Below are 57,671 nucleotides of genomic sequence, written 5' to 3'. Positions count from 1 at the left end.
GTTTCCATCGAGACTGGGAGGACTGCGTTACTGCTTGACGTACTAAATGCGACAACCATTGCTGGAGAAAACCCTTTGAAAAATGCCATCGGATTTCGTTTCGCTAAGATGGCGACAGTTGACCCATAAGTCAGGAAGAAATGCAGCACGAGCGCAACTAACACGACCGAGAAATAGAGGCCCATCGCTTTCATCGCATCAAATCCCTGGCTGCCAATGGCAGTTGCGATCAAACCGAATGTTCCGTATGGTGCGAACTTCATCACTATGCCGACAAGGTACATCATTAATTCATTTCCTTGTTCAAACAGCTTCAGCAAACCTTCCGTCTTCTTTCCAAGCATGGCAATGCCAAGACCTAAAAATACACAAAAGACGATGATTTGAAGCATGTTTCCTTCAACTAAAGATTGGACTGGATTGGTTGGAATGATGTTGAGTAGTGTTTCTGCCATTGATGGGGCTTCCTCTGCGGAATAATCAGCCGCTTTCGTATCAAAATGACCGATTGCTCCCGGCTTGATTAATAAGGCTAATGAAATGCCAATGATGATGGCAAAAGTAGTAGTAAGCAGGAAATAAGTAATGGTTTTTGCGCCGATTCTGCCAAGCTTTTTCGGATCACCTAGACCTGCTACACCTAGTGTGATGGAAAAGAATACGATCGGCACCACTAACATTTTGATCAGATTTAAGAAGATTTGACCTAGAGGCGTAAATAGATAAGGGTCTAACACTTTGAATACATTTGGAGCAAAAATGTTAAGCAATAGTCCTGTGATTGCACCTACGAACAAGGCAATAATAATTTTCGTCGCTAGCTTCAATAAACTCTCCCCTTCCTCATCAAAAAAGACCCACAAGAGAGTTTTCTCGTGGGTCTTTGTTTCCATACACGTACCACTGTTTACTCTCTTCACGCCGATGAGGTTAGCTGACGGGTTAGGACGAAGAGATGTCCTTTTTTCTCACAGAGAAAAATTCACCCCAAAAACATGGGTCCCCCATTCCTTTAGAAGGATTAAGCGTGTGGTAATATGATATTTCCATACTATTTATACCTTATTTTTGGAAAATTGTAAACAGGTTCATATGAACTTTTTAATTACTTTCTTCCTTATTCGTGACCTCCAAAATATCTAAAATGAACACAAAGATCGGGATACCAATAATCAGTCCCCAAATGCCGATGTAGTGTTCAGAGAAGATCAGCACAATAAATGTGAAGAAAATAGGGAGTTCTGTTTTTGCTGACATGAGCTTTGGGTTTAAGAAGTAAGCTTCAATCGCATGGATGATGACGATCACAAGCACGATATACAGGACATACATGCCGCCTCCAAGCGTATACGCAATGATGCTGAGTGGAATAAGTGAGATGACCACACCTGCCACTGGGATTAAGCCTAGCAAAAAGACCATGACCGCTAATCCAAATAATTGCGGGAATCCCATAATACCTAGCGCAATGGTTGTTAAAACACAGTTAACAGTTGCAATAATAAACTGTGCTTCGAGTACCTTTCCAAACGTTCTAGAGAATTTACGTCCAAAGAAGGCGATTTCATGGTAGAACACAGAGATTTTACTCGTTTTGAACTTGTTCATGAATTGAATGAGGCGTTCCTTTTCGAACAGGAAGAACATGCTTAATATTAAGGACATAATGACCTGGATACTGAACGTACTGAAATCAGTTAAGTATGTATAGAGGAAATTAAACCCTTTCTCAAAGTAAGCTGATATTTTAAAATCTCCGAATACGTTCGTGATGACATCAAAGAAGGGTAAATCTTGTGGATGATCTGCAATTTTCTTTCCTAAATGAAATAGCTGTTCCACCTGCTTGGCTATGATTGGCACAAACACGAATCCACCAAACGTCAATCCACCAGCCAAAAGAATATACAAAAGGGTAATAACCGATTTCTGCCCTATTTTCAGGAAGCGACTTAAAAAGCCTCTAATGACCTCTTCTAACCGATTCATCAAAAAGGTCAATATGAAGGTCAAGAGAATTAAATTCATCATTCCTCTTAATAGATATAAGACTGTCGCTAATACTACAAATACAGAAAACCGCTTAACACCGGGTTTTTCGAACAATTTTAAAAATGCCGCCATTACGTTACACACCTGCCAGGACTAAAGTCTATTTTTATCGGATCTGATATACATTATATCGGATCTTTCTGTAAATTATATAATAAAAGGTCAATGAGGTCTTACGATTCGCCCTAAATTTATCAAGCTTTAATGTTTTTTCTTTTCAGCACAAGAAAAAACCGAACCCCATGTAGACATAAGGTTTCGGTTTTTGGTTGTTTTTATACTATACAGCTTGCTTCATATTTCGCATTTCTTGAAGGGCTGTTTTGCTCTTCGCTTCGTCAAATTCCCCTTCACTTTTCGCCACAACAATTGTCGCGATCCCATTTCCAATGAGATTTGTGATAGCTCTTCCTTCGCTCATGAATCGATCTACTCCAAGCAGAAGTGCAAGCCCCTCTAGCGGAATGACCTGTAGTGCAGCGAGTGTAGAAGCCAGCACGATAAATCCGCTTCCTGTCACCCCAGCCGCTCCCTTTGATGTGAGCATTAGAACAAGGATAATGGTGATCTGCTGACCGATAGACAAGTCTACACCAAACACTTGCGCTAAGAAGACCACAGCCATCGATAAGTAGATCGAGGTTCCATCTAAGTTAAAGGAATACCCTGTTGGGATGACAAGACCCACAACAGACTTAGAGCACCCGTAGCGTTCCATTTTATCCATCATTCTTGGCAGTACGGATTCTGATGAGCTTGTGCCAAGAACAATTAATATTTCATCCTTGATAAATCGCAAGTAACCAAACAGGCTGAAGCCATACATTTTACAAATGATATTCAGCACAACGAAGATGAACAGGAACATGGTCATATAAACGGAGAGCATCAGACTTGCGAGCGGTTTAATCGATGCCAAACCAAAGTGTCCGATTGTATAGGCCATTGCCCCAAATGCACCGAGCGGCGCAGCACGCATAATATAGCCAATGATTTTAAAGAAAACAAGTGACAGCTTATCAAGCCACTCAATGATTCCTTTCCCCTTCTCGCCAAGTGCAGCAAGCGCAACACCGAATAAAATAGAGAAGAATAAGACCTGTAAAATATCACCCTTTGCAAAAGCATCTACCATGTTAGATGGCACGATGTGTGTGACAAATTCCATCCAGTCGATACCCTGTCCTCCATTTTGGGTATACTGTGAAACATCCCCTTTTTCAAGCTTGCTATAGTCCAGACCTGCACCTGGCTTCATAATATTTACGACAAAAAGTCCGATGACCAAAGCAAGCGTCGTGACGACTTCGAAATAAATAAATGCTTTTCCCCCAACTTTTCCAACCTTTTTCATATCCCCCATCTTGGCAATACCAAGAACAATGGTTAAGAAAATAATTGGTGCGATGACCATTTTAACGGCATTGATGAAGGTGTCACCAAGCGGCTTCATTTCTTTTCCGACGTTTGGCCAAACCATCCCGACAATGATTCCGATAATGACAGCTGCAATCACCTGAAATGTCAGGTTCTTCAAAAGCCTCTTCATAAAAAAATCAACTCCCTCACCCTTTGATGTAAACGCTTAACTATTATCTGTAGCTAAATGATAGCGGTTTCACCAAAGGCTGTGAAGCTTATGAACATATCGTACATTTTGGTCTTTTTGGTCTCTTAGTCAGAATGTACGATATATTTATTGACAGGCCGGCCTACCCCGCCATATTGCATATCTAATTTCAGCTCGCCTTCTTTCACTAAGAAGTCTAAATACCGGCGTGCCGTGACACGGGCAATGCCGAGTGCATTGGCAACTTCTTCTGCAGACTGCGGGCCTTCCTGCAAGCCCATATAGGCTTTAATTTCATTCATCGTATGCACATTCAGCCCCTTAGGGAGCCAAGTATCCTCCAGCTTAACAGCAGGCTTTCGTATGATATCATCCAGCATCTCTTGAGAAAATTCTGCTGCTGTACGAATTTTAGATTTAAACGCTTTATAGCTTTCAAGTGATTCTTTCATACGTTCGAATTTAAACGGCTTGATGATATAATCTCGTGCGCCATTTTGAAGCATGATGCCAATGGTCTCTTTGTCCTTTGCCGCAGAAATAACGATCACATCCACCTGTATCTTTTGCTTTCTAATGTCTTGAAGCGTCTTCACGCCATCTTTTTTTGGCATATATACATCGAGGACAACAAGGTCTGGATGAATTTCTTTGATGAGCTGGATGCCCTGCTCCCCATTACCTGCGACTGCCGCCACTTGAAAGCCAGGAACACTCTTAATGAACTCTTTATTCACTTCTTGCACCATCGGATCATCTTCAATTAATAGCACCTTAATCTGAGTCATCTGTCTCTCTCCTCTATGATCATTGGGAATTCGATTGAGAAGGTGGTACCAATGCCGATGCTTGATGTAACTTCTACATTTCCCATCCCTTTGTCGATAATCGTTTTTACAATATACAGGCCATAGCCTGTTCCGCCTTCTTTGCCGTGTGTGAAGCCTTTATCGAAAATATAAGGAATCATTTCCTCTTCAATCCCGGAGCCGTTGTCTTCAATTAAAATCGCGAGGACATCCTCGGTTTGATCAATACTAATAGAAATGCATTTTGTGTCTCTTTCTACAGTATCATAGGAGGCAAAGGCATTCTCGATCAGGTTGCCAAGCAGTTTCGTCATATCATGTTGATCTAGACGCTCAGGGAAATCACGTAGACAGCTATGTTCGTCTACTTCGACCTTTATGCCTAGCTCCTTGCCCCTTCTGATTTTACTCATCAATAATCCCGCAACGGCATCATGCTGAATGACGCGGTGAAGAAAGTCCATCACATGTTCTTGCTCTTCCGTCGTTTGAAAGGCTAGATCGAGTGCCTGATCGGGTTTACCAAGCTGAATCAGCCCGGCAATCGTATGAAGCTTATTCATATGCTCATGATTTTGCACCCGCAGACCGTCTACAAAGTTCTTAACACCGGTTAGCTCCTCTGCTAATTTTGCCGCTTCTGTCCGGTCCTGAAAAATGGCGACCGCTCCAATAATTTTCTTTTTCATGACAATCGGAATCCGGCTGCTCATAATCCGCTTTCCGCTCATATGAATTTCTTCATTGTAGACGGGTTCTGCGCGATCAATGATCTCTGGAAGTCTTGTGTCAGACAGCACATCCCAAATATTCCTGCCTACGACATCCCCTATCACGCCAAAGATTTGCTTCGCCTTTTCATTAAAAATGGTGATCATGTGCTGATTATCAATGGCGATAACCCCTTCATTAATAGAGTGAAAGGTTGCGGTGCGCTCCTCTAGCATTCTGACAATCTCATGCGGCTCCAGCTTAAACATTTGCTGTTTAATATGACGAGCAAGCAAAAATGAACCTACAAGCCCAAAGCTGAGCGTTAGCAAAAGGATCATGAGGATATCCCGCTTCATTTCTCCTAATATATCGATCATACTTGGCAGTGTTCTCCCTACAAGGACGACCCCTGTTTGATTAAATTGATCATCCTTCACTGGATAAAAGGCTCTGATGGCGGTCCCAAGCTCTCCCTCTGCTTCTGAGAAATAAATATGCTCGGCAAAAGCAGGCTCTTCATCTGTCCCCTCCGAGCGCTGACCAATCCTTGCTTTCACTGGATGCGTTAATCTCAAATGATCCATATCCATGACGACAATGTAGTCAGCGTCTTGAATAATCCGAATCTCTTCGATGGCATGCTGTAATCGGTCACGTTCCTTTGTTTGATCAGCTAATGCCTGCTTCACCTCATTCATCTCGGCAACTGTTCTCGCCGTGTTCATGAGCCTTTTTCGAAGCTCTCGTTCCTCTGTTTGCTGGATTCCCCCAACAAGGACAATTCCTCCGATTAAAAGGGCGAAAATGACAACGAAATATGTGAGGATGGTGAGCTTCCATCTAATAGATAATTGTTGTATTTTCAATCGATTTCTCATCATTTTTTTCACCTGTATCTTTACGAATTCTTCCTCGGTCAAGTATGCTTGACATAAGGGGGATCGGACGCATGAAGAATTTACTCGCCTATACACTATTGCTCTTGATCGGTTTTGTAACCGCTTTATACTTTGGTTTTTATCATATGATGCCAAAAGCAGCGACGACCTTTGATGATGAACAGACAGGGCTGAAGGATCAGCTTGTGTTCAAATTTAGCCATGTCGTGGCAGATAATACACCAAAAGGACTTGCCGCAAAGAAATTTGCTGAGCTTGTGCACGAAAAATCCGATGGGAAGATCACCATTCAAATTTTCTCCAACGGAAGTCTTTATTCTGATATAGAAGAAATTAATGCACTCAAAGAGAATCAAGTTCAATTTATCGCACCATCTACCTCGAAGCTCGGCATGCTATCCTCTGAGTGGCTGGCACTTGACCTTCCCTTTGCTTTTTCTAATTATGATGCGGTTCAAGAAGGCTTGCACGGTGCAATTGGACAAAGATTGTTTGGCACCCTGCAAAAAGACGGGCTAAAGGGAATGGCGTATTGGACAAATGGCTTTAAGCAAATCACCTCTAATAAAGGTCCGATCAAACAGCCTAGTGATTTAAAAAACCAATCTCTCCGCATTATGCAAAGCGACATGATTGAAAAACAATTCAAACTTCTTGGCGCAAAGTCCTATCAGGAATCGTTTAATTCGACGTTTCAGCTATTAGAAACAAAAAAAGTAGATGGTGAAGAAAATACCATTTCAAATATTTATTCAAAAAAATTCTACCATATACAAGACTATATGACGATTAGTAATCACGGGTATTTGGGCTATGTGGTCTTAACAGATCAATCCTTCTTTGATCGCCAGACACCTGAAACGAAACGAATTTTACTTGAAGCGATGGAAGAAACAACAGCTTGGAATGAAAAACATGCAGAACAGATGAACAAAGATCAACTAGAGGACATTAAACGGGAATCGCCAATTGCCATTCATGAATTGACGCCAGCAGAAAGACAAAAATGGATGAAAGCCCTCGATCCTTTGTATGAGGAAGCCGAAAAAACCATTGGTTCCACCCTAATCAAACAGATTCGTGAGCTGCGTGCGCGTTATGAACATTCTACAATCCATGCTTTTCAAGAAGAGGATAAGACCAAATAAAAAATCCCTTTGAGTAAAGGATTTTTTATGCACCAGATTCACTTTGTTCTTGCTGCGTGAGCTCTTCTAGTCTTGAGACAATTCTTCGCTTTCGGTATTGCATCATGCCTGTTTCGGCAATACTTTTTAGTTGTGAGCGGTTGGAAACTGCGCCAAATAAAATCCCTGCTACGGGAACAAGCTGAAACAGTTTCTTCCAGCCAAATGAATCTCGGTAATTATAGACTACCTCACGCCATCCTTGGATTTGTGAGAACATGTTTTCGTGTTTCCCTTCGGAAGCATGATAGCTCCTGAGTTCTTTTAATATCGATTTCTTCCCAACCACATCAGCAGAGGTCAACTGTAAACATTTTATGATGAAGACCCGCTCTTCCTTGTTTTTAGGATCATAGCCATAGGTGACGGCAATGTCCTGTAATGTTTTAAGGGAGAGACCAAGTACCGCAGGAATATCTGCAGCCAGTGTAAACATACCACCGACACCCGTTGTCGCCCCTTGTACCGTGGCGAGATTCGTCCTATTTTTCCCCATATGTTCACTAATGGCATCCATGATTTCAATTGGAGCTTTTTCTATATCTTCTATACGCTGAATCGATTCGTCGGCACATTTCTTTTGAAATTGATGGATGATGCCTTTTTCTGATGTCAAATAGGCACCGCCTGATTGAATGTAATGCCCCATTTCATCTAGCAGCACACCGATTTTTTTCTGGATAAAGGCAGGCGTCAGCTTGTCCAGCATTTGAAATGGCAGGCGGCTGAGTTTCTCCCAAAACCATACCTTTTGCTGATCTTTCTCCCACTGTTCAATCTGCTTTAATTGTGCTTTTAGCCACTCTCTTTCCTCCATGCCTTTTTCCTCCTTAGATGCTGCTGAAGTATTTGTTTGTTATTATACACAATCCTTTTCCATCATACGTATAGAACATTGAATCGGTTTCGAAAGGTTTGAAACTTTTTCAAAACGGTTATTGCTTAATACACAAACAAAAAGAGGAGTGATCAACATGTTAGGATTTCTGATTTCATTAGTTGTGGCGATTGTCATCGGCCTTATTGGCAGTGCACTCGCTGGAGGTAGTGTACCAGGAGGATGGATCGGTTCAATGATTGCAGGACTTGCAGGTGCTTGGATTGGTCATGGATTACTTGGAACGTGGGGTCCTAGTTTGGCAGGCTTTGCGATCATTCCAGCAATCTTAGGTGCAGCGATCTTTGTCATCATCTTAAGCCTGATCTTCCGTAGTGTGGGATCAAGGGTATCTTAAAAAAACAAATAACAGAGGAAGCAGTAGGGACACCGTCTATAAAGGCGGTGTTTTTATGTGTTGGATTGACAAGGTATCTATTTTTTTGACTTACATATGATAAACAAACCTATTAGTTCAGATAGTTGACTTTTCATGAAGATGGGCATATGATGATTAAAAATTGCATCAAGGAAACATTTTGTGCCCAAGCAAAACTTTGTAGAATCTAGGTGATGACATATGACAAACAAATACATCGAGGCACAGGCACACATGTCAGAGGCAGCTGAGCGTGCACTTGAAGGAAAAGTCAAGGGATTTAGAAGACTCCTTCCTTTTCTCGGTCCTGCTTTTATCGCAGCCATTGCTTATATTGATCCAGGAAATTTCGCCACCAACATTGCGGCTGGCTCCAAATATGGATATCTCCTTTTATGGGTCATTCTCATATCAAATCTCATGGCTTTGCTCATCCAGTCTTTATCCGCAAAGCTTGGAATTGCGACAGGCAAAAACTTACCTGAAATCGCACGTGAAGAGTTTCCAAAGCCCGTTTCGATCGGTTTATGGATTCAGGGAGAGCTCGTCATTATTGCCACGGATTTAGCTGAGTTTATCGGGGCGGCACTTGGTTTATACTTGCTCTTTCGAATCCCGCTGCTTGAAGCATCCATTATCGCGGCTATCGGTTCATTTGCGATATTGGAGCTGCAAAGACGAGGATATCGAGCATTAGAAGCAGGTATCACAGGCATGTTGTTCGTTGTCGTGATCGCTTTCGCTGTACAAACCTTTGTCGCCAAACCAGATATCGCAAGTGTCGCTGGCGGACTGTTCATTCCAAAATTTGATGGCGCAGACAGCGTGCTGCTTGCAGCTGGAATTTTAGGTGCCACTGTCATGCCTCACGCAATCTACTTACATTCAGCTTTGACCCAAAGAAGAGTCGTCGGCAGAACGGAAAAGGAGAAAAAGCAGATTTTTCGCTTTGAGTTTTTAGATATCCTCATTGCGATGATCGTCGCCGGGGCCATCAATGCCAGCATGTTGATTGTGGCAGCCGCTTTATTTTATAAAAATGGCCTCTTTGTTGAAGATTTGGATGTTGCGTTTCAGCATTTTGGTACACTCGCAGGGCCTGTATCAGCCATCTTATTTGGTGTAGGTCTGCTTGTAGCCGGACTATCCAGCTCTTCTGTCGGTACATTGTCAGGCGATATCATTATGCAGGGCTTTATTCAATACCGGATCCCGCTGTATGTTCGCCGGCTGATTACCATCATTCCTCCTATTGCAATTATTGCATCTGGAGTGAATCCGACCTCCGCGCTTGTAATGAGTCAGGTCGTCTTATCGTTTGGGATTGCCTTTGCTTTAATTCCACTCATTTTATTTACAAGTAAAAAACGAATTATGGGCGAATTGACGAATGCCCGCTGGGTGACAGGAATATCTTGGGTGATAGCAGCTCTTGTTGTAGCACTTAATCTCTTCTTAATTATTGATACGTTTATGTAAAAGACAGTGTTGAGCTGTCTTTTTCTTTCCATTTGTTTATGGTAGAATTCCCCTGAGAGGATGTGGGTACATGTTTGTTTATCAGGATCAAGAGATATCCATGCGGCTGCTTGAGCCACGAGACGCAAGAAGTCTGTATTTGCTCATCCAGCGGTCGAGAGAGCATTTACGTGAATGGATGCTTTGGGTAGATTCAACGCAGACAGAGGAAGACAGTATGGCGTTTATCCAAGGTGCGATGCAGCAAGCGATGCAGAACAATGGTTTTCAAGCGGGCATCTGGTCACATGGAGAGCTCGTCGGCATTATTGGCACCCATCAAATTCATTGGATCAATAGAACCGTTTCAATCGGCTATTGGCTCGGAGAAGGTTATCAAGGAAAAGGCATCATGACAAAAGCATGCCAAGCGGTCATTCACTATTTATTTGAAGAGTGCGGGCTGCACCGTATTGAGATTAGGGCTGCTGTCGACAATCAGAAAAGCAGACGCATTGCAGAGCGATTATCCTTTTCGCTTGAGGGAATTTTAAGACAATGTGAATGGCTGGGCAATCGCTTTACCGATCATTGTGTGTACGCCCTTTTACAGCCTGAATATATGAAACAAAAAACGCATTCGATGAATCAGCCCACTTAATTGTGTCGATTGCATGAATTATTTTACAAAGTGAAGCTTTGTAGTATCCGTTGTGATCGGCATCTGATAAAATAGAAGGAAAAATCGAGGTATGATGTATGTCTCTTATTATTTTATTTTACTTATGGATTGTCCCTTTAGTATTTGGTATTTTCTTCTCATTTCTAACAAAGAAAGCCACCTACAAACGCCGCTTTGTCCCATCCTATAGCATGATAGGACTCAGCATCGTTTTTCTCATTCTGGCACTCGTCTTTTCAGCCAGCCATTTTCTATTTATTTGCGGTATGTTCCTATTTGCCACCACCCTTGTTGGCACAGGCATCCCCTTATTCTTAGCCTTTGGAAAAACACCATCCTAAACAAAAACCACCTTTTCGCGATGGAAAGGTGGTTTCTTTTTTATTGAAGCGGCATTCGGTATGTCATTGTGGCATTTGGATGTTCTTCAATCGTCTTCATCATGTCTTGAAGGATCTCGGCTGCGCGATCATTTGAGTCATACTTGCCGAGCATCTTTGCCCAAGAAGTACTCCCCAAGATCATCCCTTCAATTTTTTTGCCGCTTACTGAGACTTCTTGGACATGAATGATAGTTTGTTGATTTTGTGTGGGGATCCATAGCATGTTTTTTCTCCTTTTTTGTGATGGTTGGATTAGTTTAACATATGATTTCCAATTATGAGTGGGGTGATTTGGTTTGCTTTTTATTAGAAAGTTCACCCGTATTTTCAAATTTCCCGGACATGATACTTATTTTATGGTCACTCAATGTTTTCTCCTCCATTGCTTTCAAAAAAACAAATCCACTTTATTCTTTTATCATATCAATCTTTACATGCATTGAAATAAAACGATGGACCATTAGTCCATCGTCCTATCTAGGCTCTCTAGTTATTTAAAAATTAATCTTCAATATAGCTTTCTGCTAGATCAATATCTTGTGTCATCTCTAATTCAGGATATTTTTCATCCAATTTACGCAAACATTTAATTAATTCTTTACTTTGTAAAACTTCTGATATGTCTTCAAACACTTCACTTATCCAATATAAATCTTCTTTACTGCAACGATCTAAATATTCTAACGTTCTCTCTTCGTTTTCCCCAAGAATTTCTATTATTTCATCCCAACTTTTCTGTATACCATAATCATCATTTAAATCTAATTTTTTTCTTTTATCTAATACTATCCTTAATGCATTCTCAATATCCATAATGTTCCTCCAAATTAAGGTTGTTTTGTAGCATCAGGAAAAATAGTTCCTACTTCCCCATTGGTTTTAATAACTCCAACCCTTACACCTTTATACTCACCAAAAATAGTCACTCCATTTTCCACTTTTGAAAAATCAGGTGATTTAACAATTTTGGCACCCGCTGCCGCAATATCAGATTCTGTCCAGTTTTCTGGGAACCAAGATTGGTTGGAGCCTGTTCGTTTTGCTTTCACCTTATGACCAGGTACATTCCCTATCCTAACACCGTTCTCATATACTTTATTTATATTATATTCTATATTATTTTCTTGTAAGAATTTTATATTGCTTTGTCCGTGTCCCCCACCCTTCATTTTTGAAATATCACCTGTTTTAGGGTTTGTTGTAAAATCTCCTTTATTAGAATGATTAATGCTACTTTCAGGTATTTTATTTAAACTACTTGTTCTCTTAATTCCCATTTTCCCATGAAACCCTTTCGCCCTAAACGGCAAAAGCATTCCCAGCGCTGCATTCATACTCGCTTCCTGCTGTTCTTTCGAGATCTTATTTCCAAACATGTCTCGACCTGTAATCGCTTCGCTGAAGCCATTGGTGGCGGTTAGGCCGTATAAGCCTTTTTGCGATGTTTTTAAGGCGTCAAAGGATTTTTGCGATGTCTTGTAAATGTCGACTGCTCTGACTGCGGCTGAGGTGGCTTGGGTCGTTTTATAGACGGCTTTTCCGCCTTTGAAAATGCGTCCTGCCCAGCCGACGATTGGGATATATCCTGCAGCTGCCATGCCGCCTGCGGCGACGCGCTGTCCTGCAGTAAGTTCTTCGCCTGTGATCGGATCGACACCTGTTGCGGCACGTTTTGCATCGTTCACGCCTGTCAGTTCATTCACGATATTCCCGCCATAATCGAGTGCTTTTTCATACCAAGGACGGTTGGCGAGCGCTTCTTGTTCCTTTGCAATCTCGCGGGCTTCCTGCTGTTCTTTTTTAATGTTGAGATATTCGGAAGTTTGCTTCTCAATATCGCTTTTTGCCTTGTAGATTTCGCTATTTTGATACGCTTTCTTGTCAAAATTCATAGGCGAAATGGCTTTTCCGTCATTTGTAGCATTGATCATTTCTACGTACAATGCCATTGTAGCTTGCTGCTCCGTTTCTGACAAAGCATATTCATCTTTTAAATTTTGATCAAGCTCTCTTAGGTCTTTCATTGTCTTTTTTCGCTCGTCTTCCGCATCTGCAATTTTTTCATCAAAGGTTTGACTATCAAATACTTCTAGAGAAATGAGGTCGTCGATGTCTTGAAAAATTGTTTTAAGCGCCTTTTTTTGATCCTTCACAATGCTTTTCGCATTTTTGATGCCCATATGTACAGCGTTGTCTAAAAAGTGTTCTTCTACAAAGGTGTCGCCGCCAAAGTTTGTATCATCTAGTGTCCCAGAAACACCTTTATGAAAGGCTTTTTGCTTATCAATGAAGCTGATAAACATGTCTACATTTCCGGCGAGCTCTTTGTAGAAGCTTTTAATGTTATCAGCACCTTTTCCCGTGAAGTCGTCACCAAGATTAGAAACACCTTGTAATGCTTTTTTTAAATCTACCAATTGTTCGCGGATTTCCTGGTAGTGTTTTGCCCTTGCATCCATGGCACTTGTTAGTGCTTTTGCATCAAGTATCTTCCCCAGAAGAAGTCACTCCCTCCATTATAGATCATAAAGTCTATTTTACCTTTCTCAGTGAATTGGAAAAATAGGCTTTAAGTTACAAAAATAATTTCCAAATATTTTAATAGAGATGAAGGCAAGTGACAATTGAAATGATTTTCCTAATCATCACAAAAAAAGTCAGCCCTCTTTTCAGAAGACCGACTACTTTGTGTTTAGAAAAAACGTTTGAGGCTTTTCTTGAGTGGAGGGATATCCAGCTCACCTTTTTCAAAGAATTTTTTCAATAAATATTTACTGAAGCCTGCTGCTTGGGTGTAAGTGATTTTCCCAGGTAACGGAGGTTCATTGGCGACAGCGACATCAATAATAACTGGTTTATCGGATTGAAGAGCTGTATCAAAGGCTGGAGCTAATTCTTCATGTGATGACACGGAGATTCCTTTGCCACCACACGCTTCTGCAAACTTAGCAAAATCAATATCCTCCAGCTCTATACCATAATTTATGTTTCCTTTTACCTGTTGTTCATATTCAATCATCCCTAAATTGTTGTTGTTTAAGATAACGACAACGATCGGCAGCTTATATTTTACAGCTGTCACAAAGTCTTGCATGACCATTGTGAAGCCTCCATCACCACAGACGGCAATGGCTTGTCGGTTCGGTTCATTCAATTTAGCTGAAATCGCACCAGGTAAACCGCAGCCCATTGTGGCAAGCCAGCTGGAGATAATGAAATCCTGCTGTTTCATTTCAAAATGACGTGCCATCCATACCGTGACATTACCAACATCAACTGAAAGAATCGCGTCGTCCTCGACTGCTTCTTCTAGTCTAGCAATGACTTGCTGTGGTTTAATCGGTGAAGTAGCAACAGATTTTTCTTTATCCATTTCTTCTCGCCACTTCATCATATGCTCTGTACAAGCTTCAAGAAAGCCACGCTGTTCTTTATATTCAATGTAGGAAGTCAGTTCATGCAAACCACTCTTGCTGTCGCTCACGATTCCCACATCTACTGGATATCTTTTACCGATTTGATCTGGTTTAATATCTAGTTGAATGGCTGGCGTGTCCTCTGGTAAGTAGTCTCTATATGGAAAGGAGGTGCCAAGCATAATTAAGAGATCACATTCTTCCATCGCTTCATATGCCGGCTTCGTTCCAATTTGACCTAAGTTACCTAAAAAGTATGGATGCCTGTCTGGCACAACCCCTTTTGCAGGGAGCGTGATGACGATAGGAGCAGCTGCCTTTTCTGCAAATGAAAGAAGCTCTTCTTTTGCATGTCTTAATCCTTTACCTGCTAAGATGACTGGCTTCTTCGCATTGTTAATCAGCTGAGCTGCCTTTAGCAATTGATCTTTCTTTGGCCGTACTTCTCCCTCAACATAAAGTGGAGATGTATAGACGGGTTTACGCTTTATTTTTTGAGAAAATAAGTCATCCGATACGGTGAGAACTGCCACACCTTTATGGGTATAAGCTGCTTTGATGGCCTGATTCAATAAGTCAGGCAGCGCCTCTGCTGTCTGTACCTGCTGATTAAAGACAGCGACATCGTCAAACATTCGCTCCAATTTGATTTCTTGGAATGCGTCTCTGCCTACTTCGGCCGAAGCAACCTGCCCTGCAATTGCTAAAACTGGTGCACCATCTGCTTTTGCATCATACAGTCCATTTAATAAGTGGACAGCACCCGGCCCAGCGATTGATAAGCAGACACCAAGTTTACCTGTTAGTTTGGCATCAGCCGCCGCTGAAAGTGCTGCCACTTCTTCATGTCTCGTTTGGATAAATTTTATTTGGCTTGATTCATGCCTAAGTTCTTCAATCAATTCGTTTATGCTATCGCCGGGCATTCCATAAATATGTTTCACGCCCCACTCTTCCAGTAGCGCTGTTACTTCTTTTCCTGCGGTTCTTTGCGGCATGTGAGAAAACTCCTTTTTTCTTACTCCATACCACCGCATCCTTTTGATCAAACGTTTCAACTTGCTTCTGCTACTTTTTAAAATGATAGGGCAGGGTTGCCACCACAATATCCCGCTTCCATAATAGGCGGAATCTTAATAAAAAGGCAGATTGATTATGCAAAATGGTGTGCCATCTTTTTTTCGGGATAAATTGAGGCACAAGCACCATCACTTTATATTGATGCGCATTTGCTTTTGCCTCAACTGTCTCAAGAAATTTATCTAGCGGGTGAATGAGGCTTCGATAAGACGAATGCAGCATCACAAGCCGTACACCGCTATTGAGTTTTTCCCAATCCTCTTCAATTTTCTTATCCTTTTCTTTATCAAAGGATACATGAACCGCTATGACTTGCTCTGACAAACACTTTGCATACTGAACAGATTGTTCAACAACACGTGTGACTCCTGCTATCGGTACGATGACCACATTTCCTTTAATCTCAACAGGCTCTGTTTCATTCAATAAACGCAGTTGTTCTCCAACAGACAAATAATGCTTTTTAATGGAATGAAAGATAAATAAAACAATAGGCAGGAAAACAAATATTGGCCATACGAGATGGAACTTGGTCAAAATGAGAATCATAAAAACTGTAAAAGAAATCAGTGCTCCGACGATATTGATTGGCATTTTCGTTTTCCAGCCCTGCGGTTTTTCACGAATCCACTTCACACACATGCCGGTCTGCGACAGGGTAAATGGAATGAACACACCGACAGCATATAGCGGGATGAGGTGTTCTGTCTTCCCATCAAACAACCAGATGAGCAGCATAGAAGCTACGCCTAAAAAGATAATGCCATTAGAGTAACCAAGCCGGTCTCCTCTTACCGTAAACATACGCGGCATATATTTATCCTTTGCTAAATTGACAGCCAATAATGGAAAGGCTGAAAAGCCGGTATTTGCCGCTAATATTAGGATTAGCGCTGTGACTGCCTGAATCACGTAATAGAAAAACGTACGTCCAAAAGTGTCTGATGCAATTTGTGATACAACCGTTTCTTCTGGCTTTGGCGAGATGCCGAAACCAAATGCAAGCAATGTGACTCCCACAAATAAAACAGCTAGCAATCCACCCATCATCAATAATGTTCTCGCTGCATTTTGAGCAGCCGGTTTTTTAAAGGATGGAATCGTATTTGAAATGGCTTCTACTCCAGTCAGAGCAGAACAGCCAGATGAAAAAGCTTTTAATAACAGAAATAATGTAATGCCCTGTACGTGTGTGCCTACCGCTGTATGTTCAGGTGCTGGCGGTACGCCGCCTGTTAATAATTTGAAGCCGCCTACTCCAATTAAAATCAGGAGTGAAAATACAAACAAGTATACAGGATAAGCCAGAATAGATGCCGATTCTGTTAATCCACGGAGGTTGAGCACCATAATCACGATGACCAATGCAATTGAGATCAAGACATGATATGGATATAGTGTTGGAAAAGCCGATGTGACGGCATCGGTCCCCGCTGAAATGCTCACTGCTACAGTCAAAATATAGTCTACAAGCAATGATCCGCCAGCGATCAATCCCGGTTTTTCACCTAGGTTTCTGCTAGAGACGACATATGCCCCGCCGCCTTCTGGATAAGCATAAATGATCTGGCGGTAAGACAGAATTAACGCCATTAAAAGAATTAATACACAACCTGCAATCGGGAGTGAGTACCAAAATGCTGCTGCACTAACGACAGAAAGAACAATTAAGATTTGTTCTGTACCATATGCAACTGATGACAATGCGTCTGATGACAATAATGCCAACGCTTTGATTTTTGATAGTTTTTGTTCTCCTGCTGCCTGTGATTTTAATGGTTTACCAATTAAAATACGCTTCATCAAACTGTACATGTGATGCCCGCTCCTTTAGTGTCAAACGATTTAAGTTGCAAAAGATGGATCGCCAAAAAGACACAGAGGCAATAGAATGCCCCTGTGCCTATTGTTTAGATCACAGGTTGGTCTTTGCTCTCTTTAACGCTTACGAGGTTAGCTGACGGATTCGGGCGCATGAGACTTTGCCCTACCTTAAAAGGATTCACCCCACATGGTGTTTTATACCACCAAAATTGGTTCCCCCGCTCATCGAAATGATTCAGCGATTGGTCTTTTATAAAAGAGATCATACTCCCGTTTGACACCAAAGTAAAGAGATTTTTTCGAGGTCTTTTGACCGTTTATTAATCAGTCTTTTTGCGGTTTTTTCGTACGAAATAAACAATCATCACAACGACAAAAATGATCAATACAGCGATACATGCAAAGTAAATCCAAGAATCACCGACGCCTTGCTTTTCACCTTTTTTAAGATCATTTTTTGCATTGCTGACTGTTTGGTGATTAGAGAACACATCTTTGTTTTTGCTTTCTATTGCAACTGTTGCGGTCTCAGTATTTGTTTGAAGGAATCGAATCACTTCATTTGATATATCAGCGTCAGCTGCCGTCATTCCTGAAAAAACGGTCATGGTTTGTTCTTTATTCCATACAGATGGCTGCGTCCATACAATACGAGCTGTTGTTTCGTTGATCATGCCAAATGAGGATACATCATATTGACCCTTTTTCGCTGGAACGATGAGATCATCTGCTTTTTCTTTTAAAAGAGAGAATGTCTGGATGCCTCCGATGAAAATGAGAGAGTTCTTTTTCAATTGTTCATTTGTCACATTCGATGCTTCAATCAAATGATATTGAGCAGCTTCCGGCTGACTAAATGATTCGGTCAGCATAGCCATTTGATTGATTGAGGCTTGGGTGATTTGATCTGGCATAATGATCAATGTGTTTCCTTGCTCCGTTTCTGAAGTGTAAGGAAGCGGCCATGCGGCTAAGTCCGGTGTATCACTAGTTGTTCCTTCTGGTATTTGAAGAGAGCTGTTCTTATGAATGTAAATCCAGCCTTCTTCATCTGTATGTCTACAAGATTCCATATTTTTAAAACCTGTTGTGACAAACTGTAAGTCCACATATTCGTTCTTTTGAAGCACTTGTGAATCTACTGGAATCGACACATGGTAGAACCCATTCTCATCTTTGTTTCCTAGTTTTGTTAACGGTACGTCGTGCGGTTCGTTATTGATCATCACTGTTAGACGCTCCGCTTTGTTCGCTGGATCTGATTTTTTAAATGATAGATTTAGTTTTGCACCTGATTTTTGTTGAGCCATTAATGCTTTCGGATAATAGTAATGATCAGATGCTGTCTTTTTGGTTCCAACTCTGACATCATCTGCGCCAAAATCTATTAAACGAATATGATGAGATGGCTTAGAAGCATTAGCTGTCACCTTTTGCAACAGCAAGTCGGTTCCAGTGAGCTGACCTGTCAGTTCTGGCTGAGTCAAGACATTGATTTTTTCAGCAATTGTCTTTGGCTGCTTAGCAGTGACAAATAAAATGGGCTGTTCTTTTTTCTTTGCTGTCAGGGTTCTCACCGCTAACGTAAGTTGATCACCTTCTGTTTTAATTCCAGCCGCTTGCTCGAGCGATTTCATTCGTCCATTCCAGCTTCCTTTTGCTCCAACAGCAATAGTTGGGTGCGCAATTTGCTCGACGTCCTTTTCTTGAACGAGTTTGAGGTCTGCTAGACGGTCTTTGTTTTTCAACGTACGATATACTTTCATAGCCGCTTCTAATTCAGCCGCTTCTGGTTTATTTGGAATCACAATATCTGTTTGTTCTTTCTGATCACCTGATGGAATAAATGGTGAAGGGAAACTGTCTAACGTCACGTCTTTCGTTTGAACTCCTTTGAACGTCAGCTCACTTTCAGGATATACTTTCAGCCAATTGGCAGGCGTCTCTTGGTTGATACACACACCTTCTTTTAACACACCATAAAATGCGAGCTGAATTTGATGAGATCCTTTTTTCAGTTGCGCTTTGTTCAATTTGATTTGAATCGATTTTTTTTGGTTTTTCCCTGATACAGGGATCGTTTTTTCAATCTCTCCATCGATCATCACTGTGAAAGACGATGGCGATATTAGTAATGGTGAAGTCTCTATATTTAATGTAAGAGTGCTAGACTCTACTTTTTCTTTCTCCATTTGATAGGAAAGGTCAATGCGGTCTTCTTGACCATACAAGGTCACCACATCTTCTGATAAATGCTGCGTTTCTGTTTGATTTCCTTTTGATGAGTGAACCCAATCGTCTTTCACTTGTACTCGATTGGATTGCGCCATTGCTTGACTTGCCATGAAAAAAGGCTGAATGGCAAGGGATAGCGCTAATATTAAAAACATCCATTTGACCGATTTCAATTTGTCACCCGCTTTTCTTTTGTTGTTGATCGTAACGCTCTGTTTTGTACCATTTCACTTCTTGTTTCAATAATCGGCTCTTCACCTCTACACATAAGGAGTACACGACAAGCGCAATCCAAACTTGAGAATAGGTGAAGTACATGAGAACCACAATGAGAATATTTTGTTTGGTGAGCTCTGTTTTCTCAATACTTAATGTAATCATCACTTCTGTTAGAAAGAGGAAGAAGGCTAATCCCCACAGGATCAGTGCGACAGCCCCTACAGATAAGTGAAGGTCAACAAATAGGTTTACAATAAAGATGCCATTTGAGAGCAGAACGCCGAAGAAGAATAAGAAATACGTAAAGAAGAAATAAAACAAATCGAAAATCATTCGTTTTCGTTTCAGCTTCATAAACTGCCTTAAAAATTTAAGGACAACATATTGATTCCCTCTAGCCCAGCGCGTTCTTTGCCGCCACCAGACCTTCCATGTCTCAGGCTCTTGTTCCCATGTGATTGCAGCTGGGAAAAATCGAATCACATATCCTAGGTTATACACACGGATCGTTAATTCGGTGTCCTCAGCCAAAGCTTGGACATCCCAGCCGCCGAGCTCTTCTAAAATGTGCCGGCGGATGGCGAAGTTGGTACCTGGTATTGTCGCAATACCAAACCATTTCCATCTCCCGCCCTGCGCCATCCATTGGAAACAGATGGTCTCAATATTAATAAATTTGGTCAGCAAATTTTTGGCTGCATTGATCACCCTGAATTTCCCGACAACAGCGCCTGCTTTTGGGTCATTTAATAACCCAAGAACCAAATAATAGACAGCCTTTGGTTCAGGCATGTTATCTGCATCGTATACGCAAATCACTTCTCCTGTTGAAGCCTTCAAACCTTCATTCAGTGCAGTGGATTTTCCCTTCCCTGCAAATGGCGGCTTCGTTTCAATCATATGGACATGATCATATTGCTCACTGAATGATTGCACAATCTCTCCTGTGCGATCAGAGGAATTGTCATTAATCACAATGATTTCAAGGAGGTGTTTAGGATATGATAGCTGAACCATCGCTTTTAACGTCTGCCGAATGACGACCTCTTCATTATGAGCAGGAATCAGAATACTGACGGTCGGCAGCTCTTTCCCTTGTTTTGTCCATTTAGGCAGCACTTTTTCATAGGTGAGGTAATGCTGAAAGCCGCCCTGCATGAGAAACATGTGGTATAGGAGCATGATCCAAATGAGCATTAATGAAAGATAAAATAAGACATCAGCCACCTAATTTTCTCTCCTTAAAAATTCGTTTTTTCATTGTCAGTCTTAAATACAATGTGTATAAAGCAAATGCCGCAATAAACAGCATGACCACAACTGTGAGAATTCGCAGCATATTTTCCATGCCACTTCGTTTGACTTTTTTTGTTTCGGAAATGTTGGATTGCTCTACTTGAATATGTCCATTCCCTGATGTTTGGATTTTTACATGTGCAGTTTGGACCGTCTGTTTTGTTTTCTTTACATCCAGCCATTCGCTAGAAGGAATTGCCTCCATCTGTGTGATCAAATCCTGTAACCCTGCTATTCCTAACTCCACGTCATAGGACAGCCCGATTGCAGCTGATTGCAGATGCTGCACGGATTGAATCGTCTGTTCAGTTAAAACATTTGAACCTTCTTTGTCAGACACTTGCTCAACTTGCTGCTGAGGATATAAGGTCATGCCGTGTAACATGGCAGGAGACGTCACGAGCGGCGATGCACCGGCTGTTTTCCAAGTGCGGTCTGATAACTGCACCTGTCCAAATAGACTGGACACATGCTTTGAAATTACTTCATAACCTTTTTGTGATATCGCATCATGCGGCACCTCAAACGCAAGAGGATATAAGCCTTGCCTAGCAAGAAGCTCAATGCCCTTTGTCAGTTTTTCTTCTGTATAGGCGACTTCTTGCTGCTGATACGATTTGGTATACGTATGAAAGTCTTTTTCATTTGGGAATTGGCTTTTACTTCGTTTCTTCTCTACATTTTTTGGATCATTTGTCGTGATGGGCTGATCATATTTTGCATCCCAGAACTCAAATCCCTGACCAGATTCCTCCGTTCGATACGTACGGCTAAAGCCATGAAGAATGATACTCGCTCCATTGCCTTGCAATTGTTTTAACACACTCACAAGTTTCGGGCGATCACTCAGTGTGACTTCATCGCCTGTTGCTCGATCTATCCAAACAGGGGTCACTGCAATTTGATAAGGAATATGCTGTGCAGATACGTATTGTCCAAGTTCTAGCAGCTTCTTCTCGTCACTTGCTGGACTGATGTTCCCGAGCATTACGTATTTTGTCTTCATTTGCACAGAAGATGACATGTATTTTTCTAGCACTTCTGCAAGAAGCTTGTTGTGCTGCACGACATCTAAGATACCGATATATGCCGCACCTTCTTTTGTTTGAGTCACAAATGGCAGATCAGATTGACGTTTTTTCACTAGAAATTCATTTTCCAAGTCTGCCCCTCGAACCGTTAACACATTGATCCTTCTCTCTAGCTGACGGTATGTCTGATCATGTGTATGTTTCAATTGACTGATATGATCTTGTTTGTGAAAAGTAAGCTTGGAGAATGGGTGGAGCTGTTCCGCATTGTATCCAATGGCGATGAATTGCTGTGATTCGTTCATCGCACGAATGGTTTGTTTTGACAAGGTTCTCTTTATTTCTCCAAGATAAATGACTTGCTGAAATTCATTGATCCTCTTTTCAGCCAAATGTTCATCAGATACAATTGTCGTCTGTTTGGAAAAATGACCGGCGAGTAGATCCAGCATATGAACGGCTGGAGTCACTTCCCCCGATGGTGCGGAATAAACGATCAGTGTATTTGGCTGCGTGACAAGCGCCTCGGCTGAAGCAATGTGTTTAAACGAAAGAATCGAAAAAAGCGTGATCATCAAACAACATTTCATCAAAGAATTAAAGTTCATTCATCATCATCTCTTTTTCTAGTTCTTCTAAAAACTGCTCTGGCGTACGATAATCCGAGCTGCTTGTTAAATGACAGACATGAAATGTCAAGGTCACTTCACGACCGTTTAATAGGACATGCGTTTGCAGTTTATCCTTTAGCTTATCAAGGACAACTGACACATTTTCTTCTGGTGTATGGGTTAGCAGCAAGCCCATTCGTTCTTCAGATAACCGAAATTTCTTATCGGTTTCTCTTATGCTTTCGCGTATCTTGAGACTTAATTGCTGAAATAGGTGCTGCATTTCTTTTTCTCCATATAACGATTTGAATTCCGCTGCGTAATTCATATGAAGAAGGATAAAGACAAATGGCTGTTTGTACCGTTCTGCCCGTTTCATTTCCTCGGACAATTCGAGCTTCATCCGCTCAGCATTGTCAAATCCTGTTGTCGAGTCAATCGCCACAAATTGTTTGATGGCCTGCTTTTGTTGTTCAATGGTGTGACGCAGCGTATTGATCCGTTCATGCAAGCTTCCCGCTGAAATAGCGAAAAAAAGAAGTGCTACGCCCCAAATTACTACATCTTGTAATGTTTGATTTGAAAAAAGGGGATTTTCATGACCAAACTCTGTAAAGAACATGACACTTCCTATAAAGAACAAAATCAGTAAGGTGAAAATTAATGCTGGTAGGATACCAAATAAAATACCACAGCCTAACACGACAAATGTCAGTGCGATGATCATAAAGCTCTCCGCATCTTGTACGTTAAGGTAGCCCATAAACAAAATAAGGCCTGCAAACGTGAGGAGCAGAGAATAGTACAAGCGATACGTGTTACTGAACAACCGATTCATTTAGAAGCTCCCTTTCTACAATTAGAGGCAATAAGTTATCAAATGAGTGTGTCTCTTTTTCGTTCATGTATCCTCCGTAATAAGGCTTGAGAGGATCTTGGGTTTGTAATTCTTTCATGCGGTGATAGACAGCCTTTGCAAATTTCAGCTCGTTTTGTTTAAGGGCATACAAAATGACGAGCGCATATACCGAAGGCGATTCATATGTGACAGATGGCTGCAGTGTACTCAGTTTGTATCTTCCGTACAGTTTTCCTTCTTGTTTAAACGACGTTTTAAGCCATTTCATGATCGCGGACGTATTCACTTTTGCATGATGTGCATGTAAAGCTGTATAAAGTTGATCGATCATATTGATTTCTTGATCGAATGAATAGGTTTTTTTCTTTATGTCATAGGATTTAGGAAAGAATCCTTTTTTTCTCGGTGCTTGTTTTAGAATGGCTAATTGGTTACTGGTCATTTGTTTCGTGAATATTTGGAGGGATTCCAATTCTTTGATTGCTTTTGGGTCTATATAAGAGAGTGTGATTGTATGTGAAGTTCGATTGGTTGATGCATCATAATAATCGGACAATATGCCTTTGAACATGTTTTTTTCTTTTAACGCTTGAGCTATTTCTTTTGCTGTCGTTTGATACGCTGACTTCTTCCACAAACGATTTGCCTTTTGAAGTGCCGTCACTACACGTAAATCATCAACTAAAGCATTGGCCTTACTTTTTTGATCAGATTCAATTTGCCAGCTGAGAAGATGGTGGTCTATTAAAAATTGATCTTGCAGAACATCAAATTGTTGGTCAAATGAATTTTGATCTTTTTTTCGAACAAGATAATCCATCCAAAGTCCAAGTGATTCAGATAAGTAGATGTGCTGCTCTGCAAAAGAGGTGCGAATTAACCCTTGATCTGTCATTAAGTGGTGAGTGATAAAATATTCTCCAGGCAAAACGGGCTGAGATGATACTGGATCAGCTGATTCTTTCTGCTGTTCCCAGGTACATCCGCCTAGTAGAATGACAATGAGTAAAACAATTGCTGTACGATATATGCGTGTATGCATTCGTGTCCCCTTTCAATTCCGCGTTCTCTAAGCATCTAACGATTTATTATAGAGCGTTTTTGTTTAAATTTAAATGAATATTTTATGCCAAATTACGAGCCTTTTCGCACATTTATTCCCATTTTCAGAAAAACAATATGTCGATATACTTGATAACACTGAAAAACCCATGCGTTACCGCACGGGTTTTTATAGAACTATTGATCTAATTTTAATTTCTTTAATTGTTCAGCTAGTGCGTTATTAATTGGTTCTTCCACTTTCTTTTGTTTCTTCATATATTTAGACACATCGTGCTTACTGGCTTTCTTTTGATTGGATTGAGATTTGCGTTTTTCGAAGACAGACAGTTTTTCTCTATGGCCGCATACACAAGCAAAGATTTTGCCATCGCCTTCTCCGCGCAGCTCGAGCTTTTTATGACAGTTCGGGCAGCGTGCGTTTGTTTTCTTCGCCACATTTTTACGATGGCCGCATTCCCGGTCTTGACAGACGAGCATCGTGCCATGTTTTCCATTCACTTTCAGCATGAGTTTACCGCAGTCTGGGCAATGGGTGCCAGTGACATTGTCATGCTTAAAGGTTTGGTCCGTCTGTTTGATTTCAGATACGGCTTGTTTGGCATACGATTTCATTTCACTCATGAATTGAGAAGCTTTCAATTGCCCTTTGGCGATTTTAGAAAGTTTTTGTTCCCATTCCGCTGTTAATGCAGGAGACTTTAAATCTTCAGGCACTAACGAGAGCAGCTGCTTCCCTTTCGATGTGATGAAAATGTCTTTGCCCTTTTTCTCGATTAAGAAGCTATTGAACAGCTTTTCAATAATATCCGCTCTTGTTGCTACAGTTCCTAGACCACCTGTTTCACCAATGGTTTTCACTAAGTCCTTTTCCTCGTTCTGCATAAATGCCGCTGGGTTTTCCATAGCAGATAATAGGGTCGCTTCATTAAAACGTGCAGGAGGTTTCGTTTCTCCTCTTGTCTCTTTCAGCTGTCGTACATCTAGTGACTGTCCTTCTGAAAGCAGCGGCAAATGTTGATCTGCCTCGGCTGATTCCTCTTCTTCATATGAGTCATCGTACACGGCTTTCCAGCCAGCTGCTTGCACGGTTTTCCCTTTTGCTGTGAACGTTTCACTGCCTATTTTGGTGATGACCGTTGTTTCCTCATACTCGAAAGGATTCATAAGTACAGCAAGGAATCGTTTGGCAATGAGGTCATATAATTTACGCTCTTTATCGCTTAATACTCCTGGGTACAGCTCTTCCTCGGTTGGAATAATCGCATGGTGATCTGACACCTTGGCATCATTGACGAAGCCTTTGTGCGCTTTCACACCTGATTGTAAAATCCGGTTCACATGCTGCGCGTACGGTCTGACATTCATTCCTTTTAAACGATCTTTTATTGTAGGAACGATATCCGCTGAAATAAATCGTGAATCTGTACGTGGATATGTGACGAGCTTATGCTGCTCATACAATCGCTGAAGCGTAGATAATGTTTCTTTGGCTGAAAAACCATAGCGTTTATGTGCATCACGCTGCAATTCAGTCAGATCGTACAGTCCCGGCGCAAAAGCTTTTTTCGCTGTTTTTTTCAACGCATCAACCACTGCTGGTTTTCCTTCGCAGGCTGCCAAGCGATCTTTGATCACATTCTCTTGGAATGTCCGGTTTTGCTTTGTTTTGGCATCCTGCCAGGTCAAAGTCAGTCCATCTACTTGTGCAGTCAATCCATAGAACGGCTTCGGCTGAAATTGCTGAATGTCTTCTTCTCGTTTGGCGATCATGGCGATCGTTGGTGTTTGCACCCGTCCGCAGGAAAGCTGTGCATTGAACTTCGTTGTCAGCGCTCTTGTTGCATTGATGCCGACAATCCAGTCTGCTTCTGCACGTGCAACGGCTGAGCGATACAGGTTATCGTATTCTTTGCCGTCTTTTAATCGTTTGAAGCCTTCTTGAATGGCTTTGTCCGTGACAGATGAGATCCATAGTCGTTTCAAAGGCTTTTTCACATGCGCTTTTTCAAGAATCCATCGAGCAACAAGCTCCCCTTCACGTCCTGCATCTGTTGCGATGACAATGTCTTTGACATCTTTTCTCGCAAGCTGCGCTTTCACTGCTTGGAATTGTTTGCCTGTCTTTTTCATCACCACAAGCTTAAGCGGTTCGGGAATGATTGGTAAATCCTCTAAACGCCAGGATTGAAACTCTTTTCCGTAGCCTTCAGGATCAGCCAGTGTGACCAAATGGCCAAGCGCCCACGTCACAATGTATTGATCTCCTTCTAAAAAGCCATTTCCTTTTTTATGACACTTCAGCACCCGTGCAAGATCACGTCCGACCGAAGGTTTCTCTGCTAATACAACTGTTTTTGACACTAGATTTCACATCTCTTTCTTCTATCCATCCTTTTATTATAGCAGACGTGGAGATGCGGTTCTAATGACGGATTATTTCTTCAATCGTGTGATGATTTCATTTGTGACTTCTTGAGTTTGATAAACGCCGCCGATGTCTGCCGTTAAAAAGCCATCTGCTGTGACTGATTCGATGGTTTCGAGCAGATGTGTGCCCAGTTCTTCCTCTCCGAAATGATCAAGCATGAGTTTAGCGGTCCAGATTTGACCGATTGGGTTGGCGATTCCTTTTCCCGCAATGTCTGGAGCTGATCCGTGTACAGGCTCAAACATGGATGGGTATTTGCCATTTACATTGATGTTGGCGGCAGGCGCTATGCCAATACTTCCCATAATGGCTGCCCCAAGGTCTGTCAAAATATCACCAAACAAATTACTGGCAACAATCACATCGAATTTTTCTGGTCTTGTTACAAAGAAGGCTGAGAGCGCGTCAATGTGCTGTGAGTCTGCTGTCACCTCTGGATAATCCTTTGCTACGTCTTGAAACACTTCATCCCAAAAAGGCATGGTATGAACGATCCCATTCGATTTGGTTGCACTCGTCACATGCTTTCGCCTTTTTTCTGCTAATTGAAAGGCAAAACGCATCGCACGCTCTGTCCCTTTTCTTGAGAATACCGCATTTTGAACAGCAAGCTGATCTTCCCCTTGATAAATACGGCCTCCAATTTCACTATATTCACCTTCACCGTTTTCTCTGACAACTAGAAGATCGAAATCCTTTGGCTGAGCAAGCGGTGAGCGTATTCCGCTCAGCTGTTTTGCAGGTCTGACGTTTATCACCTGCTCAAATTCACGCCTAATCTTAATAAGCAGTCCCCAAAGCGATACGTGATCCGGCACTAAATTGGCATCTCCGACTGCCCCTAAGAAAATGCTGTCAAAGGCTTTCAATTGATGTAATCCATCCTTTGGCATCATCTCGCCATGCTCTAAATAATATTCACAGCTCCACGGAAAATCCCGAAAGGTAAAGGACAGACCGCCATGCACTTCTGATACCGCTTTCAATACTCGTATGGCTTCAGGTACAACTTCCTTCCCAACCCCGTCACCTGGTATCGCCGCAATTGAAACATGCTTCATTTATTTCTCCCCCTTCATTATCGGTCGACCGTCGACCGTTTAAATTTGAGTTTACTAGAGAGTACATGTTCTTTCAATGGATAAAGGCGCTTTTTTGATCAAAGCGCCTGTTTATCCTGCAAAAGCATCGAGGGTTTCTCCTTCTTCCTCCCCGTACCTTTTTTATCTGAAAGCAGCAGTCCGCCTAAGGTCAGAGCCGTTCCGAGTATCGACATGAGAGTCAATCTCTCATGAAGAATGATCATTGAAATGACCATCGTAATAATAGGAACGCCATAAATATACACACTCGCTTTCACCACACCGAGCGTTTTCACTGAAAAGCTCCATGTTAGAAAACAAATGGCAGATGCGAACAGACCTAAAAACAATAAGTGAAAGGCAAACGACGGGTTCGTCAATTGCTCCCAGTCTATACGAATTTTAAAATGCCAGATCAGGGGAAGCATCCAGAGTAAGCCGTAAAAAAAGACACGTCTCGTCACTTGAATGATATGGTATCCATATTGGTTGATGATTTTCGATAAAATAGAATAGAAGGCCCAGACAATGGTCGCCGTTAATGCTAGCGCATCACCGATTGGATTCAATTGGAACGTCGTCATTCCATTAAAGCTAATCAGTACAATTCCTGTCATCGCGATGAAAAAGCCTATGAAAAACCGGCGATGCAAAGGCTCATCTTTTAATAAAAAATAAGCCAATAAAAATGAGAAGAATGGCACAACCGAGCTGATGACTCCTGCATTCGAAGCGAACGTATAGGTGAGAGCGACATTTTCTAAAAAATAGTATAAGACCACACCACATAACCCTGCGAGCGCAAACATCGCTTCATGCTTTTTATCCTGTACCTTCATGGTGACCGGATAGATCATCATCAGAGCGAGATATCCAAGAAAAAAGCGGAAAAATAATATTTCTGTTGGAGAAAAAGCCGTTAACAATATTTTGGTTGAGATAAAGGTCGATCCCCATAGAAAAATGGTGAATATGGCCGCTAGATGACCAAGAAGCTGTTTATTTTTCATCTGCTGTTACCTGCTTTGTGAAAATTTGCTGATATTGCCCTGGTGTGAGCCCAATAAATTCTGAAAAGAAATGACTCAAATGACTTTGATCTGAAAAACCGGCGGAGACTGCCGCATCTACAGGCTTTACTCCTCGTGAGAGAAGCTCCTTCGCATAATTCACTCTCACTGTTTGTAAATAACGATACGGCGTGATCCCTCTGTACTTTGTAAAAGCACGCAGAAGTGAGTATTTATTCATGGAGACAAGCTCTCCTAAGTCGTCTAACGATATATTTTCCGTAAGGTGTGTTTCAATATATTGCTGTACTTCTTGGACTTTTTGTTCGACAGTATGCGCTGTTGATACTTTTTCCTCTGATCTATCAGCATAGGCTTCAATCAGCTGCTTCATAAAGAAATAAAACGTTTCCTGTTTATTCAAAGCTGGGGCTTCTTCTGTCATCATTTGATGAAGATCATATAATGGCTTTGTCAGTTCACTTTGTGAAAACACAGGGGCTTTAAAGTGTGGCTTGTGCTGAAACATCTTCTCTATCACATCTGCTTCTATATTTAAACAACGATAATCTAGTGTTCTGTGATCAATCTGCTCGCATGCGTGATTGTCATATGGATTGAAAAGAAGAATGTCTCCCTTTTCAATGATGTATTCTTTATTTTTGCAGATCAAACGTCTTTGACCATCCTCAATAAATCCAATCACATAGTATGTATGAAAATGATTCGGGAACTTTTGCATGATGCCATGAAAGCGATACGCCTCTATTTGCAAGTCCTGATCAAAATGTACCCTTCGTTCTTCTTGTGTTTTCATGTCGATCCCCTCTTTCACTGAACTGATCATTAGTGTAGCACACCCTTTTTCTCTTGAATTGTACGATATTGACTTTTCCGATGCAGGCTTGCCTAGAGGGAAAAACTTGGATAACATGAGACAAAAGATGATGTGTAAATGAGGGAATGACAGGATGAATTCATTCGAGATGGAAAGACCAGCACCATACCATATGCAATTTTATGAACAGCTGAAGCAAATGATATTTGATGGACAGTTTCAGCCGGGGGAACGTATCAATGAGACACAGCTTGCCAAACAATTTGGTGTAAGCCGATCACCAGTGAGAGAGGCGATGAGGCTTTTAGAAAAAGATGAGCTCTTGATCGCTGATCATCGGTCAGGCTACTCTGTCTATACGTTAACGGAAAAAGATGTCGAGGAGCTTTATCAAATTCGGATCGCCCTAGAAACGCTTGCTGTTAAGCTTGCATGCAAGGAAGCCGCGCAAAGAGAGCTGGAGGAAATTGGGCATGTTCTCACTCAGGCAGACGAAGCAATCAAGCAGCAGCTGGCATCTAAAGACATCGTCCAGTTACATGAAGCCTTTCATCAAAAAATCATTCTAGCGAGTCACAATCACCGCTTATGTAAACAATTGAATCATGTGAATGCACTCATTCATTTTTGCCGCATCTTTCATTTTAGCGGCGGGGCGCGTGCTGAGACGATTCAAACAGAGCATGCTGCCATTTATTCTGAAATGAAAGAGCGCCGCTCCACAGAAGCCGTTCAAGCGATGACGAATCATTTGTTACATGATGTGATGCACTTAAAGCAAGTACTCTCTGAAACAAACACGGATTAAGTGATTTTTCCTTTTTCCCAATTTTTAAGCATTACATGAACATATTTTGAATTTTTCGTAGATTTTAGCATGTCCAGACGATCTTTCGTTTATATTAGAAGATGAGAAATTAGCTTTTATACAGGAGGATTTGTCTATGCATACAAGTATTAGCCGTCTTCGAAAGGCGGGTTTTATTGAGGGTATGTCTCTTTTAACCCTTCTTTTAATTGCCATGCCTCTGAAATATTTTGCGGATATTCCGATGGCAGTCACCATTGTAGGCTCTCTTCATGGCGCATTGTTTGTCATCTATATGCTTATTTTGGCATATGTGACCTTTAAAGTTCGCTGGCATTTGAAATGGTCGATCGCTGGTTTTTTTGCGGCGTTCATTCCTTTCGGCAACTTCGCCTATGATAAGGTGCTCCGCCAGTATGATACAAAAGCTTAATCAAAAAGGGCTAAAACGAAATTCGTTTTAGCCCTTTTTCTACACGCTGAAGTATTAAATCGATGCATATTTCACAATCGCTGCTTGACGCGTCATTTCGTGATATGCCACCCATAATTCATCACCCGGCAGTACGCTAGTGATTGGATCGATTGGCTGTTTCACTTCATACATGATGCCATCTCGCTCAATCTGAATGATCGCTAGCGGCTGGTTGCCGATGACACCAGCAAATGCGACATGGGTCACTTTTGCACTTCCTTGTTTCTCTTGCATGAGACTGATTTCTTTATCCAGCTCTTCTTTTTTTGTCTGCATCGTGATTTGAGTTCCTCGCGCGACCTCCATATGATCAGGGATGAATTGACTGACCGTTTTTGTGATGGACTGATCTCCGCTAGAAACTGTCACATCTAGCATGATAGGTTTCTGACCATGAATCGTGACTGGATATTGCTTCACCCGCTGGATGGTTCCAGTTAACGTTACATCTTTCCCCGATCGATTCCGCACTTCATGGCCATAGGCTGCCATTTTCAACTGACCGCTGATGTCGACGAGGTCGGCTTTTTCTCCTGTTCTAAATTCAAAACCAGCGGCTTGAATCATCGGAATGGTATACCTTTTCTGATCTGCTTCAAATGTAAGCGATAAGACAGTGCCTCGTCCTACGGTTCCATATGATTCTATATTTCTTAAAACAGCGCCTTTGATGAACTTTGGCTCACTTGTCTGTGAGAAGTCCCCCTCTTTTAAGAGCATCGCCTTTTTCTTCTTCGGATTGTAGAGAATGGCGATACGTTGACCCGGCTGTGGTATCTGGGTATAGGATACAACCGTTTTAACTGTCTTCTCGATGTTTTCCCCATCATATTGAAATTGCAGCTGCATTTTGACAAGCGGCTGTTCGTTGATGTAGGTACCCGTTTCTTTGACAGATACTATATTGGCTTCTAATGTGACACTGTCCTTGATCTTGTTCTTTCTCACCAGTCTCAAAATCGGCGGCAGGAAGATGGCTAGCACAAATAACAGCAGTGGAATAAACAGCCATATCGCCCAGTTGAGAATGAGCGGTCCGCCTTTCATGACATATTGCATAAAGGTGTCAAATGACGTTTGGTGAGCAGGGCTTGCGTTTTCAATTGAGATGACTTTTTGCAAAGGAAATTCCTTTAATTCTTTGCTTTTCGTCTCAAATGCACCCGTTAATTGATTTTCGAATGAATAATAGATCCAATCGCTTTTCACATTTTTATTGAAAGAGAGTCCTTCTCTTTGTAAAGTTTCATATGCAAACGACTGAAAAAGCTTGCTGACAGACGTCGTCTTATTCGTGCGGTGGTTATAAATATAACCAGTCAGCTTGCCTTTTGCTTCGTCCTTTGCTGTAGAACCTACAAGAAGAACTTCTTCTTCATTAAGCTGGTAGATAAAGGTTTGATAAATCGGTTTTGGTGTTGGGACGACTTCCCCAAGCCTTCCCTCTGCATTCACTTTCCTTGGTCTTTTTGGATAGTTAGATTCGACAGCGACTGCGAAGTTTTGGGATGTTCCGATCGTTTTTTCCAGCTGCTTCTCCACTTTATCTTCAATGAGGCTAAACGGTTCAGCGTTTTTAGAGACATACACCCCAAGCTGATGCTTATCATTTGAGACTCCGCTGACGTATGCCTTCTGGTCATTTTTTAAAGTCAATTCAAATATAGGAATAGGAGTCTGTCCTCTAAAGGAATTCATGACGACATCGATGGAAACGGGCCTTGCTGGCAGCTTCAGTTTGTTGAGATTGTGCACATGAAACTGACCATTCTTTAGCTCACCGAGGACCGCAGCGGCGCCTTCCATTTCTCCTGTAAAAACAAGCCGTCCATTCCATTGATATGTATTCGTTTTTAAAAACGAGGGTATCAGCAGATTTTGCTTAACGAGCTCTTTCTTTTCTCCGCTTGGCGTTATTTTCTCGATCAACAGCTGCCCGTCTTTATTTTTTAAAGCAAGTAAGAGATTGTTACCTTGAATGGATGGAAACATTTCATTAAACGTATCGCTTTTCGTAGTCCATTCACTGATTCTTTTTCTTGATTGAGGATCATACATTCCAAAATGGAGTTGCTGGTCTTTTGATACAGCACTCACCACTCGTTTCCCTTCATCAAATGTAAATATTTGTTTGACGTCATATTGCGTCGCTTTCCCTGCTGACAAATCATCTTGGTAATGGTTCCACACCAAGACACTAAGAATGATTGCTGGAATAAAGAAGACAATATATCTGAGGAAAATCACTGGTATTCTTTTCACTTGATCGCTTCCTTTCATGAGGTTCCTTTACCTTATACGTTAGTGCAGCGAGAATGTTTCATGCTAGAAGAATACCATTCTAACCTCTAAAATCCATATTTTACAAACTTGGTTATTTGCGATAAAATCCAATCATATTCATAAAAGGAGTTATCTCATTGGATAAGCTATCATCTATCATTCTAACAGCTTGGCTGCGTGTTCCCCGTTGGCTCAAACAATGGGTGCTCGTATCCATTACCATTTTCTTTTTTTATATGTGCTTTGTAAAGGGGCTGACTAGCTGGCATACCTTGCCGCCCATCACTTTACTATCATGTATCATCGGTTCCTTCTTCATTTGGCTGTTATGGCTAAAAGGTCAAAAAAAATAAGTGAAATGGGGAAAATCATGAAAGAATCCATCAGTTATTTTGCTATCTCTTTTGTTCTGCAATTGGTTTGGTTTGGCATTGTACACCCAAATAGAGGCGTGACACTCTTGGACATGTTCATTTTTTCTATTTTGTTTGCGGTGATGTTCTTTTTTATTCAGAAGATTTGGCGGTATCAGAAGAAAGGTCGAAGTGAGTGATCATGAAATGAACTCAATGAAAAAGGCTGCCAAATAGATGGCAGCCTTTTCCTTGCTTTTTTCATGCAAATAAATAATCAATGTGTGATCTCCGTTAAGGAGTGTATGAATTAAGATTCGATCATATCAGTGTGTCATATGTGTTCCGAGTGAACCTACGTTTGAAAGTAAACGCCATGGAAGTTCTGGATAACAAGACAACGAAAGCCCTACCTCTCATTCGTCCTTACGGCTCCGAAGCCGTGCCAGTGTGAATTGTAAATCAAAACGTCTTTTTTCCACTCTTCCGCTTTTATAGGGGGCGGGTGCAGAAGGAAAAGAATAAGTTTGTTCGCTTTAACAGCGTCTCGTTCTTATCAAGTAGAAGCTCTATTGCTTCTCATTATGTCATAGAAAAAAGAAAGTTTACTTTCTTTATTTATTTGCTTATTTCAACACTTAATATAAAACTATAACACATTCCCCCATCTTACGCAAGTGTTAAAGTGATAATTCAGCTGGAGTACGGTTTCCTTCATTCATGTAACGAATGGCGGTTGGATCAATCTTCAGAATCACTAGGTTCGGATCATCTTTTCCTTTAAACCATTTCTCCATCTCCTCAGACCAAAGGCGGTCGATCAGTTTTGGATCATCGGTTAATGTGGCGGTACCTGCGATTTCTGCATACGTGTCACCGAATCCTTCACCTGAATAACCAATGAGAATATGGACATTCGGGTTTTTTTCAATTTCGTCTGCTTTATGTGTTTCTTTGCTCGTTGGTGTATATAATGTCAGCCCTTCATGGAAAAAAGTCATGTAGCGGGTATGCGGCTTATCCTGTTCAACGGTCGCCAGTGTTCCGACCTTTTGTTCATCTAATAGATTGAGTACCTTTTGTTTTAATTCTTCTTGTGACATATCGTTTCACTCCTTCAAATTTCATCCGTATTCTTAGGTTTCCACGACAATCCATTCATTAAACAAAGAAATGTGTTTTTCATAAAAAGAGATCTTCTGGCTGATGCTATAGAAAACAGGCTCAATGAAGGGAGAAGGTGAACATGCATCATGAAACGATGTTCCATTTAAGTTCACTTGTCATTGCGGCAGTTGTTGTGGGCATTATCGTATGGTCTGTCTCATCTGTACAGAAGAATCGCAAGAAATACTAAACACACCGCCCAATCAGGTGGGCGGTGCGCTATTGATCATGTATTCATAAAGGAACCACCGTTGACGTGAAGTGTTTGTCCTGTCATATAAGACGATTCGTCAGAAGCAAGCAGCACATAGCAGCCGACATGCTCTACAGGCTGTCCTGGTCTTCCCATTGGGGTTTCTGCCCCAAAGCTTTCCACACTATCCTCATCAAATGTAGATGGAATGAGCGGCGTCCAAATTGGACCTGGCGCTACACCGTTCACCCGAATCCCATCTTTCACAAGCGACTGTGCCATAGAACGCGTAAAGCCATTGATTGCGCCTTTTGTCGCCGTATAATCAATCAGCACTTTGTTGCCTCGATATGGGTTAATGGATGTTGTATTAATAATTGTACTTCCCGGTTTTAAGTAATCCAGTGCTTTCTTCGTAAAATAAAAATAGGAATAGAAGTTGGTTCTAAAGGTTTGGTGAAGCTGTTCACTAGATATATCCTGAATCCGTTCTTTCGGATGCTGTTCAGCCGCATTATTCACTAAAATATCTAATTGCCCAAAGGCTTCAACTGTTTTTTCTACCGCTTTCTCGCAAAAGGCTTCGTCACCGACATCTCCTGCAATCGTTAAACATTTGACGCCTTCCTGTTCTACGCGCTTTTGCGTATCCTTTGCATCCTCATGTTCATTTAAGTACACAATGGCGACGTGTGCCCCTTCTTTTGCATAGGCAACAGATACAGCACGTCCAATTCCACTATCTCCGCCTGTAATCAGTGCGACTTTCCCTTTGAGCTTGCCAGACCCTTGATATGATTCATCCTCAAAGATCGGCGCAGGATTCATTTCCCTTTCACTGCCTGGCTGCTGATCTTGTGTTTGGCGCGGAATGCCATTTGTTAAATATTCACGTAAATCCATGAGTAAGCTCCTCCTTGATTTGTTGATGTATCCTTTCATTACCACCTCATTTTTCCACTCAAACATCCCTGTGCGGCACAGATGCGTTTTGATAATCAGTATGTTTCAAGATGGATAAAATCGGTTACTTGATCATTAAAAAGGAGCGTTCTCACATGCTGTCAACCATTTCGAAAACCTTTAGCAAACCAAAAGGCTGGCTCGGAAGCATCGCAGGCTTCATTATGGCAAAAGAAAATAAAGCATTGAATCAGTGGGCCATCCAGCACTTAGATCTGACAGATGGTGAAAACATTTTGGAAATCGGCTATGGACCTGGCTACAGCATCAAACATATGCTTAAGCATTATGAAGATCTTCACATTGATGGGCTGGATGCCTCCTCCACCATGCAGGAGCAAGCACAGTCCCGCGTCAGCAAACGGTCAAAAGACAAACAGGTCCGGCTGTATGTAGGAAAAATCGAGAAAACACGTTTGCCGGGAGAGCAGTATGACAAAGTACTGTCTGTGAACAACTTTACGATTTGGGATGATCCAAAGACTGGCCTACTCAACCTTTATCACACATTAAAACCCGGCGGAAAACTCGTCATTGTGATGCAGCCAAGAGAAAAAGGTGCTGATGCGAGCCGGACAAAAGAGATGGGTGAAAACATATTGAATGATTTACAGTTTGCGGGGTTTGGCCATTTTTCTGTTGAGTATGAGGAAATTCGTCCAACGCTTGCTGTCTGTGTCACAGCCAAAAAGCCGAGAAGCGAATAAGCTCTAGGCCCAGCGTGTAGACAAACCCTCGCATTCTTTGTCAAATCTGCGCTTCGGTGCTCACGAATGTCAAATTCGCTCCGCTCCGGTGCTCGCCCTTCCTAAACTGCAAAGGTTTTCTATTACGCTGAAAAGAAGACAAAGGGCTAAAATAAAAATCATTTTAGCCCTTTGTCTACAATCTGAACCGAGAAGCGAATATGCTCTCGGCTTTTTTTCTTACCACTTTGCCTCTTTGACAAATTGATAGAACAGCTGATGTAATTTCTGTTCAATGTCTCCCTCTGATCCATGACCATAAAGCGTCATGCTTTCCTCACTTTCAATAATGGATGAACTGATCAGACTAAACATTTCAGACACTTCCTTGCCAAGCTCTTGCGGCGCCAGCATCATGAGCATTCGTGACATTTGCTGCTGCCCACCGTCCATGCTTTTGACCTCGTATGCCTGATCAAGATCATAAATATGAAAGATTGGTTCCTTGATGAATGCATGCTTTAAATGAAAAAGAGCAAATTCTGTACTAGGAATCCCTAAACCACCTTGCTGTTCACGTTCTAGTAAACCATTTGCTACCACATCCGCATGTATGATAAATCCTTCCTCTTCAAGCTGACGAAGCAGCTGCCTGATTGTTGCCTCATGCTGCGGCATCGCCTTTCTATTTTTAATGGTGAAATGGGACAAGATGCTGCGAATCACAGACATGTAATTCGTCACCCGCTCTGCAACCGCCATCATATTAACGGATTCTTGTACCAATTCTTTGGCAGCTTCTTTCATCCTTTTTTTCTCAATCATATAAGGGATCTTTCGTTTAATATGAGCCTTCACACGCATAGCATCATCCTCGTTTAAGAGCGGACTGACCATGATGTAATCGACATGCTCATATGGGATAGGAACGGTCGAGACAATCATGTCATAGCTTGATGCATCGATTTCTTTTAGTTCCATCAAGGAAGACAGATCGAATTCGGCGATCTCTGGCAATTCTTTTTTTAACCGAGATGCGAGCATTTTAGAGGAACCGATCCCGCTTGAGCACACGACCAATGCATGAATGTTTGTTTCTTCTTTTTTGATTTCAAGCACTGAGCCAAAGTGAAGCACAATAAAGGCGATTTCATCCTCTGGAAATTCGATCTCTGGAAAGAAACGCTCGACTCCTTCTTCAATTGCCATGAAAAGCAAAAAGTAGTCCTTTTTAATTTGTTGTGTAAGTGGATTATAGATTCTCATCTTTTCCTTTAAACGGTTCATGGCAGGTTCGAGATGAGACACGAGTCCCTCATACAATGAATCATTCTCATTTAAATGGTAGCCAGTTTTATTAGAAATAAAATCAATGAGCTTCTTCGTTCTAATCGCGATATCCAGCTCGATTTCATCAATACGGTATTCTTTCTGAAAGCTACGATTGGCACTGCGCAGATGGATCGTCATATATCCGACCTCTGCTTCAGGAATCTCCACATTAAACATGCGTTCAAGCGCTCTTGCAATTCGCAGTGATGATTCAAATTCTTTCGTCCGCTTTAGTTCAAGCAGCTCTTCCTCTTCCATTCGAATGGTTTCGCCAAGCTGAATCCGTTCGATAGCATAGGTTAAGTGAACGACAAGCGCAATATAGGCACTATCAGATAAAGAGAGTGACAGTCGATTTTTCAAATGAAAGAGAAGTCTTTCTACCTTGAGCAGTTGCCCTCTACTGACAACGCCAAACACTTTTTCCGTCGCTTTCGTTCGATGCTTGATATTCATTTCGATCGTTTCTAAAAATAATTGAATATCGAGCCGGTCTACAATGAGGTTGCCGACAATCTTTCGTTTTGCTTCCTCGGGTCCTTTTAATTCAATGCCATACCCACGTTTTCGGATCAGCTGCAAACCGTATGGCGCGATCCACTCCGTCAGTTCATCTAAGTCATAGCTGATGGTCGCATTTGTGACCTGCAAATCGGAAGCGAGTGTATATAATTTCACCGGTTCCTTTGCTTCAAGCAGCGCACATAGGATTAAGAGCTTCCGTTCGTCAGAGCTATATTCAATTTGATCCTCATTTGACATATGAGCAAGAAGCCGCTGTTTATCCTCCTGTTCACCGACTGCCTTCAAGCCTTTCCCCGGCTGTTTATCTAGTGAAAGATCATAATTCTTTAATATGGGTTTAATCGATTTTAGTTCTCTATGAATCGTCCTTGTACTCACCTGAACAGAATCGGCTATCTCACGAATGGTGACATAACGATTTTGCTGAATGATGTATTTGATGATCTTCTGTTCTCGTGCCGTTATGTACATGAAATGCCTCCTTCTGCAAAAATAGGTCTATTGTCGCACCTTAATATAAAACGCTATCAACAAATGATGCAATTTTAAGTTGATCTGACTTTGGCACAGAGGCTGTGACAAAATTAAATACAACGTCTGATCATACACTTCTCCAAAATGACGGTCCATAATCCTTTTGATGAAATTGAACCTTTTGTTCATGAAAAGGCAGTGAACCCCCAGCTTTTAAAGAATACGTCGGATTGTATATTGGAGAGCCAAAGCAATAATCCATCGTTCCTTCTTCCGGGCGGAAGATGACGGTTCGCATTGTTCCAAACAGCTCCTCATAATTGTGTACAGCCAGACCATCAGGATATTCTGTCTGAAACAGCTTAACAAGAGAATCACTTGTTTGTTGTTCTTTTAAAGCCTCTATTAGCATGTCATACCTGACAACAGAATGATGTTTCGTCACCCCTTTTGCTGTTTGATCAGCAATCGGATGATTTGTGGCTGCAATATAACCTTCCTCCGGTCTTCTCACCATTTTGCGGCCATCAATGATTTCAATCACAGCCGCTTCTCCTTTTCGATCGGCAAGCATGAGGTGAACATTTGAGGCAACGGGCATTTCCTGAATAGAGCGAACGGCTTCCTCAACCGTTCTACAGTTTTCCAGAACAGATCGAATCACATGATACACTTGCAAGCCGGCAACTGCTGGAGGCTTTAAACCGGGTTCATTTCCAACCGGTGGACCACAAGCAGAGAATGTGACAGAAAGACCATGCTCATTCATCCCATCAGATCTGCCAAACAAGAGCAGCGACGAGCCTGTATGATATGCCAAGCCCTTCACATGTGTCGTCACAAGACGCATATCATCAAATATCGGGGAGAAATCATAATTACGTAGCATGACCGTTTGTTGACCCGCCGCCTTATTTCCCTGCCTCACACAGTGGGAACAGCCTGGCTGTAGATGAGATGAATAGAAAAAGGTCAAATAGCGCTCATCTAATTGCAGTTCATCACAAAATCCAGCAATCTCTTCTTCTAACTGGGGAAGATATGGGCGCATCAGCTGCTTCGTTTCTTTCACAGCCTCTTTTGCAAGCGGTTCTGTTCGAATGTATTGTGTCTGTAGCCATTGCTTCTTCTTCATCCAGACAGCCTGCTGTTTTCCCACTTCATAAGCGGTTCCTGTCATTTCTTGAAAATATGCACTGATTTCCTCCATGCCTGCACACCTCTTTCGCTTTCGTTTCTTTTATCATATCGAAACCCTCCTTCATTTAAAAGGACGAAAAAAACTGCAATCCCGATGGATTACAGCTGTTTACAGGATTGTTGAAACAATGTTTTTGCCATTGTTTCATATCCTTTATAGTTCGGATGAAATTGATCAATCGATAAGTACTCATTTTCATGTCCTTCAAACGCACGGTACACATCCACAACCTCTACATGCGGATTTGCAGCAAGCGAGCGAAGCTGATGATTGTATTGCTGAAGCCACCGCCCGGCTATTGGTATTTGCGGAAAAGGATTATATAAATTCATGAGATACACGCAATAGGGCTGCTTCTGCCCTCTTTTGATCTGAGCGATTTCTTGAATCATTTTGCTGAAATTTGCTTGGCAATGCAGCGTCGCTTGCAGCAGTTTCTTTTCATCTTCACCCTTTTCATACTGCTGAATCGCTTGAACAAGGTCATTCCCACAGCCTGTAATGGTGATGATGTCAGCTGCTGCAATAGCACGCCTCACATCAGATCGTTTGAACAGCTGAAAAATCTGATCCGTCGTTAACCCTGACTTTGCAAATACAGACAGCTCGACTGGCGCATGTGCCTTTTTTTCAAGCATCCACTGATACCGCTCAGCAAATCCCCCGCCAAATAAACGTGCCCCCACCCCAACTGTTAAGGAATCTCCAATCGCAACATAGGATCGTCCCACTCTTATCCCTCACTCTCTCCTGCCTTCTCTTATATATACGAAATCGGAGAACAGATGCTTGTAGCAGATGACTTAGAGGCATTCATCTTTTTTTCATGAGACGTCTTTACAAACTCTTTACTTGCGAGATCGACTGATTTTTTGTTCAATAAGAATAGGTTTTTTATGGTGAAATCCGTATCTCAAGCGTTTCAGAAAAGTTGACAAACTTTTTATCTCGATTTCAAGACTTTATACCTTGACTTCAAACTACATTGTGATTACAATAAAAATATCAGTTTTTATGTAACTGTGCTTGTTACATCTTTTTCATAGCATTCCACTATGATTAAAGATGCCACATATTCAGTGTATCTTTGGGATACGCTAAAAAAACCACTGAAACAGAAAGGATTGAATAAACATGGCAAAAGTTTTATACATCACTGCACATCCGCATGATGAAACAGTTTCTTACAGTATGGCTACTGCTAAAGCATTTATCGAATCTTATAAGGAAGCAAATCCAAGTGACGAGGTTGTACATATCGATTTGTACAAAGAAAACATCCCTCACATTGATGCAGATGTATTCGCTGGCTGGGGCAAGCTGCAATCAGGTGCTGGTTTCGATACACTTTCAGCTGAAGAGCAAGCGAAAGTTGCTCGCCTAAACGAATTAAGCGATCAATTCGTTTCTGCTGATAAATATGTATTTGTTTCACCACTTTGGAACTTCTCATTCCCACCAGTTCTTAAAGCATACATCGACTCTGTTGCTGTAGCTGGTAAAACATTCAAATACACGGAGCAAGGTCCTGTTGGATTATTAACAGACAAAAAAGCTCTTCACATCCAAGCACGTGGCGGATATTACACTGAAGGTCCTGCTGCTGAACTTGAAGCAGGTCACCGTTACCTTGGTACAATCGCGAGCTTCTTCGGAATTCCTTCTTTCGAAGGTCTTATCGTTGAAGGTCACAATGCTGAACCTGCGAAAGCAGAGCAAATTAAAGCAGATGCGATCGAACGTGCAAAAGCTTTAGGTAAAACTTTCTAATAAACTGAACGCGAAAAGCCAATGATCTTAACGGTCATTGGCTTTTTATTTATCTAGATGAAAGCCTAATTCTCTGGAGATACCGCTCGCGGCTTTTTTGACTTGTTCAATTAAGTATGGAAGACGTTCCTTTTGATAACCTGCTTCAAACCCTGCAATGCTAATACCTGCTGTGACTTCTCCAAGGTGATTGAATATAGGAGCTCCAACCGCAGCTGTATAGTTTTCAAGCTCCGAATAACTTAACGTATAGCCCCGCTCATTTGATTCTTCCAGTATGTTTCGAAGAACCTCTTTATCTGTAATGGTTCCGATTCCGATTTTCCCTAGCTCAATCGAATCGATATAGGCGATTCTCTCGTTCTCTGGTAAAAAGGAGAGAATACTTCTCGCGCAGGCTCCTGCATACAGGGGAGAGCGCCTGCCGACGGCGGTGTAGAGACGAACAGGCTGCGTCCCTTCAATTTTATCCACGTAAATGGCTTCGTCTCCTTCACGAACGATGAGCTGTACAGCTTCTCCCACTTCATCCCGCAAGCCTTCCATAAATGGTCTTGCAAGTCTCCGAATATCAAGACGATCCGCCACAAGCTGACCGTATTCTAGAAACATCAGTCCTAACCGATAAGCGCCTGAATCTTGCTTTTCTAATAATCCCATATCGCTTAACGAGCTCGCCATCCGGTGCACAGACGTTTTCGGCATGCCGGAAAGCTCAATCATTTCATTCAATGTTAATTGGTCACGTGTGATAAACAGCCTCAAAATCTCCATTGATTTCACGACGGTTTTATTTGTGTTCTGCATGTCCATCCCCTTTTTCTAAACGAAGGCTTCCAGCTTGATTCTGGCACCCAGCTCCTTCAGTTCTGCTTCTTGCTTAAATAGCGCCTGCTCTGCGTCCTGATGATCGATTCGCTTAAAATACAAATTCGCCCCAGGCATCGCTTGTGCAATGAGCGGCAGATCGACCGTCGCAACTTCTCCAATCCGCGGGTATCCGCCTGTTGTTTGCCGATCTGCCAGCAGAATAATCGGCTGACCGTCAGGAGGAATTTGAATAGAACCAAAGGCAACCGCCTCAGAAATCAATTCAAGCTTTTCTTTTAAATGAACCGGCTCCCCCTTCAAACGGCAGCCCATGCGATCTGATTGAGGTGTGACCTGAAAAGGCTGTTCGAAAAAGGTGCTTTGAGATGATTCTTGAAAAAAAGAAAGGTGTCTCCCTGGCAGCACCCGAATCACGGGCGATTTCCGCAGCGGTAAAAAATGCGTATAACTTACAGTCCAATCGGGTGCGCTGTACGCCGCCTGTTTCAGATTGCTTTTGAGTCTATCAGACAATCGATTTGCTACGAGTGATGGCTTTCCAATGGACAGGACGTCTCCTTTTTCAAGCGGACGTCCGTTCAGTCCACCGATTCCTGCTCTCACATAGGTGCTTTTGCTCTCCATGACCGGCTCCACATCGAATCCACCCGCCACAGCAAGATAAGAGCGGCAGCCCCTCTTACAAGGACCAAAGGTGAGCGTGCTTCCTGATCGAACAAAGAGCGGTTTCCATAAAGGGGCTGGCTCTCCATCGATGTCGATCTCTACATCAGCGCCAGTCACTGCAATAAGCGCATCCTTTTGACACGTCAACACAGGACCCGGCCCCATTAATGTGATTTCCAGTACGGCTTCGCTTTCCTCGTTGCCTGTGAGAATGTTGGCAATTCTAAGCGAGAGCGCATCCATGCCGCCGCTCGTTAAGACGCCATACTTTTGATAGCCTTTCCGCCCTTTATCTTGAATGGTTGTGAACATTCCTGGCTTGATGACATGAATACTCAACGTTCTGCCTCCTTCATGCTGAAAAATTCCTTTTCAGACATTTGGACAAATCTGACCTCGTTCCCTGCTCTCAATAGACTTGGGACTTTCTCGTCTGGTCGAAAGAGTGGCAGCGGTGTTTGTCCAATGAGCTGCCAGCCGCCAGGTGTGGAAATGGGGTAAACGCCGGTCTGCTTTCCCGCAATGCCGACAGATCCTTTTGGAATGGACATTCTCGGTGTTTCCCTGCGCGGGGCTGCGATCTTTTCAGAAAGCCCGCCTAAAAACGGAAACCCTGGTGCAAATCCAATCATATAGACAAGATACGTCCCTGCGGTGTGAATACGCACGACTTCTTCTGGTGTTAAATGATTGATCCGGGCGACTTCTTCTAAATCAGGACCCAGCTCTCCCCCGTAGCAGACCGGTATGTCGATGGTGCGGCGCTTAGCCTGAACCCCCTCCTGCCATTTCTCTTCAAGGAGTGTTTCAATATAGCTTTTCACCCATTCATAGGGGGACAAATCTTGTTGTTGAAGATGGGCAGATTGATAAACGGTGTACGGCTCGTAAAAAACAGTCACGTTTGTAAAGGCTTGAACAGCTTCCACATATCCGGCAAATGGATGCTGTTCAATACACGAAAACAAATGCACAACACGCTCATGAATTTCTTCACATATGTCTGTTCCTGCTTGAATCACGATCGCTGCATCTCCTAGCGGGTGGAAGGTGATAGAATTTTTTATCGTTGAAAATGCCACTTGAAGACCCCTCTCTTTCTAAAGCACACCGAGCTGTTGATCTCGTTGATCTGTGATGAACATATGCCCAGGTGCATGGGTAATCGCAATGTCTGGTTTTGTATGCATGACAATGGCTTGCGGCGTCACACCACATGCCCAAAACACCGGGACCTCTCCTTCTTTGATCACGGATGGTTCTCCAAAGTCCGGCTGATCCACATTGGCAATTCCGATCATCGCTGGGTCACCTATATGAATGGGGCCACCATGAACTGACGGGAACCTAGACGTCACTTGTACACTTCTTGTGATCTGATGCGCCGGAATAGGTCTCATGCTGACGACCATCGGGCCATGAAATACCCCTGCCCTTTCACAAGCGATATTCGTTTGATACATCGGAACGTTATGACCGTTTTCAATATGGCGAACAGGGATATCATTCAGCATGAGCGCATGCTCAAACGTAAAACTGCAGCCGATGAGAAAGGCAACCATATCATCCTCCCAATAAGCAGAGATATCTGACACCTCTTCTTGAAGAATCCCTTTTCTGTAAATACGGTATTTAGGAAAGTCCGTACGAATATCCGCTTGGGGTGCTGACCGTCTCGGCACTGGATCACCCGGCTCCAGTACATCAAGCAAGGGGCATGCAGCGGGATTGCGCTGACAAAACAACAGAAAATCAAAGGCAAGTTCTTTTTTGACGATCATTAAATTGGCTTGAGCATATCCCTCTGCTAGACCAGCCGTTGGTCCTGTGATTTCTTTTTTACGAATCAACTCTCTGATCTGTGAAGGCTCATATGTTTGATAGATATTCATTCGATTCAGCTCCATAGTTTTGGAATTTCATTGATGATGGTATACCCGCCCATCATTGCCATGATGACAACGACAAATGCGCCTGATACTGTCAAAAAGAATGGATGTCGATAATCCCCGACAATGTCTTTCTTATAAGCCGCTACCAGCAAGGTGCCAAGCGCGAGCGGTAAGATCAATGCATTGATTGCCCCAACTAATATCAATATGTTCACAGGTCTTCCGATCGTAATAAAACAAATGGTCGAGAGGGCAATAAAGCCGATGATAATGCCACGTTGATTTTGCTCAATTTTTGGTGAGAAGGTTTTAAAGAAGGAAACTGATGTATATGCTGCTCCAATGACGGACGTAATCGCCGCAGCCCACATAATAATCCCGAACATTTTATATCCGATATTTCCTGAAGCTAGTTGAAATACAGAGGCAGGCGGGTTGGATGGATCAATCTGCAAGCCTTTTGCGACAACTCCTAATGTAGCAAGAAAGAGTGCTACACGCATGATGGACGTAATGAGGACACCGAAAATAGAGCTTTTCGTCACTTGGGGCAATGCTTCCTTCCCCTTAATACCTGCATCCAGCAAGCGGTGTCCGCCAGCAAAGACGATATAGCCGCCTACTGTTCCGCCTACAAGTGTCACAATGGATAAAATATCAATTTTCTCTGGGACAAATGTTCTCACTGCCGCTTCTCCAACTGGCGGTGCTGTTGAAATCGCCACATACAGCATCAGGCCAATCATGACAAAGCCCGCTATCTGCGTGAAACGGTCCATCGCTTTTCCAGCCTCTTTGATCACAAAGATCAGAATAGCAATAACAGCACTGACCCCTGCACCGATTCGTGGATCGACTCCGAAGATGACCTGAAAACCGAGACCAGCACCAGCGATATTTCCGATGTTAAAGGCAAGTCCCCCAATGACAATCAAAACGGCCAGGACATACCCAAGACCCGGCAGAACCATATTTGCAATATCCTGTCCTCGTTTTTCTGACACGGCGATGATGCGCCATACATTGGTTTGCGCAAAAATATCTAACAAAATAGAGATGAGAATGACAAACCCAAAGCTAGCCGCAAGCTGCTGTGTAAAGACAGTCGTTTGTGTTAAAAATCCCGGTCCGATGGCGGACGTCGCCATTAAAAAGGCTGCGCCCATCAGCATAGACCGGTTCCCCTTTGGTGCCTTCGTGTGCTTGACTTCCTCTTTTTTCATGCTGTTTCCCCCTTTGATGACGATTTTTATTGAAAGGCTTTGAGATGAATGCTCGCTTCTTTTAGCTTTGATGTAATGGTTTTGGCAAATTGGAGCGCATGGATGCCATCTCCGTGAATACAGACCGTATCTGCTTTAAGCGAAATGTCTTCTCCTTGAACGGTACGAACCTTCCCTTCTCTCACCATACGAACGACCTGCTGAACGGCCAGTTCATCGTCTTCGATGAGTGCATGCGGTTCGCGGCGGGATGTCAGCGTCCCGTCTGCTTGATAGGTCCGATCAGAAAATACTTCATGCGCCACTTGAAGACCCATTCTCTCACCTGCTAACGCAAGTTCACTGCCTGAAAGCCCGTATAATACAAGACTTGGATCGACATGATACACAGCTTTCGCAATTGATTCAGATAATTCAGTATTCTTAGCCGCCATGTTGTACAGGGCGCCGTGTGGCTTGACATGCTGCATGGTGCCGCCTTCTGCCTTGAGGAAGGCTGATAGAGCGCCAATTTGATAGACGACGAGATCATAGGCTTCCTCTGCTGAAATCGCCATTGGACGTCTGCCAAATCCGACTAAATCTTGCAGACCCGGATGCGCGCCAATTCGGACCCCTTTATTCAGTGCCATTCTGACGGTTTTTCTCATGACTGTTGGATCTCCTGCATGAAAACCACAAGCGATGTTGGCTGAGGTGACATATTCTAAAATTTGTTCATCCGAACCGATAGTATATTGACCAAAGCTTTCTCCCAAATCACAGTTGATATCTACTTGATACATAGGATCCCTCCTTGTTGTTCCGAATAACGGAACCTAAAGTCCGAATATTCGAATTTATATTGATTATATCAATTTTGGACAGATTGCACATGACATTGTCAGAAAACATAACAATAGAACTAGGACATAAAAAAGCGAGAGGATATCGCCTCTCGCTTTTTCATCATGTTCTTTATTTAGACAGCACCCAATGCTGGATCGCTTTTGCTACACCGTGTTCTGTGTTAGGAGCTGTAATCCAATCAGCGGCTTCTTTTACCACTTCTTGCGCATTTCCCATCGCAATGCCTAATCCGGCTTCTTGGATCATGGCCATATCATTTAGGCTGTCGCCAAGCGACATGACATTGTCCATCGTACAGCCAATGCGTTCTGCTACCTTTGCAAGAGCTGCCGCTTTGTTAATGCCAGCTGCATTGACTTCGATATTGGTTGGACTTGAATTTGTAATCTCTAGATGACCATTTGTTTTCAGTGTATTGAGCACTTCCTCACGAACGTCATCGTCATGAATTTCAAAGCCGAATTTCAGCCATTCGTGGTCATGAATTCGTTCTGGGAATTCACCTCTCCACACCTTCTCCACAGTGGAAGCCCAGTAATCGGTTTCGTACCTATTTTTTAGATCCCACATCATTTGGACATGATCAGGATGCAATAGATCTCGTTCGATCAGCTGGAAGTTTGAATCCCAGATTTCACTTCCGTTTGCTGTCACAAGGTAAGAAGACAGCTTAAGCGGCTCAACCAGCTCTCGGCATGTCATCAGCGTCCGCCCTGTGCTAATCACCACATGGACCCCTTTTGCTTCAGCATCTTTAATGGCTTGTTTATTTTCCTCTGGAATGACATGTTCACTGTTTAACAGCGTGCCATCCATATCAATAGCAATCAATCGAATGTCTTTCTTATCAGCTTGTATGGACAAATTGAGTACCCCACTTTGTATCATTTTTTGTAACTATCTTTATTTTAATATAAAGAGGGAGATGGCACAAAGGGACGAGTTTGATCCCATAGAAAAAAGACCTTGTTACAGGTCTCTTCGCATTGGCTTAGCGTTCACATGCAATCCCGTCTTTATCACGGTCAAGTCGCTTATTTTTTTGGTAAAGTGCTTTTGACACATACGGCTTGTACTTTGTTTTGCCGCCTTTGTTTTTCGTGTTTTTGCTTTTCGCTACGCCGCCTTTATAGACTTTGTTCAGCGCTTTGCAGTTTTTGTAGGACTTGACTGTTTTTGCATCTGCAGTGTGGGTGTCGACTTGTGTAACGCTTAGTAAAAGACCTAAGGACAAGACAGCCACCATGATTTTTTTCAACATGTAGAATCCCCCTATTTTTTTATTTTTACATTTTTATCATATGTCACCATTTTTTGTTTTTCAAGACTATTGAGCTAAATATATTGATTTTTTTGGAATAAAACATGCTTTATATCCTATGTGGTACACTGAGTGGGAAACCTTTCCGGTTTTGACACGTATATGAAGAGAGGAGTTTTTCACATGAAAATGAAATATACCATTCTATATGTAAACGATGTTGAGGCAAGTATTCATTTCTATCAACATGTACTTGGCTTTCCTATGAAACTTAGGGTTGAATCCTATGTTGAGTTTGATACTGGAGATGTGACCTTATCAATTAACTCACGTCAGGATGTCAAAGATGCACTTGGATTGCCTGTCCCTGAAGCAAATCAATCCTCTCAAACGTTTGAGATTGGGTTTGTTGTGGATGATGTGGAACAAACCATTGCATCAATGAAGGAAAAAGGGGTTTCGATCATCAAAGAACCTGCAAAAAAACCATGGGGTCAAACCGTCGCTTATGTCGCTGATCCTGATGGTCATTTCATTGAAATATGTGATGCCGTCTCCTAATCCTCTTTAAAGGAGTGAACCAGTATGAGAAAAAAACATGCCTTTATCGCCGGTGTTTGTTCGATGATTGTGATTTGCAGTGCAGCTATTATTTTGCAGCACCATGAGTGGATAGGATGGGTCAGTGGTGGAATCTCTATTATTGGCGTCATGATGTCTGGACTTCTAATGGGGGCTTGGACAAGCGGAGAAGAGACGCGAGCAACCTATCATTCTGAAACAAAAGAGCATCGCATGTGGCGTCTTGATACGGCCTTTCTCATGATGATCTTTGCACTTCCGCACATGGCAGTGTCGATCTTTTATGTTTTGATGTAAACACTTGCTAAAAGGAGTTAGTCATATGGCTGTTTTTATCTTATTCGTTGTATTTGGCTTCCCTATTATTTCTGTGCTGATTGGCATTTTTGGCACAATGCTTTTGAAGAATGTTTGGATGCCGACTTTGATTGTCCTGTTAGCCAGCGTCATTCTCATGTACTCATACATTGGCGGGGATGAATCCTTTTTCATTTGGGTCATCATCTACACCGTCTTTACGTTGATCGCTGCATGGATGACAAAGCGGTTTCGGTTCAAGTAAAAAAGAACAGTTTGCACTGTTCTTTTTTTGATCAAATATCGGCGCACCATAGCTCAATTTCAATTTTCAGCTCAGGCCATCCTAAAGCTGATACATAAGCAACCGTCATTGATGGGTAAGCTGTTTTGAAGATTGTATCCCACTGAGGATATAGATGATCCCAGTCGATTTCTTCTGTTGCCCATATATTGACCTTGATGACATGCTCTTCATTCAATCCTTCTGATTCAAGGATTTTTTTGATATTTTCAAACGTATTGGTTACCTGGTCGTTTAAACTTGATGGTACCTGTCCATCGATATCTGTTCCGACTTGACCGGATGTAACAAATAATCCCGCGCCCTTTGGTACTCTTGTGATATGACTATAGCTGCCAACGGGCTTCGGCATACTTTCTGGGTTTTTTCTCGTGATTTTTTCCATATGATGTCCCTCACTCACTTTGATTTTTCTGCTAGATTTCTCTTCACGTAGACAGACTTCACCAATTTCTATCTATCCTAAAAGAAAACAGCAGTGGAGTATCCATAGCCACAAGGTAAGAACATCAATATTTTCTTTTTCATGACCGGAACACTCCTTTTGATTGCGTGAGCAAGGTTTTGTTTAACTATATAGTACCTGAAAAGAGACGTTCAGTCAAAATGGTTTATAGACGATAACGCGCAATGTCTTGATTCAATCGTATGCTTAGTTCATTGAGCCTTTCTGCTGCTTTTGCCACATTGGATATGGCTGTCACTTGTTCGTCTGTGGATGCGGTGATCTCTTCAATCGCAGCGGCATTTTCTTGAGAAATATGGGCTGCGCCTTGCATAGCTTTTGTGATGAGGTCGTTTTGCTCTAGTAATGCATTCAGCTCTTTTGCCATTGCGTCTGTTTCAACGATGGTTTGTGCAATCGACGTAGAGATGGCATTGAATTCATGTTCTGTTGCATGTACCGCGTCATCTAACTCAGCGAAACGATCCATTGTGTTTGACATCATGCCGGCTGTTGCCGTCGTTTCTTCTTTAATGCCTTGTACCATTTGCTGAATTTGCACTGCTGATTGTTTTGTCTGCTCAGCTAAATTCCGCACTTCACTCGCCACAACCGAGAAGCCCTTGCCGTGCTCTCCTGCGCGTGCTGCTTCAATGCTGGCATTCAACGCAAGTAAATTCGTCTCATTTGAAATATTTTCAATCGTATCTGTAATTTTAGAGATATCCTGTACTTTTGTACTTAATTGCTCAATGCCTGCTCTAATGCCTTGAGACGCTTGAATGGATTGTTCATTTGATTGTTTTAATTGCTGAACAATTTGCTGGCCCTGCTGCGAAGATTGATTCGATTGGTCAGAGATTCGTTTAATTTGGTCACTTTGTTCTTTGACGTTCTCAATCGATTGATTGAACTGGGTCATTTGTTGATTGGCTACATCAAGGTCAGATGCCTGATGAAGCGTTCCAGTCGAAATGTCGCCAATCGCTCGGCCAATCTCTTCACTGCTAGCTGAGGTTTCTTCAGATATTGCTGATAAATCTGTGGCTGATTCGACGAGTTGACTGCTCGTTTCCTGTAGACCGCTTACAAGTGTCCGGAGTTCTCCTGACATATGATTAAAGCCTTTTGCCAGCTGTCCAATCTCATCTGTTGTTTCTTTTAAACTTGTGCGTTCAAGATTCCCCGCCGCAATTTCTTTTGAAGCAGCAGTGACTTGCTTGAGCAGTCTGACCTTTCCTCGAGCAGCTAAATAAAAGACGCCAAGACTGAGAAGAGCGACACCTGCTGTAATGAGCATGATATAGAGCTTCATCTGCTCTAATTCTTTATAAAATTCATCCTGGAAGACGGCAATGCCGATACTCCAATTCCAGGGCGTGAACTGGCTCATATAGGCAAGCTTTTGCTTTTCTTCCCCAGTGGCATCGTCCTTATCTAAATAGGTCACATAGTGTGCATCCTCGCCTTCTGATTTGGCTCCAGCGACCATTTTTTCACGATTGGTCGTGTTATCTGGAATGACGCCAATGTCATTGACAGGATGGACTTGAGAGGAATAATCTGCTCCATATGCGACAAGATAGCCTTTATTTTTATAGATAAAATCTGATTTTTGAAATTGGTACCCTTTCCCGTTGTCATTTTTTGGCCCGCTCAAGTAAATGCGGGCTTGTTCCTGTGCCTGATCGAGCGTCAGTTCTTTTTTCTCTACACGATCATTCAACTGTTCAAGTGTAGCCATTGCTCCGCTGACGATGTGCTTTAAATCGGCTTTCCCCGCATCAATTAAGACATGTTTCGCTAATAAATACCCCGTTGTCCCAACAAGTCCGCCGGTTAAGATCGTGATGACGATAATGGCAGACATTAATTGAAAAAAGACACTCCTTGACGCAAACATTTTCCTTTTCATATACAAATTCCCCCTTACTTCATATATCGACAAACGGGGTAAAGTATTAAAAAGTCATCAAAAAATCCCTTTCACTCGTTGGAAAGGGATTTTCTAATTATCGAGCTGTTTCTTTAAGAATGGCTTGATAGAGATCATCTGCTGGCGTGAGGCCACATACTTCTTCCAGCACACCTTCAATGCCTTTTTCTTTTCTTAATACCTGCAAACGAACCGCTTCTTCGTCTTCGGCGAAGTCATAAGCGAGAGCTGCAGCAATGCCTTTGATTAAGTACTCTGGCTGCTTGATCTTTTTCGCCGGACCGATTAAACGGTCATCTGCTCCTAGCTTTCTAAGAGGAGAGCGTGCGACGCGAGTGACTTCGTCGGAGATAAAAACATTTTCGAATCGTTTGATGATTTTTTGAATATACGCATCATGTTCTTCTTTTTCAAAGCCATATGTGTCGATTAAATAACTGCCCGTTTCGTGCAGTGCGCCTTCAACCACCTGGCGAATCTCTGGTGTATCGACGGCTTCTTTAATCGTTTGAACGCCTTGCTGATACCCTACATACGCAGCTAACGCATGTCCTGTATTGACAGTAAAGAGCTTGCGCTCAATATACGGCGTCAAATCTTGTACAAAGGTCGCTCCGTCAATTTGAGGAACGTCCCCAATAAAGCCAGTCTCATCAATGACCCATTCGAAAAAAGGCTCGACTGATACTTTTAAAATGTCCTCATGGTGCTGAATCGGCACAATGCGGTCCACAGCAGCGTTTGGAAAACCAACTGTTTTTGATAACGCTTCTTGTTCCTCTTCTGTTAGATGAGAGAAAACAGCTTCTTTTAAATGAGAGCTGCCTCCAATCATATTTTCACATGCCACGATATTGATGATATGGTCAGGCTTTTTCTGTTTCAATCCTTCAGCAATGGATGAAGCAATGATCTTCAAAACGGTTGGTCCAACAGCTGTTGTAATCAAATCAGCTGATGTCACTGCCTCTGTTAATGCCACTGGGTTTTGTGCAGAATTGATCGCTGTCACTGGGCCTACTACTTCTTGCTTCTGACCTGGTGCTGCGAGTTCAACTGGGTATTCTCCTCTTGCATTCAGCTCGTTGATGACCGCTTCATTTACATCAGTGAAGACAAGCTCAAAGCCTGATGTTTTTAACAAAGAACCGATAAACCCTCTGCCAATATTCCCTGCTCCAAAATGAAGTGCCTTCATGTTAGTTCACCTCGTTAAAGATGGCGATCAATTCATCCTGATCCTTTGCATGAATGATGCGCTCTACATTTTCCTCTTCTGAACAGACAATCGCAATTTGAGAAAGAATATCGAGGTGTTCATTGTTTTTACCTGCGATGCCAAAGACGACTTTGGCGATATTTCCTTCGCCGTATTCAACGCCATCTGGAATTTGAATGATGGAAATCCCAGAATGAAGGACAGCTGCTTTCGCATCCTCTGTTCCATGAGGAATCGCAATCCCGTTGCCCATAAATGTAGACGAAATATTTTCTCTTTCAAACATTTTGTCAACATAATCACTTGTGACATAGCCATTTGCCACTAGGACTTCGCCTGCTTTTTTAATGGCTTCTTCTTTCGAGCCTGCTTGTTCGTTTAGAAAAATATTGTCTTTTGATAGTACTTGTTTCATGAATGATCACACCTTTTCTTAGAATAGAAAATCAGGAAAACAACCAAAACGGGGAGTTCAATGATGAAAAATTGAACTCAACCCGTTTCGCCATGTTATTTTTTCAATTTCTCAATCAGCTCATCGTATTTCGGGCTGTTTAAGAAATTATCAACTGAGATATGCACAGCGCCTGGCAGTTTTGCCTTGGCTCTGTCTGTTAAATCTTTATGAGTGAAGACCACATCGGCATCATTTGGAATGTTGCTGATGGATGTGTTTGTCACATCAATATCAAGCTCTGCCTTTTTGACTTTATTCTTTAAGATGGATGCGCCCATCGCACTTGAGCCCATTCCTGCATCACAGGCAAAGATGATTTTGTTCACATCATCTGGATTGACATCGCTTGGAGAAGCTGCTTGTTCATTTGCTTCAGCACCTTCCTTTTGTGCTGTAAGAGCAGAGGCGGCTGCGCTTTTCTTCCCTTTCATGTCTTGCATTTTTTCTGTTGCTGCTGTTAAGTCTTCGTCAACTGCTTTTGATGCTTTTAAAATCACAGAAGCGACAAGGAATGATACGACGGTTGCCACGACAACACCTGCTAGAACAGCAAGATGTCCGCCTTTTGGTGACATCAGCATGAGAGCGATAATACTTCCTGGTGACGGCACAGCCTTTAAGCCTGCATTTAACAGGGTAAAGGTCAGAACGCCGCTCGCTCCCCCTGCAATAACCGCCAAAATGAGCTTTGGTTTCATTAAGATGTACGGGAAGTAAATCTCATGAATTCCTCCTAAAAATTGAATGACAATCGCACCCGGTGCAGACTGCTTTGCATTCCCTCTTCCGAAGAACATGTATGCAAGTAGAACACCTAAACCTGGCCCTGGGTTTGTTTCAAGTAAGAACAGAACGGACTGTCCTGTCTTCGCCGCTTGCTCTACCCCTAAAGGACCTAAGATCCCTTGGTTAATCGCATTGTTTAAGAACAAAACTTTCGCTGGTTCAATGAAAATACTTGCCAGCGGAAGCAGATGTGCATTCACAATGATATCTACACCTGCCGCAAGGGCTTTATTTAGACCAAGTACCACTGGTCCGATGGCGTAGAAGGCAATCGCGACAAGAATGGCACCTAGAATTCCTGCCGTAAAGTTATTTACAAGCATTTCAAAGCCCGATTTGATTCGATCTTTGAAGAGCTGATCAATTTTCTTAATCAAGTAACCGCCAAGTGGTCCCATGATCATGGCACCTAAAAACATTGGAATGTCCGAACCGACTATGACCCCAATCGTCGCGGTTGCACCGAGTACCCCGCCTCGATGGTCGTATACGAGTTTACCGCCTGTGTAACCGATTAAGAGCGGCAGTAAGTAGTTGATCATTGGGCCAACAAGTGAAGCTAACTGTTCATTTGGCAAATAGCCACTCGGAATGAATAATGCCGTAATGAGCCCCCAAGCGATAAATGCTCCAATATTCGGCATAATCATACCGCTTAAATAGCTTCCAAAGCGCTGTACTTTTACGCGGAATCCGCTTTTTTCCTGCATCTATGAAAACTCCTTTCTTCTTTCCCTTTATTTAGGGCTTTATAGGTCAAAAGATATAAGAACAAGTGTCAGTGAAGCCCTTAACCTTATCGTAAAACGCTTTCACTTTCCCTTCAATTGAAACTAAAAGTCACTTTGTCACTTAGTGTGTGACAAAATTGAAATATGATGTGAATTCTCTGTCAGAGCAAAGGACAAATGGGTTAAAAAGATTGACGTGCCGTGGTTTTGACGCAAAATTCATTGGAATTTCACAACTTTCAAATCGTCACTTCTTGTTTCCTCTTCTTAAATCGAATAGGCTTATACATGATCAAACCTATTCAATCAAGAAATGTCTGCGCAGACATGACACAGAAAAAGTGAACCATTTTGCTGTTTGTTTCGTTTACCTTTTAGAGTGAGCGGCACAATAGGAGGAGCGGTTTTTTCTGTGACTCACAGTTTACTGCCGCTTTCTTTCTGATACATGAGACATTTTCATAGGTAGAAAGGCGGTTATTCACTTGTTGAAACATAGTAAGTGGCTTCTGCTCCTTATCGTCACGTTCGCTTTTTTCATTCCAAAGGAAGCATTTGCTCATGCATACGTCGTCAGCTCGAATCCAGCGGCAAATGAAGAGCTGGAGAAGCAGCCTCCTTCGGTCTCTATCACATTTAGTGAAGGAATCGAAAGTGGATTTCATGCCATTAAGGTGCTAAATGCAAAAGGTGATCGTGTGGATCAAGGAGATACGGTCATTAAAGATCAAAAAATCATGGAAGCTGCTTTAAAAAAGGATTTACCAAAAGGAATTTATACCATTCAATGGAATGCGGTATCAGCAGACGGGCACTCTGTCTCTGGCATGATCCCGTTTAGTATTGGCAAAGCGGATGGCGGTTTTGACCAATTAGATCAAGGTCAAACGAATGAATCTATTGATGTTGCCTCGACCATTGACAAAGCCTTTCTTTATACGTCGTTTAGCTTATTTCTCGGGACCATTTTGTTTGGACTGTTTTGGTTTAGGGCAGCCATTTCACCTGTATTAGCGAAACGAATGAAATGGCTTTTGACATTGTCACTGGTCATGATGGGCGGAGCACTCGTGTTCCAGCTGCCGATTCAAACAAAATCAGCAGCAGACGTGTCCTTTTTGGGAGCATTTCAGCCATCGCTTTTACAAGAAACCATTGCGTCGACTTCTGGCGGTAGTTTGTGGATGATGCTCATGGTGTCATTTGTTCTTCTGACCATTTGGAGCATAGTTGCGATGAAAAAAGGGGATTTTACTTCTTTTCGGGTATGGTTGTTTCCACTGCTCCTATTCGCAGTGCTTCTCTGGCTGAAGGCGCAAATCGGACATCCAGCAGCAACCGATAATAAAATACTGACAACGTCACTTGATTTCATCCATCTCGTTTCTGCATCGATCTGGGTCGGTGGTTTAACAGCCATTGTGCTTTTATTGTTGAAGAAGCTGCCAAATGAAGATCAGCCGCTCATACGGAATACGTTAACGGCGTTTCATCCTTGGGCACTGCTCTCTGTTGGACTCATTGTGTTTTCAGGATTTGTAAATACGATCTTTATTTTGCAATCGTTTGATGCTCTTTTCGAATCAGCATACGGACGAACCTTTTTAATCAAGCTTGGTTTATTTATCTTGATGGGCCTTCTTGGGCTTGTCCATTACTTGATGCTAAGAAGGGAAAAGAAACAGAAACAAAACGTTTCGTTACGAGCTGAGTGGATCATCGGAATCGCTATATTGTTATTAACAGCTGTATTCACCAACATTCCGAGCCCTCCTCCGCCTGCACCTGAGCCGTTCTTCGGTGCAAACCAAGTCGAGCATCGTGACATTGTGTCCATGAGCATTACCCCGAATGCCCCGGGCAAAAACACATTCGAGGTCGCATTTACGAAGAAGGATGGACAAACGATTACTGATATTCAATCTGTGTCAGCCAAGATCCATAAAGTCGCCTTATTC

At 42.3% G+C, this 57,671-nt stretch carries 53 protein-coding genes and 2 riboswitches (2 of these 55 cut by a window edge); of the genes, 14 read left to right on the top strand and 39 right to left on the bottom strand.

Going from position 1 to position 57,671, the window contains the following annotated elements; translation table 11 throughout:
* The 5 genes from MHI33_RS02855 to MHI33_RS02835 all read right to left on the bottom strand — a co-directional run.
* Positions 1–827, bottom strand: the 5' portion of a protein-coding gene (locus tag MHI33_RS02855; protein ID WP_044140556.1) for a dicarboxylate/amino acid:cation symporter. The gene continues 415 nt to the left of window position 1, outside the view; the window shows 827 of its 1,242 coding nt (coding positions 1–827); it begins with the start codon at positions 825–827; its stop codon lies off the left edge, out of view.
* Between the two features lie 78 nt (positions 828–905).
* Positions 906–1,038, bottom strand: a riboswitch (cyclic di-AMP (ydaO/yuaA leader).
* Between the two features lie 63 nt (positions 1,039–1,101).
* The gene (locus MHI33_RS02850) at positions 1,102–2,124 is read right to left on the bottom strand and encodes an AI-2E family transporter (RefSeq protein WP_065097553.1); all 1,023 of its coding nucleotides are present in this window, start codon (positions 2,122–2,124) and stop codon (positions 1,102–1,104) included.
* 208 nt (positions 2,125–2,332) lie between these two features.
* Positions 2,333–3,601: a C4-dicarboxylate transporter DctP gene (dctP, locus tag MHI33_RS02845; protein WP_034666695.1), complete on the bottom strand. Its 1,269-nt coding sequence runs from the start codon at positions 3,599–3,601 to the stop codon at positions 2,333–2,335.
* A 125-nt stretch (positions 3,602–3,726) separates the two neighbouring features.
* Complete coding sequence (locus MHI33_RS02840; protein WP_044140554.1) at positions 3,727–4,410, bottom strand: response regulator; 684 nt, start codon at positions 4,408–4,410, stop codon at positions 3,727–3,729.
* Positions 4,407–6,026 carry an ATP-binding protein gene (locus MHI33_RS02835; protein ID WP_445661768.1) on the bottom strand — a complete coding sequence of 540 codons (1,620 nt, stop codon included), beginning with the start codon at positions 6,024–6,026 and terminating at the stop codon, positions 4,407–4,409. The genes MHI33_RS02840 and MHI33_RS02835 overlap by 4 nt, the downstream gene beginning before the upstream one ends.
* Positions 6,027–6,094: 68 nt before the next feature.
* Here MHI33_RS02835 and MHI33_RS02830 point away from each other — a divergent pair, with 68 nt between their 5' ends.
* Positions 6,095–7,192: a DctP family TRAP transporter solute-binding subunit gene (locus MHI33_RS02830; protein ID WP_340908951.1), complete on the top strand. Its 1,098-nt coding sequence runs from the start codon at positions 6,095–6,097 to the stop codon at positions 7,190–7,192.
* A gap of 25 nt (positions 7,193–7,217) precedes the next feature.
* On the opposite strand, the gene MHI33_RS02825 is transcribed toward MHI33_RS02830, so the two are convergent.
* Positions 7,218–8,048, bottom strand: a complete 831-nt coding sequence (locus MHI33_RS02825; RefSeq protein ID WP_126741652.1) for an EcsC family protein — start codon at positions 8,046–8,048, stop codon at positions 7,218–7,220.
* A gap of 157 nt (positions 8,049–8,205) precedes the next feature.
* Here MHI33_RS02825 and MHI33_RS02820 point away from each other — a divergent pair, with 157 nt between their 5' ends.
* The 4 genes from MHI33_RS02820 (at position 8,206) to MHI33_RS02805 (ending at position 10,968) form a co-directional block, all read left to right on the top strand.
* Complete coding sequence (locus MHI33_RS02820) at positions 8,206–8,466, top strand: GlsB/YeaQ/YmgE family stress response membrane protein (RefSeq protein WP_003214275.1); 261 nt, start codon at positions 8,206–8,208, stop codon at positions 8,464–8,466.
* Between the two features lie 222 nt (positions 8,467–8,688).
* Positions 8,689–9,966, top strand: a complete 1,278-nt coding sequence (locus tag MHI33_RS02815; RefSeq protein WP_044140550.1) for an Nramp family divalent metal transporter — start codon at positions 8,689–8,691, stop codon at positions 9,964–9,966.
* 70 nt (positions 9,967–10,036) lie between these two features.
* Positions 10,037–10,606, top strand: coding sequence for a GNAT family N-acetyltransferase (locus tag MHI33_RS02810; RefSeq protein ID WP_106036116.1), 570 nt, complete (start codon positions 10,037–10,039; stop codon positions 10,604–10,606).
* A 98-nt stretch (positions 10,607–10,704) separates the two neighbouring features.
* Complete coding sequence (locus MHI33_RS02805; RefSeq protein WP_012008971.1) at positions 10,705–10,968, top strand: hypothetical protein; 264 nt, start codon at positions 10,705–10,707, stop codon at positions 10,966–10,968.
* Between the two features lie 40 nt (positions 10,969–11,008).
* Here MHI33_RS02805 and MHI33_RS02800 read toward each other — a convergent pair whose 3' ends face one another.
* The 14 genes from MHI33_RS02800 to MHI33_RS02735 all read right to left on the bottom strand — a co-directional run bounded on the left by MHI33_RS02800 (position 11,009) and on the right by MHI33_RS02735 (position 29,983).
* Positions 11,009–11,233, bottom strand: coding sequence for a hypothetical protein (locus MHI33_RS02800; protein WP_044140548.1), 225 nt, complete (start codon positions 11,231–11,233; stop codon positions 11,009–11,011).
* Between the two features lie 278 nt (positions 11,234–11,511).
* Complete coding sequence (locus tag MHI33_RS02795) at positions 11,512–11,823, bottom strand: hypothetical protein (protein WP_044140547.1); 312 nt, start codon at positions 11,821–11,823, stop codon at positions 11,512–11,514.
* A gap of 14 nt (positions 11,824–11,837) precedes the next feature.
* Positions 11,838–13,469 carry a T7SS effector LXG polymorphic toxin gene (locus MHI33_RS02790; RefSeq protein ID WP_113754970.1) on the bottom strand — a complete coding sequence of 544 codons (1,632 nt, stop codon included), beginning with the start codon at positions 13,467–13,469 and terminating at the stop codon, positions 11,838–11,840.
* A gap of 233 nt (positions 13,470–13,702) precedes the next feature.
* Positions 13,703–15,424, bottom strand: a complete 1,722-nt coding sequence (locus MHI33_RS02785) for a pyruvate oxidase (RefSeq protein ID WP_044140545.1) — start codon at positions 15,422–15,424, stop codon at positions 13,703–13,705.
* A 70-nt stretch (positions 15,425–15,494) separates the two neighbouring features.
* A complete protein-coding gene (locus MHI33_RS02780) occupies positions 15,495–17,321 on the bottom strand; it encodes an APC family permease (RefSeq protein WP_340908945.1) in 1,827 nt (608 codons plus the stop codon).
* Between the two features lie 112 nt (positions 17,322–17,433).
* A riboswitch (cyclic di-AMP (ydaO/yuaA leader) is annotated at positions 17,434–17,581 on the bottom strand.
* 69 nt (positions 17,582–17,650) lie between these two features.
* On the bottom strand, positions 17,651–19,738 hold the full coding sequence (locus MHI33_RS02775) for a cellulose biosynthesis cyclic di-GMP-binding regulatory protein BcsB (RefSeq protein WP_044140543.1): 2,088 nt from the start codon (positions 19,736–19,738) through the stop codon (positions 17,651–17,653).
* 4 nt (positions 19,739–19,742) lie between these two features.
* Entirely contained in the window at positions 19,743–20,981 is a 1,239-nt protein-coding gene (locus MHI33_RS02770) for a glycosyltransferase family 2 protein (RefSeq protein ID WP_254117448.1), read from the bottom strand.
* 22 nt (positions 20,982–21,003) lie between these two features.
* A complete protein-coding gene (locus MHI33_RS02765) occupies positions 21,004–22,719 on the bottom strand; it encodes a DUF2334 domain-containing protein (protein WP_340908940.1) in 1,716 nt (571 codons plus the stop codon).
* Positions 22,709–23,560 carry a GGDEF domain-containing protein gene (locus tag MHI33_RS02760; RefSeq protein ID WP_044140540.1) on the bottom strand — a complete coding sequence of 284 codons (852 nt, stop codon included), beginning with the start codon at positions 23,558–23,560 and terminating at the stop codon, positions 22,709–22,711. Before MHI33_RS02760 ends, MHI33_RS02765 begins: the two co-directional genes overlap by 11 nt.
* Positions 23,541–24,623: a glycosyl hydrolase family 8 gene (locus MHI33_RS02755; RefSeq protein WP_340908935.1), complete on the bottom strand. Its 1,083-nt coding sequence runs from the start codon at positions 24,621–24,623 to the stop codon at positions 23,541–23,543. Before MHI33_RS02755 ends, MHI33_RS02760 begins: the two co-directional genes overlap by 20 nt.
* Before the next feature lie 197 nt (positions 24,624–24,820).
* A complete protein-coding gene (locus MHI33_RS02750; RefSeq protein WP_044140538.1) occupies positions 24,821–27,007 on the bottom strand; it encodes a DNA topoisomerase III in 2,187 nt (728 codons plus the stop codon).
* A 72-nt stretch (positions 27,008–27,079) separates the two neighbouring features.
* Positions 27,080–28,135, bottom strand: a complete 1,056-nt coding sequence (locus MHI33_RS02745) for a tartrate dehydrogenase (RefSeq protein ID WP_044140537.1) — start codon at positions 28,133–28,135, stop codon at positions 27,080–27,082.
* 98 nt (positions 28,136–28,233) lie between these two features.
* Entirely contained in the window at positions 28,234–29,166 is a 933-nt protein-coding gene (locus tag MHI33_RS02740; RefSeq protein WP_044140536.1) for a DMT family transporter, read from the bottom strand.
* Entirely contained in the window at positions 29,156–29,983 is an 828-nt protein-coding gene (locus MHI33_RS02735) for an AraC family transcriptional regulator (protein ID WP_340908926.1), read from the bottom strand. The genes MHI33_RS02740 and MHI33_RS02735 overlap by 11 nt, the downstream gene beginning before the upstream one ends.
* A 154-nt stretch (positions 29,984–30,137) precedes the next feature.
* Between MHI33_RS02735 and MHI33_RS02730 the strand changes: the two genes are divergently transcribed.
* Positions 30,138–30,812, top strand: coding sequence for a GntR family transcriptional regulator (locus MHI33_RS02730; RefSeq protein WP_106066451.1), 675 nt, complete (start codon positions 30,138–30,140; stop codon positions 30,810–30,812).
* 136 nt (positions 30,813–30,948) lie between these two features.
* A complete protein-coding gene (locus MHI33_RS02725; protein WP_003214125.1) occupies positions 30,949–31,245 on the top strand; it encodes a DUF3817 domain-containing protein in 297 nt (98 codons plus the stop codon).
* A 54-nt stretch (positions 31,246–31,299) separates the two neighbouring features.
* Here MHI33_RS02725 and MHI33_RS02720 read toward each other — a convergent pair whose 3' ends face one another.
* On the bottom strand, positions 31,300–33,549 hold the full coding sequence (locus MHI33_RS02720) for a hypothetical protein (protein WP_340908918.1): 2,250 nt from the start codon (positions 33,547–33,549) through the stop codon (positions 31,300–31,302).
* Between the two features lie 158 nt (positions 33,550–33,707).
* Here MHI33_RS02720 and MHI33_RS02715 point away from each other — a divergent pair, with 158 nt between their 5' ends.
* Positions 33,708–33,923: a hypothetical protein gene (locus MHI33_RS02715; RefSeq protein WP_106029578.1), complete on the top strand. Its 216-nt coding sequence runs from the start codon at positions 33,708–33,710 to the stop codon at positions 33,921–33,923.
* A gap of 680 nt (positions 33,924–34,603) precedes the next feature.
* Here MHI33_RS02715 and MHI33_RS02710 read toward each other — a convergent pair.
* The gene (locus MHI33_RS02710) at positions 34,604–35,026 is read right to left on the bottom strand and encodes a pyridoxamine 5'-phosphate oxidase family protein (protein ID WP_044140531.1); all 423 of its coding nucleotides are present in this window, start codon (positions 35,024–35,026) and stop codon (positions 34,604–34,606) included.
* 290 nt (positions 35,027–35,316) lie between these two features.
* On the bottom strand, positions 35,317–36,186 hold the full coding sequence (locus tag MHI33_RS02705; protein WP_034664026.1) for an SDR family oxidoreductase: 870 nt from the start codon (positions 36,184–36,186) through the stop codon (positions 35,317–35,319).
* 155 nt (positions 36,187–36,341) lie between these two features.
* Here MHI33_RS02705 and MHI33_RS02700 point away from each other — a divergent pair, with 155 nt between their 5' ends.
* Entirely contained in the window at positions 36,342–36,953 is a 612-nt protein-coding gene (locus tag MHI33_RS02700) for a class I SAM-dependent methyltransferase (protein ID WP_340908913.1), read from the top strand.
* Positions 36,954–37,172: 219 nt separating this feature from the next.
* Here the strand turns inward: MHI33_RS02700 and MHI33_RS02695 are convergent, their stop codons facing one another.
* The 3 genes from MHI33_RS02695 to MHI33_RS02685 all read right to left on the bottom strand — a co-directional run bounded on the left by MHI33_RS02695 (position 37,173) and on the right by MHI33_RS02685 (position 41,195).
* Entirely contained in the window at positions 37,173–39,260 is a 2,088-nt protein-coding gene (locus tag MHI33_RS02695; RefSeq protein WP_185108349.1) for a BglG family transcription antiterminator, read from the bottom strand.
* 130 nt (positions 39,261–39,390) lie between these two features.
* The gene (locus MHI33_RS02690; RefSeq protein ID WP_065098817.1) at positions 39,391–40,473 is read right to left on the bottom strand and encodes a C45 family autoproteolytic acyltransferase/hydolase; all 1,083 of its coding nucleotides are present in this window, start codon (positions 40,471–40,473) and stop codon (positions 39,391–39,393) included.
* An 89-nt stretch (positions 40,474–40,562) separates the two neighbouring features.
* Entirely contained in the window at positions 40,563–41,195 is a 633-nt protein-coding gene (locus MHI33_RS02685) for a GDSL-type esterase/lipase family protein (RefSeq protein WP_106066458.1), read from the bottom strand.
* 403 nt (positions 41,196–41,598) lie between these two features.
* Here MHI33_RS02685 and MHI33_RS02680 point away from each other — a divergent pair, with 403 nt between their 5' ends.
* Positions 41,599–42,234, top strand: coding sequence for an FMN-dependent NADH-azoreductase (locus tag MHI33_RS02680; RefSeq protein ID WP_003214444.1), 636 nt, complete (start codon positions 41,599–41,601; stop codon positions 42,232–42,234).
* 45 nt (positions 42,235–42,279) lie between these two features.
* Here MHI33_RS02680 and MHI33_RS02675 read toward each other — a convergent pair whose 3' ends face one another.
* The 8 genes from MHI33_RS02675 to MHI33_RS02640 form a co-directional block, all read right to left on the bottom strand.
* Positions 42,280–43,041, bottom strand: a complete 762-nt coding sequence (locus tag MHI33_RS02675; RefSeq protein WP_044140525.1) for an IclR family transcriptional regulator — start codon at positions 43,039–43,041, stop codon at positions 42,280–42,282.
* Positions 43,042–43,056: 15 nt separating this feature from the next.
* Complete coding sequence (locus MHI33_RS02670; protein ID WP_113768578.1) at positions 43,057–44,070, bottom strand: 5-oxoprolinase subunit C family protein; 1,014 nt, start codon at positions 44,068–44,070, stop codon at positions 43,057–43,059.
* Positions 44,067–44,813: a 5-oxoprolinase subunit PxpB gene (pxpB, locus tag MHI33_RS02665; RefSeq protein ID WP_065098814.1), complete on the bottom strand. Its 747-nt coding sequence runs from the start codon at positions 44,811–44,813 to the stop codon at positions 44,067–44,069. Before pxpB ends, MHI33_RS02670 begins: the two co-directional genes overlap by 4 nt.
* An 18-nt stretch (positions 44,814–44,831) precedes the next feature.
* Positions 44,832–45,623, bottom strand: coding sequence for a putative hydro-lyase (locus MHI33_RS02660; RefSeq protein ID WP_065098813.1), 792 nt, complete (start codon positions 45,621–45,623; stop codon positions 44,832–44,834).
* Positions 45,624–45,628: 5 nt separating this feature from the next.
* Positions 45,629–46,846 (bottom strand): NRAMP family divalent metal transporter, encoded by a 1,218-nt coding sequence (locus MHI33_RS02655; RefSeq protein WP_065098812.1) that lies wholly within the window; start codon positions 46,844–46,846, stop codon positions 45,629–45,631.
* 26 nt (positions 46,847–46,872) lie between these two features.
* The gene (locus tag MHI33_RS02650) at positions 46,873–47,631 is read right to left on the bottom strand and encodes a LamB/YcsF family protein (protein ID WP_185108345.1); all 759 of its coding nucleotides are present in this window, start codon (positions 47,629–47,631) and stop codon (positions 46,873–46,875) included.
* A 172-nt stretch (positions 47,632–47,803) separates the two neighbouring features.
* Positions 47,804–48,583, bottom strand: a complete 780-nt coding sequence (locus MHI33_RS02645; RefSeq protein WP_372706118.1) for a Cof-type HAD-IIB family hydrolase — start codon at positions 48,581–48,583, stop codon at positions 47,804–47,806.
* Positions 48,584–48,686: 103 nt separating this feature from the next.
* Positions 48,687–48,956, bottom strand: a complete 270-nt coding sequence (locus tag MHI33_RS02640; protein ID WP_003214076.1) for an excalibur calcium-binding domain-containing protein — start codon at positions 48,954–48,956, stop codon at positions 48,687–48,689.
* A gap of 183 nt (positions 48,957–49,139) precedes the next feature.
* Between MHI33_RS02640 and MHI33_RS02635 the strand changes: the two genes are divergently transcribed.
* From MHI33_RS02635 to MHI33_RS02625, 3 genes are read left to right on the top strand one after another with little or no spacing between them, the layout of a single operon-like run.
* Complete coding sequence (locus MHI33_RS02635) at positions 49,140–49,517, top strand: VOC family protein (protein ID WP_003214168.1); 378 nt, start codon at positions 49,140–49,142, stop codon at positions 49,515–49,517.
* A gap of 24 nt (positions 49,518–49,541) precedes the next feature.
* A complete protein-coding gene (locus MHI33_RS02630; RefSeq protein WP_185108343.1) occupies positions 49,542–49,835 on the top strand; it encodes a DUF5316 family protein in 294 nt (97 codons plus the stop codon).
* Between the two features lie 25 nt (positions 49,836–49,860).
* Positions 49,861–50,100: a DUF2651 family protein gene (locus MHI33_RS02625; protein ID WP_065098809.1), complete on the top strand. Its 240-nt coding sequence runs from the start codon at positions 49,861–49,863 to the stop codon at positions 50,098–50,100.
* A gap of 31 nt (positions 50,101–50,131) precedes the next feature.
* Here MHI33_RS02625 and MHI33_RS02620 read toward each other — a convergent pair whose 3' ends face one another.
* From MHI33_RS02620 to MHI33_RS02600, 5 genes are all read right to left on the bottom strand, one after another.
* Complete coding sequence (locus MHI33_RS02620; RefSeq protein ID WP_034664057.1) at positions 50,132–50,524, bottom strand: RidA family protein; 393 nt, start codon at positions 50,522–50,524, stop codon at positions 50,132–50,134.
* Between the two features lie 226 nt (positions 50,525–50,750).
* A complete protein-coding gene (locus MHI33_RS02615; RefSeq protein WP_126741441.1) occupies positions 50,751–52,499 on the bottom strand; it encodes a methyl-accepting chemotaxis protein in 1,749 nt (582 codons plus the stop codon).
* A 97-nt stretch (positions 52,500–52,596) separates the two neighbouring features.
* Complete coding sequence (locus MHI33_RS02610) at positions 52,597–53,718, bottom strand: mannitol-1-phosphate 5-dehydrogenase (RefSeq protein ID WP_340908890.1); 1,122 nt, start codon at positions 53,716–53,718, stop codon at positions 52,597–52,599.
* A gap of 1 nt (position 53,719) precedes the next feature.
* Positions 53,720–54,154: a PTS sugar transporter subunit IIA gene (locus MHI33_RS02605; RefSeq protein ID WP_012008933.1), complete on the bottom strand. Its 435-nt coding sequence runs from the start codon at positions 54,152–54,154 to the stop codon at positions 53,720–53,722.
* A 95-nt stretch (positions 54,155–54,249) separates the two neighbouring features.
* The gene (locus MHI33_RS02600) at positions 54,250–55,692 is read right to left on the bottom strand and encodes a PTS mannitol transporter subunit IICB (RefSeq protein WP_106066468.1); all 1,443 of its coding nucleotides are present in this window, start codon (positions 55,690–55,692) and stop codon (positions 54,250–54,252) included.
* A 506-nt stretch (positions 55,693–56,198) separates the two neighbouring features.
* On the opposite strand from MHI33_RS02600, the gene MHI33_RS02595 reads away from it, so the two are divergent.
* Positions 56,199–57,671 carry the 5' portion of a copper resistance CopC/CopD family protein gene (locus tag MHI33_RS02595; protein WP_283924155.1) on the top strand. It continues 162 nt past the right edge of the window, so only the first 1,473 of its 1,635 coding nucleotides appear in the window; the start codon lies at positions 56,199–56,201; its stop codon lies off the right edge, out of view.

The organism is Bacillus sp. FSL K6-2971, from assembly GCF_038006405.1.
Taxonomy (GTDB): domain Bacteria; phylum Bacillota; class Bacilli; order Bacillales; family Bacillaceae; genus Bacillus; species Bacillus pumilus.
This window is presented reverse-complemented; position numbering and strand designations above follow the sequence as displayed.

Excerpts from the sequence above, each read along its gene's own strand:
- MHI33_RS02850 (WP_065097553.1), bottom strand. The coding sequence starts at position 2,124 with ATGGCGGCATTTTTAAAATTGTTCGAAAAACCCGGTGTTAAGCGGTTT.
- dctP (WP_034666695.1), bottom strand. The coding sequence starts at position 3,601 with ATGAAGAGGCTTTTGAAGAACCTGACATTTCAGGTGATTGCAGCTGTC.
- MHI33_RS02840 (WP_044140554.1), bottom strand. The coding sequence starts at position 4,410 with ATGACTCAGATTAAGGTGCTATTAATTGAAGATGATCCGATGGTGCAA.
- MHI33_RS02835 (WP_445661768.1), bottom strand. The coding sequence starts at position 6,026 with ATGATGAGAAATCGATTGAAAATACAACAATTATCTATTAGATGGAAG.
- MHI33_RS02830 (WP_340908951.1), top strand. The coding sequence starts at position 6,095 with ATGAAGAATTTACTCGCCTATACACTATTGCTCTTGATCGGTTTTGTA.
- MHI33_RS02825 (WP_126741652.1), bottom strand. The coding sequence starts at position 8,048 with ATGGAGGAAAGAGAGTGGCTAAAAGCACAATTAAAGCAGATTGAACAG.
- MHI33_RS02820 (WP_003214275.1), top strand. The coding sequence starts at position 8,206 with ATGTTAGGATTTCTGATTTCATTAGTTGTGGCGATTGTCATCGGCCTT.
- MHI33_RS02815 (WP_044140550.1), top strand. The coding sequence starts at position 8,689 with ATGACAAACAAATACATCGAGGCACAGGCACACATGTCAGAGGCAGCT.
- MHI33_RS02810 (WP_106036116.1), top strand. The coding sequence starts at position 10,037 with ATGTTTGTTTATCAGGATCAAGAGATATCCATGCGGCTGCTTGAGCCA.
- MHI33_RS02805 (WP_012008971.1), top strand. The coding sequence starts at position 10,705 with ATGTCTCTTATTATTTTATTTTACTTATGGATTGTCCCTTTAGTATTT.
- MHI33_RS02800 (WP_044140548.1), bottom strand. The coding sequence starts at position 11,233 with ATGCTATGGATCCCCACACAAAATCAACAAACTATCATTCATGTCCAA.
- MHI33_RS02795 (WP_044140547.1), bottom strand. The coding sequence starts at position 11,823 with ATGGATATTGAGAATGCATTAAGGATAGTATTAGATAAAAGAAAAAAA.
- MHI33_RS02790 (WP_113754970.1), bottom strand. The coding sequence starts at position 13,469 with ATGGATGCAAGGGCAAAACACTACCAGGAAATCCGCGAACAATTGGTA.
- MHI33_RS02785 (WP_044140545.1), bottom strand. The coding sequence starts at position 15,424 with ATGCCGCAAAGAACCGCAGGAAAAGAAGTAACAGCGCTACTGGAAGAG.
- MHI33_RS02780 (WP_340908945.1), bottom strand. The coding sequence starts at position 17,321 with ATGTACAGTTTGATGAAGCGTATTTTAATTGGTAAACCATTAAAATCA.
- MHI33_RS02770 (WP_254117448.1), bottom strand. The coding sequence starts at position 20,981 with ATGCTCATTTGGATCATGCTCCTATACCACATGTTTCTCATGCAGGGC.
- MHI33_RS02765 (WP_340908940.1), bottom strand. The coding sequence starts at position 22,719 with ATGAACTTTAATTCTTTGATGAAATGTTGTTTGATGATCACGCTTTTT.
- MHI33_RS02760 (WP_044140540.1), bottom strand. The coding sequence starts at position 23,560 with ATGAATCGGTTGTTCAGTAACACGTATCGCTTGTACTATTCTCTGCTC.
- MHI33_RS02755 (WP_340908935.1), bottom strand. The coding sequence starts at position 24,623 with ATGCATACACGCATATATCGTACAGCAATTGTTTTACTCATTGTCATT.
- MHI33_RS02745 (WP_044140537.1), bottom strand. The coding sequence starts at position 28,135 with ATGAAGCATGTTTCAATTGCGGCGATACCAGGTGACGGGGTTGGGAAG.
- MHI33_RS02740 (WP_044140536.1), bottom strand. The coding sequence starts at position 29,166 with ATGAAAAATAAACAGCTTCTTGGTCATCTAGCGGCCATATTCACCATT.
- MHI33_RS02735 (WP_340908926.1), bottom strand. The coding sequence starts at position 29,983 with ATGAAAACACAAGAAGAACGAAGGGTACATTTTGATCAGGACTTGCAA.
- MHI33_RS02730 (WP_106066451.1), top strand. The coding sequence starts at position 30,138 with ATGAATTCATTCGAGATGGAAAGACCAGCACCATACCATATGCAATTT.
- MHI33_RS02725 (WP_003214125.1), top strand. The coding sequence starts at position 30,949 with ATGCATACAAGTATTAGCCGTCTTCGAAAGGCGGGTTTTATTGAGGGT.
- MHI33_RS02710 (WP_044140531.1), bottom strand. The coding sequence starts at position 35,026 with ATGTCACAAGAAGAATTAAAACAAAAGGTACTCAATCTATTAGATGAA.
- MHI33_RS02705 (WP_034664026.1), bottom strand. The coding sequence starts at position 36,186 with ATGGATTTACGTGAATATTTAACAAATGGCATTCCGCGCCAAACACAA.
- MHI33_RS02700 (WP_340908913.1), top strand. The coding sequence starts at position 36,342 with ATGCTGTCAACCATTTCGAAAACCTTTAGCAAACCAAAAGGCTGGCTC.
- MHI33_RS02695 (WP_185108349.1), bottom strand. The coding sequence starts at position 39,260 with ATGTACATAACGGCACGAGAACAGAAGATCATCAAATACATCATTCAG.
- MHI33_RS02690 (WP_065098817.1), bottom strand. The coding sequence starts at position 40,473 with ATGGAGGAAATCAGTGCATATTTTCAAGAAATGACAGGAACCGCTTAT.
- MHI33_RS02680 (WP_003214444.1), top strand. The coding sequence starts at position 41,599 with ATGGCAAAAGTTTTATACATCACTGCACATCCGCATGATGAAACAGTT.
- MHI33_RS02675 (WP_044140525.1), bottom strand. The coding sequence starts at position 43,041 with ATGCAGAACACAAATAAAACCGTCGTGAAATCAATGGAGATTTTGAGG.
- MHI33_RS02660 (WP_065098813.1), bottom strand. The coding sequence starts at position 45,623 with ATGAATATCTATCAAACATATGAGCCTTCACAGATCAGAGAGTTGATT.
- MHI33_RS02655 (WP_065098812.1), bottom strand. The coding sequence starts at position 46,846 with ATGAAAAAAGAGGAAGTCAAGCACACGAAGGCACCAAAGGGGAACCGG.
- MHI33_RS02650 (WP_185108345.1), bottom strand. The coding sequence starts at position 47,631 with ATGTATCAAGTAGATATCAACTGTGATTTGGGAGAAAGCTTTGGTCAA.
- MHI33_RS02645 (WP_372706118.1), bottom strand. The coding sequence starts at position 48,583 with ATGATACAAAGTGGGGTACTCAATTTGTCCATACAAGCTGATAAGAAA.
- MHI33_RS02640 (WP_003214076.1), bottom strand. The coding sequence starts at position 48,956 with ATGTTGAAAAAAATCATGGTGGCTGTCTTGTCCTTAGGTCTTTTACTA.
- MHI33_RS02635 (WP_003214168.1), top strand. The coding sequence starts at position 49,140 with ATGAAAATGAAATATACCATTCTATATGTAAACGATGTTGAGGCAAGT.
- MHI33_RS02630 (WP_185108343.1), top strand. The coding sequence starts at position 49,542 with ATGAGAAAAAAACATGCCTTTATCGCCGGTGTTTGTTCGATGATTGTG.
- MHI33_RS02625 (WP_065098809.1), top strand. The coding sequence starts at position 49,861 with ATGGCTGTTTTTATCTTATTCGTTGTATTTGGCTTCCCTATTATTTCT.
- MHI33_RS02620 (WP_034664057.1), bottom strand. The coding sequence starts at position 50,524 with ATGGAAAAAATCACGAGAAAAAACCCAGAAAGTATGCCGAAGCCCGTT.
- MHI33_RS02615 (WP_126741441.1), bottom strand. The coding sequence starts at position 52,499 with ATGAAAAGGAAAATGTTTGCGTCAAGGAGTGTCTTTTTTCAATTAATG.
- MHI33_RS02610 (WP_340908890.1), bottom strand. The coding sequence starts at position 53,718 with ATGAAGGCACTTCATTTTGGAGCAGGGAATATTGGCAGAGGGTTTATC.
- MHI33_RS02605 (WP_012008933.1), bottom strand. The coding sequence starts at position 54,154 with ATGAAACAAGTACTATCAAAAGACAATATTTTTCTAAACGAACAAGCA.
- MHI33_RS02600 (WP_106066468.1), bottom strand. The coding sequence starts at position 55,692 with ATGCAGGAAAAAAGCGGATTCCGCGTAAAAGTACAGCGCTTTGGAAGC.